This is a genomic window from Paracoccus sp. NIOT.M2S5SZ12, assembly GCF_057748165.1.
Map to the genome: position 1 here is coordinate 1 of NZ_JBYLFR010000016.1, position 55722 is coordinate 55722.

The window sequence follows — 55722 nt, forward strand, 5'->3', positions numbered from 1 at the left end:
TGGCCGCCAGAAGTGCCGGGCATGAGACGATCATGATCGACGCAACCTGTCTCAAAGCACGCCGCACGGCATCGAGCCTATGGCTGAAAAAAGGGGGCGCGGGCGTCGGATCGGGCGAACCGCAGGTGGCATGGACACCGTCCGCATCGGGCGCCGCGACGTAGGCAACCCTCAGCGCCGGCGTCACGCATTTCGACAGCGTGGCCAGATGCCATGTCAGCTCCTGCGCCAGGGCCGCCAAGGCCGCGGCCCGGTCGGACCAAAGGGCGCCGTCGGGATCGTCCTCGATCAGGGTCACGCCGAAGCGGCGGGCGATGGCCGCGATACGGATGCGGCGCGCCTTGGACAGGGTCGCAGTCGTCGGATTGTTGATGGAGGGCACCACATACAGCGCCTTCGGGGCCGCCATCCGGCAGGCGCGCTCGAAATCCTCGGGGATCAGCCCGCCATCGCCCATGGCAATGGGCTCGATCCCGAGGGCCTGCTGCGCGGCGACCGCCCGGCGGCCGGGATCGGTCAGCCGACCGGCGGGCAGAACGTCCCCGGCCGCAAGCAGTAGTGCGCAGAGCGCATAGAGCCCCGACTGCGCCCCTGCGGCCAGAACGACCCGCTCGGACCGGCGGCCCCGATCCGCGCCGAGAGCCAAGCGTGCCCCGGCCTGGCGATCCGCCAGCGCCCCGCGCCCTGCCGATACCGCAGGCAGAGCCTGCCGCGCGGCCCCGACAGCACCGCGTTCATCGTTTGCGCGAACAGGCGGCGAAAGTCGATCGCGGCCGGCTGCGGGGGAATGTTCATGGACAAATCTGGCAGGGGCACGGGGCCGCCGCCGGGGCTCCGGGTCCTCGCGGCCGAAGGTCCCCCGCCCGGCATGCGCGGCGACCAGACCGCGCCGCCGCGCCTCGTTGGAGGCCCGCGTCACCGTCGTCAGGTCCACGTCCAGCGCCTCGGCGATGGTGCGCTGCGCAGGCAGGCGGTCTCCGGGCAGATGCTGCCGCGCCGGATGTCGGCCTCGAGCGCCTCGACGATGCCCGGATATTTCAGGGGCGCCTCATCGACGGAACGTGGCTTACACACGTCAGGCCCCCAGAATGTCCGGTCTGTCAGGGATCAGATGCTTGCGATGCATGGCCGCACGGACAAGCGGAGCGTGCTTTATTACGCCTATTTTCAGATTTGACCGAACGATCGTCATTGCAATATTTGGCATAAAGGCCATGCATTGCGCAGGGTGCAAACGGGGCTGGGAAGGCGGATCGGGATGCCGGAAGAACGCAAGGACAAGGCGGCCGTCATGCGCGGCCTGCGCAACCGCTGCCCCAATTGCGGAGAGGGACGCATCCTGAGGGGCTATCTGGACGTCATTCCGGAATGCCAGGGCTGCGGCCTGCCCTTCCGGCGCTATCCGGCGGCGGACGGCCCGGCCTTCTTCACCATGACGATCATGCTGCTGCTGCTGATCCCGCTGCTGGGCTACACCTGGGTCGTGTTCCGGCCCAGCCCGCTGATGCTCCTGCTGATCGTGGGCGCGATCACCGGCGCGCTCACCATGATCCTGCTGCGCGTCATCAAAAGCGCGTTCATCGCCTATCTCTGGGCGCATGACGAGCAGGACCGCGGGGCGTGACCCTGCCGTCCGATCATCGGCAGAATCTGGCCGGCGCGGCCTGGATGACCTTCGCGATGGCCGCCTTTGCGGTCGAGGACGCGCTGGTCAAGGCCGTGGCCGCGGTCCTGCCCGTCGGTCAGGTCATGATCCTGTTCGGCCTGGGCGGCGCGGTCCTGTTCGCCGCCGTCGCCCTGCGGCGGGGCGAGGCGCTGATGACGCGGGACGTGATGTCGCGCGCCATGCGCATCCGGGTCGTCCTCGAGATCACGGGGCGACTGTTCTACGTCCTGGCGCTGGCGCTGATCCCGCTGTCCACCGCGACGGTGATCCTGCAGGCCACGCCGCTGGTCGTGGTGGCCTCGGCCGCGATGATCTTTGGCGAACGGGTCGGCTGGCGGCGTTGGACGGCCATCGGCCTGGGCCTGAGCGGCGTGCTGATCATCCTGCGTCCGGGGACCGAGGGGTTCTCGGCCCTGTCGCTGCTGGCGGTGGTCGGCATGCTGGGCTTTGCGGGCCGCGACCTGGCAAGCCGCGCGGCTCCGAAAAGCCTGGGCACGGCGGTTCTGGGCCTCTACGGCTTTCTGGCGCTGGCGACGGCGGGGCTCATGTTCTCGCTGTGGCGGCAGGAGGCGTTCCGGGTTCCGGACGCGCGGACCGCGCTGCTTCTGACGGCGACCATCGTCGTGGGGACGGCGGCCTATTCCGGCCTGATGAAGGCGATGCGCACGGGCGCGGTCTCGGCGGTCACGCCGTTCCGCTACACCCGGCTGCTGTTCGGGCTGATGCTGGGCATCGCGCTGTTCGGGGAGCGGCTGACGCCCGGCACGCTGCTGGGCTCGGCTCTGGTCGTCCTGTCGGGTCTGTTCATCCTGTGGCGCGGCCGGAGGGTGGTGGCGGCCTGAGCCGCCCTGCCCTCAGCGCGGGCCGCGCTTGGCCAGGATGCGCTGCAGCGTGCGGCGATGCATGTGCAGGCGGCGAGCGGTCTCGCTGACATTGCGTTCGCACTGCTCATAGACGCGCTGGATATGCTCCCACCGGACGCGGTCGGCGGACATCGGGTTCTCGGGCGGGGGCGGCAGCAGCTCGCCGCTGGAGAGCAGGGCCGAGGTCACGTCATTGGCATCCGCGGGCTTGGCCAGATAGTCGGTCGCGCCCATCTTGACGGCGGCCACGGCGGTCGCGATCGCGCCATAGCCGGTCAGCACGATGATGCGCGCGTCCGCCCGCTTGTCGCGCAGCGCCTCGACCACGTCCAGCCCGTTGCCGTCCTCCAGACGCAGGTCCACCACGGCATAGGCCGGGGCGCGCCGCTCGATCATGCGCATGGCGCCGGCGACCGTCAGCGAGGTCTCGGTCTGGAAGCCCCGCTTCTCCATCGCGCGCGCCAGGCGGGTCACGAAGATCTCGTCGTCGTCCACCAGAAGCAGGGAGGCGTCGGGGCCGATCTGTGCGTTCAACTGTTCCATCCGAACCCCTTTCCCGGGAATGTGTGCAGAAGGTGGGCGATGGCGTCGCGGAATGCAAACCCCATGCGACAAACTGCCTTACGCGGCCGCATCCATGTGGCAGGCGACCGTCTCGGCGATGCGTTCGGGCGCGGTGTCGCGCGAGAAGAACTCGACCGTCCGGTTGCCGGGCATCACGAGATAGGTGTTGGTCATGTGATCGACCAGGTAGAACTCCTTGTCCTCCTCGTCGTTCAGCTTGAAGTAGTTGCGCCACCCCTTGTTCACGGCGGCGATCTCCTCGTCCGATCCGGTCAGCCCGACCATGCGGTCCGAGAACATGTCGGTATAGTCCGCAAGGACCTCGGGCGTGTCGCGACGCGGATCGACGGTGACGAACACGGTCTGCACGTCGCGCCCTTCCTCGGTCAACAGGGCCTCGGCCTCGGCGTTGCGGGCGGCGTCCAGCGGGCAGACGTCGGGACAGAAGGTGAAGCCGAAATAGAGCAGCGACGGCTTGTCGAATACCTCGTCCTGGGTCACGCGGACCCCGTCCTCGCGGGTCAGCACGAAATCGGTGCCGAAGGCGTCCATGCCGCCCGCCACGGCGCTGCCGCCGCATTGCGCGACTGCCACGTCGTCGCGGGTCAGCAGGAACAGCGATCCGCCCACCAGCACGCCGACGGCTGCGGCGGCCCCGATCATCAGGATTTTCCGGTCGGTCATGGCGGGCTCCTCTGGCGTGACGAATGTGCGCATTGATCGCGCATCGACCGGCGGGTATCAAGGTCGGGCAATGTCGCAGCAGGGGCGGTTGATGTCGATGTCCTCGGATCCCGCGCCCGATCCGCGCCAGGCCGCCTTCGCCGAGAGGTTCTCCGCGCCCATCGAGACGCCCAAGGCCGAGCCCATCCGCATGCGCACGCTGGTGCTGCTGCGCTGGTTCGCGATCGGCGGGCAGATGGCCGCGGTGATCGTCGCGTGGATGATGGGCATCGGCTTCTGGAAGACGCCGATCATCCTGCTGATCGCGGCGTCCATCACCATGAACCTGTGGCTGTTTCTGCGCCCGCCCAAGCGCACCTCTCCGGGGCGCGCGGTGCGGCAGCTGTCCTTCGACCTGGTCCAGATCTCGACCCTGATGGCGCTGACCGGGGGGATGGCCAATCCCTTCGCGCTCCTGGTGCTGGCACCGGTGACCATCGCGGCCGCCTCGCTGAACGCGCGGCAGGTGCTGGCCCTGGGGCTGGCGACGGTGGCGCTGATCTCGGTCGCGGCGGTCTTCGGGCTGCCGCTGCGCGACCCGGACGGAGAGATCCTGCGGATGGAGCCGATCCTGGCCCTGGGCCACTGGGTCGCGCTGGTCATCGGGGTGGTGTTCTTCGCGGGCTATGCGCATCGCGTCACGGGCGAACTGTCGGACACCTCGGGGGCGCTTTTCGCGACGCAGATGGCCCTTGCGCGCGAACAGCGCCTGCAGCATCTGGGCGGCGTCGTCGCCGCAGCCGCACATGAGATGGGCACCCCCCTGGCCACCATCAAGCTGATCGCGGCCGAGCTGGCCGACGAGCTGGAGGACCGGCCCGACCTGCGCGCCGACGCCATCGCCCTGCGCGACAGCGCCGACCGGTGCGCGGCGATCCTGCGCAGCATGGGTCGCGCGGGCAAGGACGACCTGCACATGCGCGCGGCCCCCCTGCGCGCCGTGCTGGAGGACGCGGCCGAGCCCCATGCCGATCGCGGCCCGCAGATCGAGATCCATGCCGAGGGTCCGGTGATCCACCGCGACCCGGCCATCATCCACGCGCTGCGCAACCTGATCCAGAACGCCGTCGACTTTGCCGAGAGCCGCGTCGTGATCGAGACGCAGGTGACGCAGGGCGCGCTGGTCGTCACGGTGCGCGACGACGGGCCGGGCTTTCCGCCGCATCTGCTGTCGCGGATCGGCGACCCCTACCTGACGCGGCGCGCCGAGGCACAGCGCGGCAGCTATGAGGGGATGGGCTTGGGCCTCTTCATCGCCAAGACCCTGCTGGAGCGGTCGGGCGCGCGGCTGACCTTCGCCAATGGCGGGCCGGGCGCGGTCGTGTCGGTGCGCTGGCCGCTGGAGCGCATCCGCGCGCATGACCGGGTCGCGCTGGCGCACAACCCGACCTTCGATGCGCGCTGAACGCGTCTTAACGGGTTGTTAATCACGACCGCCCTATGATCCGCGGGAACTGAAGGGGGACTTCGACGGTGGATATCCAGGGTGCGGGTTTCGTGGCGGTGGCGGTCCTGTGCGGGACGGTCTCGGTCCTGCTGGCGGTCGCGGCGATCCGGCTGTGGGACGCCCGGCGCGGCGGACGGCGGCGCATCGCGGCGCCCGGCCGGGCGCTGGACGGGCAGGTCCAGCCGATGGTGTTCCTGTTCAACGCCGCGCGGCTGATCGACGCGACCCCGCCGGCGCGCGCGCTTCTGGACCGGATCGGCACGCCCGATGACGACTGGATGCGGCTGATGTGCTGGATCGGACCGCGCTTTCCCGAGGCGCCGGACCGGCTGGCCCATCTGGACCGCGTCGGACGGGTCGAGATGGTGGGCCAGCAGGGCCAGGGCAGCGCCGTGCTGCGCCTGCTGGGCGAGGATCTGGGCCATGGGCTGTGGCGGCTGACGCTGACCGATCCGGGCGCGGAACATGCCGGGATCGTGGTCGATTCGATGTCGCTGCAGGCCATGGAGGAGGAGCTGGAGCTGCTGCGCGGGGCGCTGGACCAGACGCCGATGCTGGTCTGGCGGCTGGATGCCGAGGGTCGGGTGACCTGGGCCAACGCGGCCTATCTGCGCCGGGCCGAGGCGCGGGCCGAAGGCGCGCTCGGCTGGCCGCTGCCGCGGCTGCTGGACGCGCCGCGACCCCGCGTGGGCGCCGAGACCGCCAGCCGCCGCGCCGCGCTGGAGGATCACGGCATCGTCAGCTGGTACGACTGCCACAGCCACCGGATGGGCGATCAGGTGATGATGTTCGCCCTGCCTGCCGACGCGGCGGTGCGGGCCGAACGCAGCCTGCGCGACTTCGTGCAGACCCTGACCAAGACCTTTGCCGACCTGCCGATCGGGCTGGCGATCTTCGATCAGACGCGCAAGCTGCAGCTGTTCAACCCGGCGCTGATCGACCTGACGCATCTGCCCACCGGCTTCCTGACCGCGCGCCCGTCGCTGTTCGATTTCCTGGACCAGCTGCGCGAGCAGCGCATGGTGCCCGAACCCAAGGACTATCGCAGCTGGCGTCAGCACATGGCCAACCTGGAGAGCGCCGCCGCCACCGGCCACCATGTCGAGACCTGGTCGCTGCCCGGCGGGCAGACCTATCGCGTGACCGGCCGCCCCCATCCCGACGGCGCGGTGGCCTTCCTGTTCGAGAACATCACCTCCGAGATGTCGCTGACGCGCAAGTTCCGGGCCGACCTGCTGTTGGGCGCGCATGTGCTGGACGGGCTGGACGACGCGCTGGCGGTCTTTGCCACGAACGGGCAGCTGGTCCTGTCGAACCAGGCCTATCGCGGGCTGTGGGGCGCGTCGCCGGCCAGCCTGGCCGAGGCGGTCGGCGTGTGGGAGGCCGCGTCGCCCCTGGGCCCGGGCTTCGCCGCGCTGCGCGAGGCGCTGGACCAGGGCGAGGATGCGGCGCTCAGCGGCGCGATGGCCGGGCCGCAGGGTCAGCTTCTGGGCTGGACGGTCACGCCGCTGTCGGGCGGGCGGCGGATGCTGCGGTTCCGCATGGCGTCGGGCCAGCCGATGACCGCCGTCGCGGCCGTCGCGCAGGCCGAGGTCATCCCCGCCCTGCGCCCCCTGCCCAACGCGATGGGCGCGGACTGATCCGCCGCCTCAGTAGTCGCGTTCGTAGAACACGCCCAGAGAGCTTCCGCCCCCGCTTCCCACCGAACCCCGCGCCCTGAGCGATTCGGTGATGTCCAGGTTCAGGTTGATCGAGGACCGCCCGTTCTCTCCGACCGAGACGTCGGTATAGACGTTCTCGGACAGATAGCGCCCGGCCCGCAGCTCGATGTTGCCCTCGTCGTCGGTGGTCAGGTCCAGGTCGTCCAGGCCCGCGCTGTCGCGCAGGTTGCTGATGATCCCGTCGCCGCCCCGGCCCGCCAGCACCGCGATGGCATTGGCCAGCTGCGCCGCCTGAAGCGGGCTGATGCTGTCCAGGCCGCGTCCGAACAGCAGCTGCGACAGCACCTCCTCCTGCGGCAGCTCGGGCGAGGATTCGAAGGTGATCTGCGGGTCGCGCACCTCTCCGTCGATGATAATGCGCGTGGTGATCTCGTCGCGCTCGGTCTCGGCCACCAGACGGATCACCGGAATCAGGCTGCCCTGCGGCTCGACCAGGCCCTCGGTCAGGGTGAAGCGGTTGCCCAGCAGATCGACCCGGCCCCGGATCAGCTGCAGGTTGCCGATCGGGATGGCGTTGCGCGCGGTGCCCTGCACGCGGAAGCCGCCGCCCAGTTCGGCGTCCACCCCCCGGCCGCGGATGAAGACGCGGTTCGGCGCGTTGATCTCCAGGTCCAGCCGCGGCGGGCGGCCGGGCGTCGCGGGCGGCCCGGCCAGCCCCGCCTCCAGCGCGGCATCGCTTGGATAGGGCTCCAGCCCGGCGCGCGCACGGGTGGCGCGGACCGGCGGGCGCTGGCTGCCGACATGGCTGATGTCGGGAATGGCGCGGGCGCCGCCCAGGCCCGTGGACGGAATGCGGATCTCGGTCTCGCCCAGGTCGATCCGGCCCGAGATGACCTGACCCGTGGCCCCCGACCCGCTGAAGCGCAGCTGCCCGTCCACCACCGTCTGATAGAGGTTCGGATCGCGCAGCACGACCTGCGCCAGCGCGATCGACAGATCGACCGCCCCGTTCGACAGGTCCACCGGCCCCGACAGCGTCACCCGGCCGCCCGGCGCGACATTGGCCGCGCCGTCGATCTGCAGGCGCCCCGACTGGAACCCCGCGGTGACGTCGATCCCCTCCAGGCGGATGCCCAGGCCCGGATCGGCCAGCCGCCCGTCCGTCAGCCGCACCTGGCCCGACAGCGCCTGCAGCGAGGGCGCACCCTGCAGCCGCAGATCGATGGCCAGCGGCCCCTCCACGCTGCGAGTGCGCAGGGTGGTGTTGGCCAGCGCGGAATCCGCGCGCCCGGTGATCGCCAGGTCCGTGGTCGATCCGTCGCGCGCCGCCCGGCCCGCGACGCGCAGGTCGGTGTTGCCCGGCGCCGTGGCGCGCAGGTCCACGGCATAGTTCGGCCCCTCCTCGCGCAGCGTGCCCGTCACCGCCACCGCGCCCGGGAATTCGCGCAGGATCAGCCCCAGGTCTGACAGCCGCGCATCCAGGTTGATCCCGGTCGCGGGCGCGCCGTCGGCGGTCACGGTCAGCTGCGGGTTGGTCACCGACAGGCGCTGGACCGAGATGCCCTGCGCGCCCTGGCTGGCGGCCAGGTCGAACCGCGTCTGGCCCGCCAGGACCGGATCGATGCGCGGCTGCCCCAGGGCCAGCCCCGAAGCGCTGCCGGTGGTCTCGATCCGCCGCGTGGTGCCGTCATCGGTGATCCGCGCCTGCGCCTGCAGCGCGCCGCGGATGCCGTTGCCCAGAAAGCGCAGATCGCCCGCATCCAGCTGGGCCTGAAGGTCGGTCGCGCCCGCGCCGACCTGTCCGATGGCGCTGGCCTGCAGGCGGGGGTTGGTGATCCGGGCCTCCTGCAGGGTCAGGACGCCGCCCCGTTCGGTGCCGCTGACCGACAGGCGGGTCTCTCCGGCCAAGGCGCCGTCCACCTGCGCCTGCCCCAGGGACAGGTCGCGCGCCAGGCCCGTCAGGCTCAGGCGGCGGATGCCGTCGCCGGCCTCGGCGAAGCTGCCCTGCGCGTCAAGGCTGCCGCGCCAGCCCGGCCCGAAGGGCGCCAGGCTGGCCACCTGCACGTCGCCGGTCAGGTTGGTGACGCCGGGACCATAGGTGCCCTGCACGCGGGCCTGCATCTGGTCGTTGGTCAGGCGTCCCTGGTCGATGGTCACCACGCCGTCGCGTTCGCTGGCGCTCAGCGCCAGCTGCGTCGTGCCGGTCAGCGCGCCGTCGGCGCCGGTCGCGCCCAAGGACAGGTCCTGGCCGGTGCCGGTCACATCGATCCGGCGTGCGCCGTCCTCCTCGCGCAGGACCGCATCGGCCTGAAAGCCGCCGCGCCAGTCCGCGCGGATGGACGACAGGTCCACCACCGCCAGCCGCGCCGTCGCATCCAGCGCGCCCTCGGCGAAATTGCCCTGCGCCTCGGCGCTCAGCTGCGGGTTCTCCAGCCGGAACTCCTCCAGCTGGAACCCCGCGCGGGTCTGCACCGCATCGGCGCTCAGACGGGTGCTGCCGCGCAGCGAATTGTCCAGCGCCTCGATCCCGATGCGCAGATCCTCGGCCATGCCGGTCACCGTCAGGCGGCGCTGGTCGCGCGGACCGCCCAGCACGGCCTCGGCCTCCAGCGATCCGCCCAATGCGCCCCCGGCCTCGGCCAGCGACGGCATGGAGATCTGCGCCCGCACATCGCTGGTCAGGGTGCTGACCAGGCCCTGCGCGGTCGCGGTCAGGCGGTTCGCGTCGATGCGGAAATCCTCGACCTCCAGGCCGCGCTCGTCGCGGCGGGCTTGCAGCATGATGGTCGACCGGCCGTCCAGCAGCTGGTCCAGCTGCGGCTGGTCCAGCGCGATGTCGCGGCCGTTCACCTCAGCGTCGATGGCAAATTCGCGGCTGAGCAGCACGTAATAGCCCTGCAGCGCCGCATCCGCCGCCCCGGTCAGCGGCCGCCCCGCCAGTTCGGAGAGCCGGGCCAGATCGGTATAGCGCGCATCCGTATCGACCGAGAGCGTGATGCCGCTGCCCAGACCCGACACCAGGAAGTTGCCGTCCAGCCCGTAATCCGCGCCGCGCAGGCGAAAGTTCGTCACGTCCAGCGCGTTGCCGGGGGTGAAGTTGAACCCGGTGCGCCCCTCGATCCCCGTGCCGACGGCCTGCGCCAGCCCCGGATCGTCCAGCGCCAGGTCCCGCACCGCGAAGTCGATCGCCCCGATCACCTCCGAGAGCGCGCCCCCGTCCAGGAAGATCTGCCCGCGCCCGGCCAGATCGACCGCCCCCAGGGTCGCGCCGTTCAGGACCAGCGCCCCGACGCCCCCGTCCAGCCGCCAGCCGTCGCTGCGCGCCGCGTCATAGGCGAAGGTCAGGCGGCCCGAATCGACCGTGGCGCCCTCGCCCGCGAAGGGCAGGGGAACCGGCACGACCGGCGCGCCGGCATCGCGGCCCAGCATGATCTCCAGCCGGGCCTCGCGCGGGGCGGAGCGGTCGTTGGTCGAGAAGGAGCCGGACACGCGCAGCGCGTCGGTGGTGATGTCCAGTTCCGGGATCTCCAGACGCCCGGTCTCGGCCCGCCAGCCGCGGGCGGTGACATTCGTCTCCTGCCCGAAGAAGGCGCGGTCCTGCGGGCGCAGCAGGGATGCCACGTCGCCGCCCAGCTGAAAGTCGAAGCCCGTGCCCGGCGTGCCGTCGGGACCGGTCCGGCCGGTGGCGCTGACCCGGCCGGTGATGCGCGGCTGGCCGTTGGTGGCCAGGCGGATGTCGGCGGCAAAGTCGCGGATCTGACCCTCGCCGCTGATCTGGGCGGTCAGGGCGGGCTTGTCATAGAGATTGACCAGGTTGGCCAGAAGGCCGTCCGCGGCCTCGTCCAGGCCCAGGTTCAGGCGCAGCACCTGGGTTTCGTTGCTGTAGCCCGCGTCCAGCACGAACTGTCCGCGCGGGCCGTCCAGACGGTCGATGGTCAGCTGGGCATTGCCCTCGCCGCCCTCCAGGCTGAGGCCGCCGGCGACCGACAGCGCGGCCTCGACCCCGATCACCGGCTCTCCCAGGACCACGCGTCCGGCGCGGATCTGCTCGATGTTCAGCGCGACGGGCAGTTCGGGCAGGGCGAAGACGCGCGCCTCGGTGCGCACGGCGGGCTGTTCGGATTGCGGCAGGCGGGGCAGCAGGATCTCGGCGGCGGACAGCTCGGCGATCTCGATCCGGCGGCGCAGCAGGGCGCTGCGGTTCCACTGGATCGCGCCGTCGCGCAGCGTCAGCCACGCGCCCTGACCGTCCGAGATGCGCATCTCGGTGAAGGTCGCGCGCGAGGAGAGCGCGCCCTGGAACCCCTCGATCACCACCTCGCGGTCGGTGCCAGACAGGTTGCGTTCCAGAAGCCCGGTCAGAAAGCCGCGGTCGTCGTCCACCGCGGCGCTGAGATCGGCCACGGTCTGTGCCAGGACGCCGAGGGGAAACAGGACGGCGAAGGCGATGATCCAGAATCTGCGCATCAGAATGCCTGCCCCAAGCCAAGATACAGTTGCACACCGCTGCCGGTGTCGCCCGAGACCGGCCCCGCCACGTCGAAGCGCAGCGGCCCGATGGGCGTGTCATAGCGCAAGCCCAGCCCCGCGCCCGCATGATCGCCGCTTTCGCCGCCGAACCCGTCCTGGGTCCAGACCTGGCCGTAATCGGCAAAGGCCACCAGGCCGATCTTCTCGCGGACCTGGAAGCGCAGCTCGGCCGTGGCGCTGGCGACCGACAGGCCGCCCGTCTTGATCGGGGTGCCGTCGGGGCCGGTGATCTCCTCGACGCCCAGCGACTGATAGGGATGACCGCGCACCGTGCCGCCCCCGCCCGAGAAGAACAGATAGTTGCGCGGCGTCCTGGCCAGTTCGGCCCCGAAGACCGACCCGGCCCGCGCCCGCCCCGCCAGCGTGAAGCGGTCCTCCGCCCCGAAGGAGCGGTAGATGCGCCCCTCGCCCAGCGCCCTGAGGCCGGAGCTGGTGTCGCCCATGCCCGCGAAGGGCGTGACCTCTCCGCTGAGATAGAAGCCGCGCTTGGCGTTGTTCTGGTCGTCGCGGCGGTCCCAGATCGTCTCGACCGGCAGGGCCAGCACCTTGAAGTCGGTGCGCCCGCTGGCGTCGAAGGCGCGCGAGAACTGATATTCCAGCTCTCCATCCACGCTGAGGCGGTCGCTGAACAGATGCGTCAGGCCCAGGCCCAGGGTGGCCAGATCCTCGTCGTAATCCTCCTCGCGCATCTGCGCGATCTCGGCATCCAGATAGGCGGTGGTGTCGGGGGTGATCGTGGCGGGGCGGTCCAGGCGGATGGTCAGCTCGTCGTCGCGATCGCTGGTCTTGGAGCCGATGTCCTTGACCTGCGCGTCGATGCGCAGCCGCTCGCCGCCACCCAGGAGGTTGCGATGCATCCAGTAGGCCGACAGCAGCGCCCCGTCCTCGGTCGAGATCTCGGCCCCCGCGCCGATCCGCCGGGGGGCCTGCTCGACCACCGTCAGGTCCACGTCCAGCCGGTCGCCGGGCGACAGTGTCTCGGCCTCCTGCAGGGTGATCGCGGAAAAGACGCCGCTGCGGCGCAGGCGCTGGCGCACGGTCTCCAGCTCCTCGGGGTCGAAGCGCTCGCCCTCGGGGAAACCGGCGATCTTGCGCAGGCGGCGCTCGTTCAGGCGCTGGTTGCCGCTGACCGACATGCGCCCGAAGGTGACGGCGGGGCCGGGGCTCAGCGCGATGCGGCTGTCCACGCGGCCGGCATCGTGATCGGCCACGATCTGCTGGTCGGCGACATCGGCCTTGGCATGGCCGAAGGCGCGCCAGCCGTCCACCCCGGCCAGCGCCGCGGCCCGCATCGTGCCGGTGCCCGCGGTCCGGCCCACCGCGTAGTCGTCGGATATCTCCGTCCCCGGGGCGACCGGGGCGATCTGGGCGCGCGAGAACTGGAAGACCGGGCCGGGTTCCACGCCGACGACGACGCGGGCCACCTGCGCGGGCGCGTCCAGGGGGGCGATCTCGGCGGCCTCGGTGCCGTCCAGGGTGATGGTGACCACCGCGTCGTAATGGCCCCGGTCATAGAGCAGGCCCAGCACGCGGGCATAGTCGCCCCGCGCGGCGGCCAGCACATCCTGTCCGGTGGTGCGATCCTCGCGCAGCGCGCCGGTCAGCAGCAGGGACTGCCGGATGGCGCGGGTCAGGTCCTCGTCCCCGCCCGCGACCCGCACGTCCAGGGCCACCGGCCCGTCCGCCTCGCTGCCGCGCCCGAACAGCCCCGAGAAGGGCGACGAGCTTTGCGCCACGGCCCCCGATGCCGCGAGGGCACCCGACAGCGCCGTTCCGGCCACCAGAAGCGCCTTGAGATATGCCCGCATCAACCCTGCCCCGTTCTTTTTGCTTGAGGCAATTGAAGCAGGATCGGCCTCGCGAATCCAGCCATGTTTGCGGCCGCGGGGTCAGACGCCGCCGCGCCGGCGAAACCTAGCCCAGTGCGGCGAGACAGCCCTGCAGGGCCGCCATGTCGTCGCGGATCAGGAAAACCGGCGTGTTTGCAGGGATGTGGCGCATATGCGCCTCGGCCAGGAAGGCCGGCTCGAACAGGGACATGCGGTCGGCGATGCTGCGGCCCACGCTGCCCGCCAGGAACAGCCCCTCCAGCGGCATGAAGCGCAGCGACAGCTCGCGGCACAGAAGGCCGACCAGCTCCGCGAACAGGTCGTAGGTCGCGGTGGCCGCCGGATCGCCCGCCTCCATGGCGGCGGCGATGGCCTCGCCGCGCAGGGGGGCGGTGCCGGTCATCGCGGCATGCAGGCGCGACAGGCCGCGCCCCGCAAAGGTCTCCTCGGTCGAGAAGAAGCCCGCCGCGGCCTCCACGCCCACGCGGTCCTGCAGGCGGGCCATGATGTTGGCGGGCAGGTGAGTGTGCCCCTCCTCGGCCTCCAGCACGGTGATCGCGCCGCCGGGCAGCACGCGCACCGCGCAGACGTTGAAGCCTGTGCCCAGCCCCACGACCAAGGCCTGGCCGTTGCGCGCGCGACCCTGGGGTGCTGCGCGCAGCGTGGTCAGCTGATCGCCCGACAACGCGGGCGTGGAATAGCCCAGGGCCGACAGGTCGTTGATCAGCCGCACATGGTCGGCGTCGGTCAGCCGCGCCAGGTGATCCTCGTCGAAGGACCAGTCGCGGTTGGTCAGGCTGGCCCGCCCGCCGCTGACCGGACCCGCCACGGCGATGCACATGGACGAGATGTTGGGCTGATGCTGCTGGGCCATGAACTCGCGCACCACGTCGTCGAAGCTGGCGAAGTCGTCGCCCTTGAAGCGCGTGACCGTGGCCGCGTCGATCGAGCCGTTGCGCGCGATCGCCAGACGCGCATTGGTGCCGCCCACATCGCCCAGAAGCATCGCCATCCGTTCATCCCCTCAGTTCAGCCGTTCTCCGTCCTTAGGCGAGAAGTAGGACACTTTCGAGAGGTCGAATGCCAGCGGGAACATCGACCGCGCCCTGACGGCGCTCTCGGCGCGCAGCCGCGCGGTCACCGCCTTGCCGCCCAGCTGCGTCACCGCGAAGGTGTCCGCGCCCGCCGGTTCGACGATGTCGATCATGACCTCGCCGCCCGCGCCCTGCGCCGTGCCGGGCAGATGCGCGTTGCCGGTCGCCTCGTGGATGTCCTCGGGGCGCACGCCCAAGACGATCTCGGCGGGCAGGTCGCGCGACACGGGGTCGGTGATGACCAAGGGCGCGCCGTCCGCGCGGTCGATCTCGATCCGGGTCCGGCCGCCATCGGCGCGCACGCGGGCCGGGATCAGGTTCATCGCCGGGCTGCCCATGAAATCGGCCACGAACATGTTGGCGGGCTTGTTGTAGATCTCGGCCGGGGTGCCGATCTGCTGGATCACGCCGCCCTTCATCACGACGATCTTGGTGGCCAGCGTCATCGCCTAGATCTGGTCATGGGTGACATAGACGATGGAGGCGTTCAGGTCCTGATGCAGCTTCTTGATCTCGGTGCGCATGCTGACGCGCAGCTTCGCGTCCAGGTTGGACAGCGGCTCGTCGAACAGGAACAGCGCCGGATCGCGGACCAGGGCGCGGCCCATGGCGACGCGCTGGCGCTGGCCGCCCGACAGCTGGCCGGGCTTGCGGTGCAGAAGCTGCTCGATCTGCAGCTGGCGCGCGACCTCGGCCAGCTTACGCTCCTGCGTGGGCTCGTCCACGCCGCGCACCTGCATGCCGAAGGTGATGTTCCTCGCCACCGACATGGTCGGATAGAGGGCATAGGACTGGAACACCATGGCGATGTCGCGGTCCTTGGGGCTGACGCCCGTCACGTCGCGGTCGGCGATGCGGATGGTGCCGCCGGTGATCGGCTCCAGCCCCGCGATGCAGTTCAGCAGCGTCGATTTCCCGCAGCCCGAGGGGCCCACCAGCACCAGGAAGTCGCCCGGTTCGATGGCGATGTTGATGTCGTGCAGAATGTGGGTGTCCCCATAGGCCTTCTGCAGGTGGTCGATTTCGAGGATCGGCATGGGATCACCCTTTCACGGAGCCGGCGGTCAGGCCGCGGATGAAGTATTTGCCGGCGACGACATAGACCAGCAGCGTGGGCAGGGCCGCGATGATCGCAGCCGCCATGTCCACGTTGTAGGCCTTCACGCCGGTGGTGGAGTTGACGATGTTGTTCAGCGCGACGGTCACCGGCTGGCTGCCCGGTCCGCTGAAGCTGACGCCGAACAGGAAGTCGTTCCAGATCTGCGTGAACTGCCAGATGACCGAGACGGTGATGATCGGCAGCGAGATCGGCAGGAAGATCGACCAGAAGATGCGGAAGAACCCCGCCCCGTCGACCTTGGCCGCGCGCACCAGCTCCTGCGGGATGGTGACGTAGTAGTTGCGGAAGAACAGCGTGGTGAAACCCAGGCCATAGATCACGTGGACGAAGATCAGCCCCGGGATGGTCCCCGCCAGGCCCATCAGGCCCAGCATCTGCGCCATGGGCAGCAGCACCACCTGGAACGGGATGAAGCAGCCGAACAGGATCGCGGCAAAGAACAGGTTCGCGCCGCGGAACCGCCACTGGGCGAAGACATAGCCGTTGAGCGCGCCCACGACGGTCGAGATCAGGACCGCCGGCACCGCCATCAGCACGCTGTTCCAGAAGAAGGGGCGCAGCCCCTCGCATTGGGTGCCGGCGCAGGCGGTGGACCAGGCCTCGGCCCAGGGGGCGAAGGTGATCTCGCGCGGCAGGGCCAGCAGGCTGCCGGTGCGGATCTCCTCCAGGCTCTTCAGCGAGGTCGTCAGCATGACGAACAGCGGCATCAGGTAGAACAGGGCGAACAGGATCAGGATCCCGTAAAGGCCCCAGCGCAGCAGGGTGTTACTGGTCACGGCGCGGCCTCAATTCGCTGTAGAGATAGGGAACCACGATGGCGAAGATCACGCCCATCATGATCATGGCGCTGGACGCCGCCTGACCCAGATCGCCGCGCGAGAAGGCCATGGCGTACATGTAGGTCGCGGGCAGGTCGGTGGCATAGCCGGGGCCGCCGCCGGTCAGTGCGATGACCAGGTCGAACGCCTTGATGGCCAGATGCGCCAGCACGATGAAGGCCGACAGGAAGATCGGGGCCATGGTCGGGATGATGATGGCGGAATAGATGCGGTGCGTGGGGATGCCGTCGACTTGGGCCGCGCGGATGATCTCGGTGTCGACCGAGCGCAGGCCCGCCAGGAACAGCGCCATGACGAAGCCCGAGGCCTGCCAGACGGCGGCCAGCACGATGGTGTAGATCGCCATCTCAGGACGGGTCAGCCAGTCGAAGGTGAAGGTCTCGAACCCCCAGCCGCGGACGGCCTGCTGGATGCCCAGGCCCGGGTTCAGGATCCATTTCCAGGCGGTGCCGGTCACGATCAGCGACAGCGCCATGGGATAGAGATAGATGGTGCGCAGGACGCCCTCGGCCCGGATCTTCTGGTCCAGGAAGATGGCCAGCATCAGCCCGATCACCATCGAGATCACGATGAACAGGGCACCGAAGATGAACAGGTTGTTCATCGCCACGTCCCAGCGGGGGGCGGCGAACAGGCGCTCGTACTGGGTGATGCCGTCCAGTTCGTAACGCGGCATCAGGCGCGAGCGGGTGAAGCTGATCCAGGCCGTCCAGGCGATGAAGCCGTAGACGAAGACCATGATCGCGGCGAAGGACGGCGCCAAGACCAGCTTGGGCACGTTGCGTTCAAGCCATTCCATTTCGGTAAACCCCCAAAGAAAGACCCCGCGCCCGCCATTCCGGGCGCGGGGTCGTCAGGCCGTCGTCACATCGCGTTGGCGACCGCGTCGGCCAGCTGCTGCACGGCGTCCTCGGACGACATGTCGCTGTTGAAATGCGCGGTCACCACGTCAGTGATCGCACCGGCCGGCGCGCCGCGCAGCGCCATGCCATGGGCATAGCTGGGCAGCAGCGAGCCGTTCTGGGCATCGGCGGTCATGTCAACGTTCGATTGCTTGGCGCAATCGTCGAACTCGTCCAGGGCCACGTCGGTGCGGGCCGGGATCGAACCCTTGTTCAGGTTGAACGTCTTCTGGAAGTCCGGGCCCATGATCAGGCTGGCCAGAAGGGCCTGGCCCTGCTGCTTGTCCTCGCCTTCAAGCTCGAAGAAGGCGAAGCTGTCGACGTTGTAGAGGAAGCCCTCGCCCGGGGTCGGCGCGCAGACGAAATCGGTGCCCGGCACCTTGCCTGCGGCCAGGAACTCGCCCTTGGCCCAGTCGCCCATGATCTGTAAGGCGGCCTCGTTGTTCATGACCATGGCGGTGGCCAGGTTCCAGTCGCGTCCCGAGAAGTTCGGATCGACGAAACCGCGGATCGTGCGCATCTGGTCGAAGACCTGCTTCATCGTGTCCGAGGTCAGCGCCTCGGGGTCCAGATCGACCAGCGCCTGCTGATAGAACTCGGGGCCGCCCAGGCCCAGCACGACCGTCTCGAAGATGGTCGCGTCCTGCCAGTTCTGGCCGCCATGGGCCAGGGGCGTGATGCCCGCGGCCTGCAGCTTCTCGGCGGCGGCGTTGAACTCGTCCCAGGTGGTCGGCATGGTGATGCCGTTCTCGTCCAGGATCTGCTTGTTGCCCCAGATCCAGTTGACGCGGTGCACGTTCACGGGCGCGGCGCACCACTGGTCCTCGCACTTCATGTGCGCAGCGATCTGCTCGGGCAGCACGTCCGCCCAGCCGTTCTCCTCGGCCACGGTGCCGATGTCGGCCAGGCCCGTCTCCTCGTACCATTCCTGGATCGCCGGGCCCTTCAGCTGCACGGCGGTGGGGGCGTTGCCGGCCAGGACCCGGGCGCGCAGCGCGGTCATCGCGGCATCGCCGCCGCCGCCGGCCACGGGCATGTCGGTCCAAGTGCCGCCCTCGGCCGCGAACTGCTCCTGCAGGACGGCGACGGATTTCGCCTCGCCGCCCGAGGTCCACCAGTGCAGCACCTCGGCGGTGGGTTCGGCCATCGCGGGCGCAGCCAGCATCACGGCGGTGGAAGCCGCCAGCACGGATTTCATGTTCATGGATCCTCCCAGATCGTTCCCGCGCGGATTCGACGATCCGCGTGTGGCCCGATGATGCCCGAGGGCCAGTCATGTCCGCAACGCAGTCCAGCCATGCATCCCGCAGATTTCGCAGCGTTATGTTACAAACTGTTACGAAACCCCGCCGGGCGGTGCTAAAGGCGGAACCCGGAGGGACCGCGATGAGCCTGCACCGTCTTCTGCTGGTCGAGGATGACGCCGACATGGCCGCCATGCTGGCCTCCTATCTTCAGCGCCACGGCTTTCACGTGACGCGCGCCGACAGCCGCGCCACCGCCCTGGCCGCGCTGCGCGGGGGGCGGGTGGACCTGATCCTGCTGGACGTGTCCCTGGGCGAGGATGACGGCGTGGCCATCTGCGCCGAGATCCGCGAGGCGCAGGACGTGCCCATCATCATGGTCAGCGCCCTGTCCGCGGACCATCAGCGCATGGCCGGATACGAGGTCGGCGCGGACGACTACATCGCCAAGCCCTTCAACCCGGACCTGGCGCTGGCGCGCATCCGCGCGGTGCTGCGCCGGGCCGGGCGCGCGCCCAGCCTGAGCCATCGCAGGCGCGACAGCGTGCTGCGCTTCGGCGGCTGGCGCTATGACGCGCGGCGCGACGAGATCACCGCCCCCGGCGGCTGGCAGGTGTCGCTGTCCTCGCGCGAGACGGCGCTGCTGCGGGTGTTCCTGGCCAACCCCCTGATCCCCCTGACGCGCGAGGAGATCGCCGCGGCGCTGGACGATGACGACGGGGGGGGCGAATCGGGCGGCGGGCGGGCCATCGACATGCTGGTCGGGCGGCTGCGGCAGAAGACCGACCCGGCGCTGATCCGTACCGAACGCGGGCTGGGCTATGTGCTGACCACGGACGTGGCGCGCGATGACGCCTAGCCTGCGGGTGCTGGCCAGCCTGTGGGTGGTTCTGGCGATGCTGGCGGGGGGCGGGTCGGTCTGGCTGTGGATGTCCAGCACCGCCGCGTGGAACGCGCATCTGGACCGCGCCTACATCGCCGGGCTGGCCTTGGCCGACAGCCTGGAGGCGGGCAGCGCGCTGCCGCCCGGCCTGTCACTCTCGCAGTTGCGCCGCGAACCGGAGCTGCCGCCGGGCTGGCGGCAGACGGTCATCACCCTGACCGGCGGCGGGCGGCCCGACCTGGCGCAGGGGGCGCGGCTGTCGGTGCGCATCCAATCGCCGGACCTGACCTATCCCGTGGCCGAGGTGCAGTCGGTCGGCGGCGGCAGCCAGGCCGCCGGGCTGGCCTCGGTCACGCGGTCGCTGGCGCGGTTCTGCAGCGATCCGCGCCTGTTCGTGCAGCAGGATACCGGCCCTTGGCTGCGCATCGACGGGGCGCCGGTCTGGGGCTGCACCGCCGCGCCCGCGGACCGACGGCTCTGGGCGGCGGCGCTGGCGGCGGGGGCGCTGGCGGTCCTGCTGGGCTGGGTGGCCGAGGTCTCGGGCGCTTTCGCGGCCTTTGCGGCGGCGCTGCGCGACCACCGGGCGCGCAATGCCGCCCTGCCGGTGGGCGGCGCGCTGGAGCTGCGCCAGACCGCCGAGGCGGTGAACGCCTATGTCGCCCAGGACCGCGCCGCGCTGGAGAACCGGGCGCTGGTGTTGTCGGGGGTCAGCCACGACCTGGGCACGCCCGCAACCCGCCTGCGCCTGCGCAGCGCCATGATCGAGGATGACGCCCTGCGCGAGCGGCTGGAGCGCGACATCGACGAGATGACCACCATGATCGACGGCGTGCTGACCTATACCCGCGCCGAGATCGGGGCCGAGCCGTTCCGCCGCCTGTCGCTGACATCCCTGGCCGAGGCGGTGGTGGCGGACTATCAGGACGTGGGCCTGCCGGTGACGCTGCGCCAGGCCTCGCCCCCGCCGGCGCGGGCGGGCACGCTGTTCTCGCGCAGCGCCTCGCGGCCCACGGTGGACAGCCACGCCCTGCTGATGCGCGGCCAGCCCACCGCCCTGCGCCGCGCCCTGTCGAACCTGATCGACAATGCGCTGAAATACGGCCGCGAGGCGCAGGTCCTGACCGGGGGCAGCGCCGACGAGGCCTGGATCGGCGTCACCGACCGCGGATCGGTGCTGACCGAAAGCGACCTGGAGCGGCTGACCGGCGCCTTTCAGCGCGGCGAGAATGCGGGCACGGCGGGGGGCGTGGGGCTGGGCTTGGCGATCGTCTCGACCATCGCAGCGCAGCATGGCGGACGGCTGGAGTTCCAGCGCGCGGCGGAGGGGCTGGAGGCCCGGCTGGTCCTGGCTCGCAGCTGGACCTGAGTCCCGCAGAGGGGTGCGACGTTCGGTCGATATCGGGAACCCGAGACGCAAAACAGGCGTTTTTTCCGGGAATATGCAAGGAAAGGCCCGATCATGACCCGCACAGACCGCATCGTTCGCCTTGGCCTGGCCGGCGCCGTCGCGGCACTGGCCGGACTGCCGGCCATCGCCGCCCCCCGTGCCGATCAGCCCGTCCAGGGCTGGAGCGCGATGGAGGGCACCAGCCCCGCCGCACTGGTCCATGACATCCGCGACCTGCCCCTGTCCGAGGTGGCGCTGGACGATCAGCCCTATTGCGCCACGGACACCGAGATCGCCGCGACGCTGAGCCATGATTTCGGCGAGGCTCCGGTCGATTCCGACGGCGCCCACGGCACCGAGCTGTGGGGGTCGGACCTGATGGGAACCTGGACGCTGGTCGCGCCGCGCGACGATGCCACCAGCTGCATCATCGCCAGCGGCGTGGGCTTCGACGACCAGCAGGCCGTGGACACCTATTACACCGTCGCGGGGCTCTGATCAGCCCACGCGGCGCAGGAAGGCCCGCGTCCGGTCATCCTGCGGATTGCCGAAGATCTGCGCGGGTGGCCCTTGCTCGACAATGCGGCCGCCTTCCATGAAGACCACGCGATCCGCGATCTCGCGCGCGAACTGCATCTCGTGCGTCACGATCAGCATGGTCTGACGGCCGTCGGCGATGCGCCGGATCAGGTCCAGCACTTCGCCCACCCATTCCGGGTCCAGCGCACTGGTGGGTTCGTCAAACAGCAGCAGATCGGCATCCAGCGCCATCGCGCGACCGATGCCAACGCGCTGCTGCTGTCCACCCGACAGGGCCGCCGGATAGCTGTCGCCCCGATCGGCAAGGCCGATCTGATGCAGGATGTCGTCGGCGCGCGCGCGGGCCTTCGCGCCCGACCAGCCGCGCACCGTGGTCAGGGCCTCTGTGATGTTGCCCCGGGCGGTCCGGTTGGCGAAGAGCGCATAGTTCTGGAACACGAAACCGGTGCGGCGGCGCAGGGCCAGAACATCGGCCCGGCTGGCACGGGCCGCGTCCACGCGCAGGTCGCCCATGCGGATCACGCCCTGATCGGGCCGGTCCAGAAAGTTCAGACAGCGCAGCAGCGTCGATTTCCCGGTCCCCGACGGGCCGATGATCGCCACCCGCTCTCCGGCCTCCAGGCACAGGTCGATGCCGTCCAGCACGGTGTTCGCGCCGAAGCGCTTGACCAGACCCGTGATCTCGATCCGACAGCTCATCGCGCCACCGCCTTTCCAAGCCTGCGTTCCAGCCAGCGCTGGCCGACCGACAGGGTTTCGACGATGACCCAGTAGATCACCGCGACCACCAGGAACGCCTCCAGATAGAGGAAGCTGCCGGCCGCCTCCTTCTGGGCGGCGCCCATCATCTCGGTCACGCCCAGGGTGAAGGCCAGCGAGGTGCTTTTGATCATGTCGATGAAATAGTTCATCAGTGTCGGCGCCGCCGTCCGCGCGGCCTGGGGCAGGATGATGCGGCGCAGCAGCTGGCCTTGGGTCATGCCGATGGACTGCGCGGCCTCCCACTGGCTGCGGTCGACGCCCAGGATGGCGCCGCGGATGCTCTCTGCCATGTAGGCCGAGAAATGCAGCGTCAGGCCGATGATCGCGGCGGTCACCCCGTCGATGCCGGTCATCGCGGGCACGACCTGCGGCAGGCCGAAATAGAACAGGAACAGCTGCACCAGAAGCGGCGTGCCGCGGAAGAAGCTGATGAACACCGCCACGATCCGGTCCAGCACCGGCACGCGGATCACCCGCACGATGGCCAGGATCGCACCAAGCGCCAGAGCCCCGATCATGGCGATCACCGCCATGAACAGGGTCAACGGCACATAGCCCAGGATCACGGGGACCAGATCCCCCATATAGGCGGTGTCCAGCGGGCGCATGTTACTGCGACACGGGCTGCGTCACGTCGGCGTCCAGCCATTTCTGCGAGATCTCGGCCAGGGTGCCGTTCTCCTTCAGGGTGGTGATGGCGGCGTCCACGCGGTCGCGCAACGCCTGTCCGGCCTCGTCGTTGCGGAAGGGCAGGGCGTTTCGGATCTCGGAGAAGGGCTCTCCGGCCAGTTCCAGCGGCAGCGGGCTCTGCGCGATGACCTGCGCCGAGGAGACGCGGTCCATCACGAAGGCATCGACGCGGCCCAGGGCGGTGTCCTGCTCGATGTTGCTCTCGTAGGTGCGGATGTCGATCTGGTCGGCATTGGGCAGTTCGCGCAGCAGCTGCTCGAAGTTGGAGCCGAGGTTCACCGCGACCGACTTGCCGTCCAGGCTGTCGGGTCCGGTGATGCCGGCGGGGTTGCCCTCGCGCGTCACGATCTGGGCGCCGTCATAGACATAGGGCTGGGTGAAGGCGAAGGCCGCCTCGCGTTCGGGGGTCATGGTGATCTGGTTCGCGATGGTGTCGATGCGGTTCGATTCCAGCGCGCCGACCAGCCCCGAGAAGGACATGGTCACGAACTCGACCTCGTCGCCGGTCTCCTCGGCGATGGCGCGCAGGAAATCGACCTCGAAGCCCTGCAGCTCGTCGGCGCGGGTGAAGGTGAAGGGGAAGTAGCCGCCCGACATGCCGACGCGGATCGTCTCGGCTGCGGCGGGCAGGGCGGTGGTCAAGGCAAGGGCGGCGGTCAGGACAAGCGTGCGCACGGGAAATCTCCTTCGGTTCTTGGACGTTACCTGCGTTCTGGCGACACGATCCGCAAGCGGCCCGATCCAGAAAAGGACAAAGATGCGGCCGCCCGCGGCCCCGCGGAACAAGCCCCGCTGGCGCAACGGCGGGCAGGGAACTTCGTTCCATGCCCGCCGCGCGGCTTGCCAGACGGCCCGGACGGGGTCATCCTTCGCGATGACGTCTTCGTGAGGAGGAGTTCATGGGAAAGCGTGACGACCTGATCGCCAAATACGCCGCCGACATCCGCACCACCCTGTCCGAGGAGCCGGACATGGCCCTTCTGGAGAAGGTCACCATCGGATGCGGCCCGTCGATCTACGACGCCGATGCCGCGACGGTCGCGGCCAGCGACAAGGCCGAGCTGGCGCGCATCCGCGACAACTTCCTGCGTCGCAAGCTGGGCCTGCCCGACGGGCCGGAGCTGGATGCCGGGATCGCCGCGGTGATGGACCGCTATGGCCGCGCGAACCGGAGCAAGTATCGGGCGGTGGTCTATTACCTGCTGTGCCGTCATTTCGGGCGCGAGGACGCCTATTCCTGACGCGTCGCCGCCTTGATCGCCGCGACATGCGCCGGATCGGCGGCCAGCGCGTCCGCCGTCAGCGCGCGGGCCGCGTCCATCAGCGCGTCGGCGGGCAGGATGCGGTCCACCAGGCCCCAGGCCAGCGCCTCGGCCGCGTCGATCCTGGCGCCCGCCATCAGGATCATGCGCGCCCGCGCCGGTCCCACCAGCGCCGCCAGCCGCGCCGGGTCGCCCGGCTGCGGCAGAAAGCCAAGCCGCATCACCGGATAGAAGAACCGCGCCCCCGGGACGGTCAGGCGGATGTCGCAAGCCAGCGCCATGCCGAAGGCGCCCCCGGCCAGCGTGCCGTTCAGCGCCGCGACGGTCAGGCAGGGCAGATCGGCCAGGGCCTGCGACAGCGCCGCCCATTCCGGGGCTGTGGCCAGGCCCGCGCGGGCCTGATCGAGGTCGGCCCCGGCCGAGAAGACCGTGCCCGTCCCGGTCAGGATCAGCGCGCGCGACCGGGCCCGGCGCGCCTGCGCCACCGCGTCGTGCAGATCGCGCAGCATCGCCGCGGTCAGGGCGTTGGCCCGGTCGGGGCGGTCGATGGTCAGCAGGGACAGGCCCCCGTCATGCAGGCTGCGGATCACGACTTGTTCCCTTTCCCTTTCGGCGGCACTGTGTCAGGAATCCCGGGTAAATTCAGGTTTGCGAAAGGTATCCGCCATGAACCGCCCCCTTGCAACCTCGGCGCTGGCCCTGATTCTGGGCGCCGGACCGGCCTTGGCCGACATCACCCCCGCCCAAGTCTGGGACAGCCTGCGCACCAGCTATGAGAAGGCGGGCTATGCCATCGCCATCGGCGCCGAGGAGGCGACGGACGAGCGTATCGCCCTGAGCGACGTGGTCCTGACCGTGGAGGGCGAGGCCGAGGCCCCCGACATGGTGCTGACCATGCCCTCGGTCGTGCTGGAGGCCGTCGGCGACGGCACCGTCCGTTCGGTCGTCGAAGGAACGATGACCATCGAATCCACCGGTACCGCGCCCGAGGGCGAGGGGCAGGTCGGCTTCACCATGAACCTGGACATGCCCGGCAACGAGACGATCAGCTCGGGCACGCCCGAGGCGCTGACCCATGACATGACCATTCCGACGATCACCATGGACGGGCGCGCCCTGGATGAGCGCAACGAGGTCCCGCTGACCGCCAGCTTGACGAATGTCACCGGCCGTCAGACCGTGACCACCGCCGCCGACGGCGCCAGCAGCCAGACCTTCGAGGGCCGCGCCGACAGCATGGAGATGCGGATCAGCGCCAGCGGCCCGTCCTTGGCCGCCGAGGAGACCCCCGACACTGCACCTGACGCCGCGCCCGCCGCGCCCACGGAGGGTGCAACCGATCAGACCGACCGCTTCGAGGCCGTCGTGACCGTGGCCGACCTGACGCTGCAGGGCGACGGCACCAGCCCGGCGGGTCAGGTGAACTTTGGCACCGCCCCGACCGCGGCGCTGGAGGCCGGGTTCGGCGGCAAGGGCAGCATCGGCATGGGCGCGACCAGCATCAGCTTTACCGCCAGCACGCTGACCGCCGACGGCACCCGCAACGACACCGAGGGCGGCGTCGAGGCCGCAGGCGGCACGCTGGCCGTGGGGATGTCGGGCGAGGGCCTGTCCTATGAGGGCAGCCTGACCGACATGCAGACCCGCCTGTCGGGCACGGACCTGCCCTTCCCGATCGCCTATGGCGCGACCGAGAACCGCTTCCGCCTGGCGATGCCGGTCCTGGCCTCGGAGGAGGAGCAGCCCTTCGCACTGACCTATGTGCTGGACGGGCTGACGCTGGATGACGCGATCTGGCAGGCGCTGGACCCCGAGGCCGCGCTGCCGCGCGATCCGGCCAGCCTGACCATCGACCTGGAGGGCCAGGCGGTGCTGTCGCAGAACTTCATGGACCCCGAGGCAGCCCAGACCGCCGAGCCTGGTCCCGACGGCACGGCACCCATGCCGCTGACCCCGCGCAGCCTGGCCATCAAGGCGCTGTCGCTGGACGCGGTCGGGGCCACGGTCGATCTGAGCGGCGCGCTGACCTTCGGCGAGGACCCGACCCAGCCCGTCGGCACGATCGAGGGGACCTTCGGCGGCGTCAACGGCCTGTTGGACAAGCTGGTGGCGATGGGCGTCGTCCCCGCCGAACAGCTGATGGGCCCGCGCATGATGATGGCCATGTTCGCCCGCCCCGTCGATGGCGCCGAGGACCAGATGCAGACCGAGATCGAGTTCCGCAAGGGCGGCTCGATCTTTGCCAACGGTCAGCAGATCCAGTGATCCGCACCCTCTGACCTGCGGACCGGGTGACGCCCCCGGTCCGCTTCTCGATTCCGATGAGGCCCCCATGAGCACCGCTGCCGATCCCGACCGCCTCCAGCGCCTGTCCGAGGCGATGGTCGACGCCGCGCGCCGCGCCGGGGCCGATCAGGCCGACGCCATGGCGGTGGACGGCACTGCCCTGGGCATCGATCACCGCGCCGGGACGCTGGAGCAGGCCGAACGATCGGAAGGGCTGCAGATCGGTCTGCGCGTGCTGGTCGGCGGGCGTCAGGCGGCGGTGTCCTCCTCGGATCACGGGCCGGACACCATCGCTGAGATGGCGGCGCGCGCCGTGGCCCTGGCCCGCGAGGCGCCGGTGGACGACACCCTGGGTCTGGCCGATCCCGACCAGCTGGCGCGGGTCCGCGACGCAGCCGGGCTGGAGCTGGCCGAGGACGCGCCCGAGCCGGACCCCGCCCATCTGCAGGAGCTGGCCCGCCGGGCCGAGGCCGCCGCCCTGTCCGTGCCCGGCATCGCCCAGGTGGAGGCCGCCAATGCCGGCTATTCGCAGCGGCGCATGTGGCTGGCCGCGTCGAACGGGTTTTCGGGCGGTTACGGCCGGACCGGACATTCCCTGTCCGTCGTCGCCATCACCGGCGAGGGCCTGAGAATGGAGCGCGACTATGCCGGCGAATCGCGCGTCTTCGCCGCCGACCTGCCCAGCCCCGAGGAGATCGGCCTGCTGGCCGCCGAACGCACGCTGGACCGGGCCGGCGCGCGCAAGCCCCCGACCGGGGCCTTTCCGATCCTTTACGACCGCCGCGTCTCGGCCTCGCTGATCGGGCACCTGCTGTCGGCGGTGAACGGTTCGGCCGTGGCGCGGGGCGCCAGCTGGCTGCGCCGCGACCTGGGCCAGCCGGTCCTGCCCCCCGGGATGGACCTGATCGAGGACCCGCTGCGGCCCCGCCATCCCTCATCGCGCCCCTTCGACGCAGAGGGCCTGCCGACCCGTCGCCGCGCCATCGTGCGCGACGGCGTGCTGCAGGGCTGGACGCTGGACCTGGCGACGGCGCGCAAGCTGGGCATGGACAGCACCGGGTCGGCCGCGCGCGGGCTGGCCTCCAGCCCCGGGCCCAGCCACAGCAACGTGGTGCTGACCCCCGGCGCGGCCAGCCGGGACGACCTGATCGCCCGGATGGGGCGCGGGCTGATCGTGACATCGATGCTGGGCGCGTCGGTGAACGGCACCACGGGCGACTATTCGCGCGGCGCGGCGGGCTTCTGGGTCGAGAGCGGCCGCATCGCCTGGCCGGTCAACGAATGCACCATCGCGGGCAACCTGCGCGAGATGCTGATGACGCTGGAGGCCGCCGACGACGCGCTGCCCTGGCGTGCGACCGAGGTGCCCAGCCTGCTGGTCCAAGGCATGACCGTTGCCGGGGGCTGAGGACGATCTGGCCCTGCTGCTGGCGGCGGCCGAGGAGGCCGGGCGCATCGCCCTGCGGTTCTGGCGGCGCGATCCGCAGGCCTGGGACAAGGGTGGCGGCGCCGGGCCGGTGACCGAGGCCGATCTGGCCGTCAACGACGCGCTGCAGGCGATGCTGACGGCCGCGCGCCCCGATTACGGCTGGCTGTCCGAGGAATCCGAGGCCGATCCGGCCCGTCTGGACGCGGCGCGCTGCTTCATCATCGACCCGATCGACGGCACCCGCGCCTTCATCGACGGGCAGGAGGGGTTCTCGCATTCGCTGGCCGTGGCGCAGGGCGACCGCATCCTGGCGGCGGTAGTGCACCTGCCGGTCACCGGGCTGACCTATGCCGCCCATGCCGACGGACCGGCCACGCTGAACGGCGCGCCCATCGCGCCGACCGACAGCGGAATCGAGGATGCGCGCGTGCTGACCTATCGCGCGGTGGCCGATGCGCCCGACTGGCGCGCCGGCATGCCGCCCTTCCGGCGCGAGTTCCGCTCATCCTTGGCTTGGCGGCTGTGCCTTGCGGCCGAGGGGCGCTTCGACGCGGCGCTGTCGCTGCGGGCGGCCTGGGAATGGGACATCGCGGCGGGCGCGCTGATCGCCGAACGGGCCGGGGCGCGGGTCACCGACCGGCGCGGCCAGCCGATGCGCTTCAACAGCCCGCGCGCGCAGGTGGACGGGCTGATCGTCGCGGGGCCGCGCCTGCACGCGGCCCTGCGGGCGGCGCTGCGCTAGAACAGCGGCGGCAGGTCGAAGGCCTCGTCCGCGGCGGGGCGGGTCGTGGCGATGGTCGCGCCGGGACCGGAGAGGGTCGCGATCTGCTGGGCCAGGATCGCGATGGCCTGGCTGGCCGCCGCCGCCGTGCTGGCCGGGCCCTGGGACGCCATCGGCACACGGATGTCGAAGCTGCGCGCGTGGTTCGCGCCACCCCCCGACAGTCCGTCATCCGAGACGAAATACCGCCCCGACAGGCGATAGCTGTTGTCGGCCTGGGCCAGCGCGCGTTCGACGCGCACCTCCAGCACGCGGGCCGGGGGCTGGGCCAGGGGCCAAGGCTCGCTGATCACGGTGGCGCCGGACACGTCGCTGATCGCGCGGGCCAGCGTCGTGGTGAAGGCGCGCCCCGGATTGTCCGCCCAGAGATTGTCGGGGGTCGAGCGCACGGCCCCGTCCTCGGTCTGGTACGCGACCTCCTGATCGGAGGCGTATTCCGGCAGGGACACGTCCTTCAGCTCGGCCGTGCCGAGGCGGTTGGGCACCTGCACCCCCGCCACCGGCGGGTCGATCAGGTATCGCCCGGTCTTTTCCGGGTTCGAGCAGGCGCCCAGCAGGGCGGCCCCCGACAGGGCGATCACGGCAAGGGGCAGGCGGCGATGGGGCAGCGTCATGTCTATCGTCCCAGGATGAAGGCGCGGGGGTTGCGTTCGATCAGCCGGGCGACCGAGCCGATCGATTGGGTGGCACGGCGCAGCTCGCGCAGCGCGCCGATCAGTTCGTTGTTGAAGGCCGACCGGTCGCCATAGCTGGCGAACAGCGTGTCGGCCCGCGCCGCCGTCACCTGCAGGCGCTGGATCAGGTCGGGCAGCTGCTGGACCGACAGGGCGATCTGGTCGGCGGCGGTGCTGGCGCTGTCCAAGGCGTTGTTCAGGCTGCCCACGGCATTGCCGTCGCGCAGGTCGTCCAGCAGGCCCGTGGCCGATTCCAAGACGTTCGAGAGGTTGCGCGGCAGCTGTTCGGCATCCTCGCTGCCCAGCATGGCACGCAGGTCGGCAAGGATCCCCTCGGCCTGGGCGCTGATCTCGGCAAAGCCGAACTCCTCCACCGCGGCCGCGGCGGCGTCGATCTGATCGACCATCGCCGGCACGTCGGTGGCCGCCTCGGAGACGGCGGTGAAGGCGGCCGAGGCCTCATCCAGCATGCGCGCAAGGGTCTGGCCGCTTTCAGCCTGACGCAGATCTCCGGTGATCGCGGTGATGTCGGACAGCGCGCTTCCGCCATCCTCCAACGCCTGACGCAACGCGCCGGGAATCGCGCGGGTGTCCTGCGATGTGGCCAGCGCGGTGATGCTGTCCAGCGTGTCGCGGGCCGAATTCAGCACCTCCTCGATGGGCAGGGCGCCGATGCGGTTCACCAGGCCCTGGGCGCTGGCGGTGAAATCCTCCAGATCGCCCTCGACCGAGGGGATCAGTGGGTTTGGCTCGGCCTCGGCGTCGATGGCGGCGGGCGCCGCATCGGGCAGCGTGACCAGCTCGACCATCAGGGTCGTGCCCAGAAAGCCCGTGCTGGCGACGCGGGCGCGCAGTCCGGCGGCGACCTCCTCGGTCAGCAGCGCCAGCGCATCGTCGGCGTCCGACCCCTCGGGCAGGCCGAGGCGGCGGGGCGACAGCAGCATGGTGACCAGCTGGCGGGGCTGGGTGTTGCCCTCAGCATCCTCGGTCAGGCTGACGGCCAGATCGGTGACGCGGCCCACGCGCAGGCCCTGGTACTGGACGTCCGCGCCCTGCTCCAGCCCCTCCAGGCTGTCGTCGATCAGCATGCCGACGCGCAGCAGGCGGGTGTCATCATCCTCGAAGCGCGAGGTGCGGGCGGTGTCCTCGTCCGGCTGGACGGTGAAGCGGGCGCCCGGTTCGACCGGATCGCCGCCGCTGACGAAGGTCTCGAAGGCCACGCCGCCCTGCAGCAGCGAGGACAGCGAATTGACGTTCAGCGCCACGCCCTGCGCCCCGAGCGAGACTGAGAAGCCCGACGTGTCCCAGAAGACCGTGGCGCTGGTCAGGCGGGCGTCATGGGGCGCCTCGACGAAGGCGTCGACGACCACGCGGTCGGTCTCGGGGTCCAGGCGGATGTTCTCCAGCCGGCCGACCTGCACGCCGCGGAACAGGACCGGCGCGCCTTCGGACAGACCGCCCGCGGTGTCCATCGACAGCGTGACCCAGGTGCCGGGCTGGTCGGCCCGCACCAGGGGCGGGCGGTCGAGACCCACGAAACGCTGCGCCTCGGCCCCGGTCTCGGCGTCCCAGTAGCCCTCGATGAAGGCACCGCTGAGGACCGTGTCCAGACGCGAGACACCTTGGGCGCTGACCTGCGGCCGCACGATCCAGAACGAGGCGTCGGCATCGATGAACTGGGCCACGTCCGTGTCGACCCGGACCGAGACGACCACGCGGGACAGGTCGCTGGTGAACTTGACCCCCTCGACCTGGCCCACGGTGATCTCGCGGAACCGCAGGCCGGTCTCTCCGGGGGTGATGCCGGTGGCGTCGGCGAACTCGATCTCGATCACGCTGCCCCGGTCGCGGAAGGCGTTCCACGCGATGCCGAGCGTCACGATCAGCGCCACGATCGGCACGATCCAGATGACGTTGATGCCGGCCTGGGCCGCGCGGGCAGCCGTCTTGCGCACCGGGCTGGCCGGCGTCAGGGGCGGGGGCGTGTCGGTCATGGGGTCGGAATCCTCGGGCGCGGGCAACAATGGTCGGTGTCGGGCGGATCAGTCCCGGCGGGTCCGCAGGGGAAGTCCGCGCCAGATCAATCGTGCGTCGAAGCTTTGCGCGGAAAGCATGGTGAAGGCAACAGAGAGCGCGAAGGACACCGCCGCAGGCCCCGGATGGACCGACGCCACAAAGCCCAGCTGCACCAGCGCCGACAGGATCGCCACCACGAAGACGTCGATCATCGACCAGCGGCCGATGAATTCGACGATCTCGTAGACCTTCAGCCGGGTATGGGCCTGATCCACGTTGGCGGGGCGCCCGGCCACGATCGCCAGCCAGGCGATGGCCAGGAACTTGCCGATGGGCACGATGACCGAGGCGACGAAGACGATGATCGCGATGTCGTAATTGCCGTAATGGATCAGCTCGACCACGCCGCCCAGGATGGTGGCCTCGGAATTGCCGGCCAGACCGGCAAAGGTCTGGGTGCTCATCATCGGGAAGAGGTTGGCGGGGATGTAGGCGATCAGGCCGGCGAACCACCAGGCCCAGACCTTCTGCAGGCCCTGTCGGTTCGGTGGGACCAGATGCGTGCCGCAGCGGCCGCAGCGTGCCTGATCCTGCGGCCAGACCCGGCCGCAGCGGTGACAGCCCGACAGGCCTGCGCGATGCGCGGTCAGGACGGGTCCGGCAGGCTGATCGGCGGGCGCGCTCATGCGTCACCGGCGGCGGGGCGGGGCATGCCGGTGGACAGGCCCGCATCCTCGATCGCGTCCCAGATGGAGGTCTGGCACATGAAGGCCCGGCTGGCCAGGTTCACCACGATCAGCGCCGAGAAGGCCCAGAAGGCAGGCCCCAGATGCACCGTGGCCAGTCCCGCGACCTTGACCAGCGCGACCGCGGTGCCGATCACGAAGATCTCGGCCATGGACCAGGGGCGCAGCAGTTCGGACCAGCGGAAGGCCCGCGCGGCATGCCTGTGCGGCGGCCGCCCCTGCGCCAGCGGCACGAGCGTGTAGAGGAGCAGGAAGGACCGCAGAATGGGCAGGCCGATGATCATGGCCAGCACGGCCAGCACCAGCGGCAGCAGCACCCCGTCGGCAAAGGCCAGCGCCACGTCGAAGAGCGAGCTGGCATTGCCGAAGCCCATCGTCGAGACCTCGAGGAACGGAAAGAACACCGCCCCCACCAGCAGCACCATCGAGGTGAAGGCCAGCGCGATCAGTTGCGCGAAGGCCCCGTCGCGCGGTTTCGCCAGGACCGTGCCGCAGCGGATGCAGGCGGCGGTCTCACCGGCGGCGAGGTCCTCCTCCACATGCAGGGCATCGCAATTGGGGCAGGCGATCAGCCCGCGTCCCGTCGCCATGTCGAAGCTGTATCCGTTGTCCATCCCGCGAAAATAGAGCAGCCCCGCCCCGGCGCAAGCACCCGCCGCGGGGCGCACGCGGATTTGCGCGCGCCCCGCGGCGCTAATGCCGCGATCCGGCGCGCGCGGCCGAGGTCAGCACCACCTGCCGCGGGTTGTGCGCGCTCGATCCGCCGCCATGGCCCAGCTTGAACAGCAGCGCCAGCCGATAGCAGCCGTCCAGCGTCTCGGTGACGACATCGCCCTCCAGCTGCATGGAGAAGGCCTCGATCAGCTGGCTGCCCAGACCGGTGCCGCCCGCCTCGGCATCGTCGCCGGTCGAGTTCACGACCTCCAGGAGGCCCTGACCCGGCGCGGGCGAGGACAGCGACACGCGCACCCAGGGCTCGTCCCCGGCGGCGTATTTCACCGCGTTGGTGAAGGCCTCGGTCGTCAGCAGGGTCAGCGGCACGGCCTGGTCGGGCAGCATCGACAGGGGCTGGATGTCGCTTTCGACGCGAAGCTGACGCCCCGCCCCGACGGCGGCCGCGGAAAGCTGCGTGATGATGTCGGCAATCAGCCGGTCGGCATTCACCTGGTCCAGCTGTTCGGCCTGATAGAGGTTGCGATAGATCGTGGCCAGCGCCGCGACCCGGTCCTGGACCGAACGAAGGACGCGCTTGGCGTCCCGGTCGTCAATCAGACGGCTCTGCATGTTGATGATCGAGGCGATCAGCTGAAGGTTGTTCTTGACCCGATGGTGCACCTCCTTGAGGAGGACCGTCTTTTCGGTGACCGCCTGCTCCATCGCCTCCTCGTCGCGGATCAGGATGCGGGCCATGTTGTGGAAGGTCTGGCTGACATCGGCGATCTCGGTCGGGGCATCGGCCAGGACCGGGGGCGGGGTGTCGCGGCTGCCGATGGCAAAGCGGCGCATCTGGCCGCGCAGCACGGTGATGTGGCGCAGGACCAGCCGGAACACCGCGAAATAGGCGACCGACAGCGACACGACCCACAGCGCGACGGGCAGCATCACCGCGCCCCATCGCGACAGCTGGAACAGGCCCACGCCCGCGGTGCTGGGGCTCCAGCTGCCCAAGGCATAGACCAGGCCCGGCACGACGGGAACGACGGTGAAGACGCGGTTCTCTCCGTTGTTGGCCTGGGCGCGGAAGGTGGCCTCGCCCTGACCGGGCAGGCTGACCAGCGGCACGTCGCGGGGCAGAAGCAGCATCGGCTGATCCTCGGGGCCGACATCGGCGATGAGGACCTGGCCGGAATTGTTGAAGGTCAGGATGCGCGCGCCTTCGGTGCCGAAATCCATCGCATGGGTGGATTGCAGCAGTTCCTGCGTCAGGGACAGGGCGGTCAGGCCCAGGAAAGTGTCGTCGCGATAGAGCGGCTGAAGCACGACGATGATCGGCTCCGCGCTCAGCGGGCCGCGCTGCAGGGCGGTGACGGAGGTGGTCGGGTTCCTCATGAACTCCTGGACCATGGGGCTGTCCGAGAGGTTCAGAGTCGGATCATCGGGACCGGCCGAGGTGCAGGTCGCCGGGCCGTCGGCCGGAATGAAGGCCGCGTGACGATAGGTCCCGCTGCGCTGGACGAAGTTGCGCAGCAGTTCGGAGCAGAGCTGCGGCTGTCCCTGGCTCTCCAGGATGGCCGGCCCCAGGGCGTCGGCCGATCCGAGCGCGCTTTGCAGGAGCGCCCGCTCGCCCGCGGCGGCGGAGGCGGTGCGGCCCAGAAGCGCGATCTCGGCGCTGCGCTCGGCCTCGCGCGACAGGTGCAGGTTCTGCACCAGCGAGATCAGCCCGATGGGAAGGATCGCAATGGAGAGAAGCGCCCCAAGTCGAAACCCGAGGCGCCGCGTGAAGTCCATCCTCTGGCTGATCCGTCTCAACACACGAGCGGCCTCAACGCGAACTGTAGTTGTTCTGCGCCATCACGGCGAGGGTGGCCTGATCGGTCATGCTCAGCTCCTCGCCCTGCTCCAGATGCAGCAGCTCGGCCAGCTTGCGGCGACCACGGTTGGCCCGCGACTTGACCGTGCCGACGGCGACCTTGGTCATGTCCGCGGCCTCCTCGTAGGAGAAGCCCGAGGCGCCGACCAGGATCAGCGCCTCGCGCTGTTCGTCGGGAAGCTTCTCGAAGGCGGCGCGGAAGTCGCGCAGGGCCAGCCGGCCATCATGATCGGGGCGGGTGGACTGGCGGGCGGCATGGATGCCGTCGCTGTCGCTGACCTCGCGCTTGGTCTTGCGGCGGGACGAATAGAAGGTGTTGCGCAGGATGGTGAACAGCCAGGCGCGCAGGTTCGTGCCGGCTTGGAACTTGTCCATGTTGGTCCAGGCCTTGACGATCGTGTCCTGGACCAGGTCGTCGGCGGCCGCACCCTCGCGGGTCAGCGACAGCGCGAAGGCCCGCAGCGCCGGAAGGTGGTCGACAAGCTGGTCGCGCGGATGGACCGAGGGGGATTGCGTCATGAGGTCTGATCACCAAGGCGTTGTCGGGAAGGGGGCGTCATTGAGAAAGGGTGTCACCCCTGCTCCTTGAGCTTTTTCAGCAGATCGAGGAAGCGGTCCGGGATCTGGTCGGTGGTGTCCTGCTCGTAGACCCGTTTGAGGTTCTCATCGATCTGTTTTTCCACTGCCGCTCTCCGACGGTCGTCTCGCTTTGGTGTCATATTGGTGTCAGTCCCGACAAACTTGTGCGCACAGCATGCAACCGATAGGGGGTTCTGATGGTTCCCTGCAATACGCGATTTAAGAGGACTGTGTAATGACTGTTGCCGATCTGGCCCAAAACATCGGGCGCGAGCTTCCGTATCTGCGTCGCTATGCCCGCGCCCTGACCGGCAGCCAACGCGCCGGCGACAATTACGCGGCCGCCACGCTGGAGGCGATCCTGACCGACCGCAGCGTTCTGGACGGTGAGGATGACCTGCGAATCGCGCTGTTCAAGACCTTCCACGTGATCTGGCAGAGCTCGGGCCAGCCGGTCGAGGATGCCGACATGACGGCGCGCGAGCGCAAGGCCCAGTCCCACCTGCGCGGCCTGACGCCCAATTCGCGCGAGGCGCTGCTGCTGCGTACCATCGAGGAGCTGCGCAGCGACCAGATCGCCCGCGTCATGCAGATCGAGACCGCCGAGGCCGACGAGCTGGTCCAGATCGCCCTGAACGAGATGGGCCAGGCCCTGCGCGGCAAGGTCATGGTCATCGAGGACGAGATGATCATCGCCATGGACCTGAAGGGCATCGTGCAGGCCATGGGCCATGACGTCACCGGCGTCGCCCGCACCCATACCGCGGCGATCGAGCTGGCGGGCAAGCACCGTCCCGACCTGATTCTGGCCGACATCCAGCTGGCCGACGGATCGTCGGGCGTGGACGCGGTGAACGAGCTGCTGGCCAGCATGGGCGACATCCCGGTGATCTTCATCACCGCCTTCCCCGAGCGTCTGCTGACCGGGGACCGCCCCGAGCCGGCCTTCCTGATCTCCAAGCCCTACAGCGAGGAGCAGGTGCGTTCGGCGGTCAGCCAGGCGATGTTCTTTGCCTCGACCGAGGGCCTGACGGCCTGATCCCGCGGGGGGCGCCCGGTGCGCCCCCTCAGCCGTTCTTCTCGGCCAGAAGCTCGGTGAAGCCGCGCCGGGCCTCGCGCACGGCGCGCATCCGGCGGCGGCGGGCCAGCTCGACATTGATCAGCGCGCCCAGAAGCACCGAGAACCCGGCCAGATAGAACCACATCAGCAGCGCCACCACCGTGCCGATGGAGCCGTAGATGCGGTTGTAGCTGTTGAAGCTGCCCAGATAGGCCGAGAAGGCGATGGAGCCCGCCGACCACAGCACCGCCGCGAACAACGCGCCCCAGGTGAAGATCGGCGTGCGCGGCGTCTTGACGTTGGGCCCGTAGCGGTAGAGCACGCCGATGGTCACGATCACCAGCAGGAACATCCCCGCCCAGGGCAGCACCGTGAGCAGCGTGGAGCGCACCGGCGCGAAGACCATGAAGTTCAGCAGCACCGGCACCACGACGATGGTCGCAAGCCCCGCCAGCGAGATGCCCACGATGACCAGCGTCAGCCCATAGGCCAGCAGAAAGCCGAAGATCGTCGAATGCGCCCGCACCCCGTAGGCGGCGTTCAGCCCGCGGATCAGCGCATCCACCCCCGCCCGCGCCGCGATGGTGGCGATCATGAAGGAGATGAATGAGGTCCAGCCGACCGAGGTGCGCCCGTTCTGGGTCAGGGTCGTGACCTGGTCGTCGACGATGTCCGAGGCCCCGTCGGGCAGGAATTCATGCGCGACGTCCAGATAGGTCAGCACCACCAGCGGGTCGAACCACAGGCTCCATAGCGCGATGATGGCAGCCAGGCCCGGAAAGACCGCGAACATGGCATAGAAGGCGACGCCCGCCGCGATCAGCGTCATGTGCGTCTTGTCCATCCGCTCGAAGACGGCGCCCCAGAACGAGCCGATCTCCCGCAACCATTCCACCATCGCGCCCCACAGACTTTTGACCAGCATGGGGTGCTGCGGGGCTTGGCGCAAGCCTGCCGTCAGGTCGCGCCCTGCGGCGCGGCGAAGCGGGCCCAGACCGCGGCCTCGCCCAGCTTGGCCACGAACTCGGCATGGGCCTGCGCCTCCGCCTCGGTCAGGCGCGGGGGCAGGGGGCGGGGCCGGGCCGCACGCGGGCGCATCGGGCCGCCCTCGGGGCCGGGCCGGTCCGCGTCGGTCGAAGGGCGGTCCAAGACCAGATCGGGCTGGCGGCCGCCGATCAGCTCCAGATAGACCTCGGCCAAGAGCTCGCTGTCCAGAAGCGCGCCGTGCAGCTCGCGCCCGGAATTGTCCACGCCGAAGCGACGGCACAGCGCGTCCAGCGTGGCCGGGCTGCCCGGAAAGCGTTCGCGCGCCAGGGCCAGCGTGTCCAGCGCCCGCGCCCAGGGCAGGGTCTTGTGGCCCGCGCGCTTCAGTTCAGCATTTAGGAACTTCATGTCGAAGCTGGCATTGTGGATCACCAGCCGCGCGTCATCGGCGATGAAGTCGATGAAGTCCTGCGCGATCTGCGCGAATTTCGGCTTGTCGCGCAGGAAGTCGTCGCCCAGCCCGTGGACGTCGAAGGCCTCCTTTGGCATCGACCGCTCGGGGTTGATGTAGACGTGAAAGGTCCGCCCGGTGGGCAGGTGGTTCATCAGCTCCAGGGCGCCGATCTCGACGATGCGGTCGGCCCCTTCGGCGTCGAAGCCGGTGGTTTCGGTATCGAGAACGATCTCACGCATGGGGGGCAATCTCCTGCACGATGCGGGCCACGGTGGCGCGGGCGCCGTCGAGGCTGTCGGTCGGGATGATCCAGTCGGCGCGGGCACGCTTTTCCGCGTCGGGCATCTGCCGCGCCAGGATCATCGCCAGCGTATCGCGCGTCATGCCGGGACGCGCAAGCACCCGCGCGGCCTGGATCTGCGGATCGGTGCTGACCACGGCCACGCCGTCCAGATCGGGGGGGCTTGTGCCCTCGAACAGGAGGGGGATATCTAGCACCACCAGCGGCGCGTCCGCATGCCGGTCGAGGAAATCCTGCCGGTCGCGCGCGACCAGCGGGTGGACGATCCCCTCCAGCCGGGCCAGCGCGTCAGGGTCGGCGGCCAGCGCCTGCCGCAGGGCCGCGCGGTCGATCGCGCCGTCGCGCAATGCACCGGGAAAGGCCGCGGCCACAGGGCCCACCGCGGCCCCGCCCGCGGCATAGAGCCCGTGCACCGCCGCATCGGCATCCCAGACCGGATGCCCCAGATCGCGGAACATGGCGGCGGTCGTCGACTTGCCCATGCCGATGCTGCCGGTGAGGCCCAGCCTGTAGGTCATCCGAGGGCGATCCGCCGGGCCTCATCATCGACATCGGGCCTGTGGCCGAACCACCGCTCGAAGCCAGGCGCGGCCTGGTGCAGCAGCATGCCCAGACCGTCCACGACCCGACAGCCCCGCGCCTGCGCCTCGATCAGCAGGGGGGTCATGAGGGGGGTGTAGACCAAATCCGTCACCAGCGCGGACGGTGACAGCGCGTCCAGCGGCACGCGCAGCGGCTGCTTGCCCTCCATGCCAAGGGAGGTGGCGTTGACGACCGTCATTGCCCCTTCCAGCATGTGACCGACCTGAGCCCAGTCATAGACCACGAGGCGGGCGCCGAATTCGGCCTTGATCTGTTCCGCGCGCAGCCGGGTGCGGTTGGTGATCCTGAGCTCGCGCACGCCCGCATCCAGCAGCGACGCCACCACGGCCCGCGCGGCACCGCCCGCGCCGATGACGGCCGCCGGTCCGGCATCCGCCTGCCAGTCGGGCGCGTTCTGCCGCAGATTGGCGATGAAGCCGTAGCCGTCGGTGTTGTCGGCATGGATCTTGCCGTCGGGGCGGAAGATCAGCGTGTTCGCGGCCCCGATCAGCGCCGCCCGGTCGGTGACCGTGTCCGCCAGGGTCAGGACGGCCTCCTTGTGCGGAATCGTGACATTCGCGCCGACGAAGCCCGCACGCGGCAGGATGCGCAGCACCTCGGCCAGGTGTTCGGGCATGACCGGGATGGGCACGTAATGGCCCAGCAGGCCATAGCGCTGCAGCCAGTGCCCGTGCAGCCGGGGGGAGCGCGAATGCGCGATGGGCATGCCGATGACCCCGGCAAGCGGGGCGTGGCTGATCTGGCTAGCGGGCAGGTCGTCTGGCATGGGCTGGATCATCGCGTTGGGGGTTCCTGCCCAAGCCTAAGGGCTGGGTCACCGGCGCGAAAGCCCCGGGCGCATCGCGGATACCGACCTGTGGCACACAGCCCGCAGCACCCCTGTGGACAAAGGGCCGGAGGAATCGGTCCGGGCCTTTGGGGCAAGGCGAGTCAAGCCCTGAACCATGTGGATTCTTCCGTGAAACGAACCGGGAACGGCGACGGGTTCTCCACAGGTGGACAGCCAAGAGGCGCATCCCAGGCGGGATGTGGACAAATCGGCACCCCGACCATTATCCTCAAAGTTATCCACATATCATCGCTTTGTTTACAAATACGTTTTCCGGCATGGAGCGGATTTTTCACATGCTTGTCCACATCGGATGATTCTGGGGAAAATGGCGTGAGCAGAGTCCAGGTTCGACTGTCCACAGGGCCTACTTCAACAACATTCCTTTTCTTATCTTTCTTATTTAAGGGGGGAAGGCAGAGAGAGGTGTGACCATGTTCGACGCGCTGGCGACGATCTATCCCTATGCCAAGGCCTTTCACGTGATGGCGGTGATCGCCTGGATGGCGGGCCTGTTCTATCTGCCGAGGCTGTTCGTCTATCACGCCGAACGCGGCGCAGGATTCGCCGAGCCTGTCAGCAGCTTCGTCATCATGGAAGAGAAGCTGCTGCGGGTGATCATGAACCCGGCGATGATCGCGACCTGGATCAGCGGGCTGACGCTGGTGCTGACGCCGGGGATCGTCGGCTGGTCGATGACCTGGCCCTGGGTCAAGGGCGCGGCGGTGATCGCGATGACCGCGTTTCACATGTGGTGCGCGCGCGAGCGTCGCGCGCTCAAGGCGGGACGGGCGCGCAGCGGACGCCATTACCGCATGGTGAACGAGGTTCCGACCCTGCTGATGATCGCCATCGTCAGCGCCGTGATCGTCAAGTTCTGAGCGAAAAGATTGACTCCGGGGGGACGGGCGCGTATCTGCCGCTGCAACCCCGGCCGTCCGGCGCGGGATTCCCATGACACATGTCTGATCCGCCCGATTCGTCGCGCGGTCGAAAGTTTGCATCAGAATGACCGAAGAACGCCTCAACCTGTCCGATCTCAAGGCCAAGAGCCCGGCCGACCTGCTGTCGATGGCGGAGGAGTGGGAGATCGAGAACGCCTCGACCATGCGCAAGGGCGAGATGATGTTCTCGATCCTGAAGGAGCATGCCGAGGAGGGATGGGAGATCGGGGGCGGCGGCGTTCTGGAGGTGGTTCAGGACGGGTTCGGCTTCCTGCGTTCGACCGAGGCGAACTATCTTCCGGGTCCGGACGACATCTATGTCAGCCCGGACATGATCCGGCAGCATTCGCTGCGCACGGGCGACACGGTCGATGGCGTGATCCGCGCGCCGGGTGACAACGAACGCTATTTCGCGCTGACCAAGGTGGAGAAGATCAACTTCGAGGAGCCGGAGAAGGCCCGCCACAAGGTCGCCTTCGACAACCTGACGCCGCTTTATCCCGATGAGCGGCTGAAGATGGAGATCGAGGATCCGACCATTAAGGATCGCAGCGCCCGGATCATCGACCTGGTCGCGCCGATCGGCAAGGGCCAGCGCTCGCTGATCGTGGCGCCGCCGCGGACCGGCAAGACGGTGCTGCTGCAGAACATCGCGCATTCGATCGAGAAGAATCATCCCGAATGCTATCTGATCGTCCTGCTGATCGACGAACGGCCCGAGGAGGTTACCGACATGCAGCGCAGCGTGCGCGGCGAGGTGGTGTCGTCGACCTTCGACGAGCCGGCCAGCCGACACGTCGCCGTGTCGGAGATGGTGATCGAGAAGGCCAAGCGCCTGGTCGAGCATAAGCGAGATGTTGTGATCTTGCTGGATTCGATCACAAGACTTGGTAGGGCGTTCAACACCGTCGTGCCGAGCTCTGGCAAGGTGCTGACCGGTGGTGTCGATGCGAACGCCCTGCAGCGGCCCAAGCGGTTCTTCGGCGCGGCCCGGAACATCGAGGAGGGCGGCAGCCTGACCATCATCGCGACCGCGCTGATCGACACCGGATCGCGGATGGACGAGGTGATCTTCGAGGAGTTCAAGGGCACCGGCAACAGCGAGATCGTGCTGGACCGGAAGGTCGCCGACAAGCGCGTGTTCCCGGCCATGGACATCCTGAAATCGGGCACCCGGAAGGAGGAACTGCTGGTCGACAGCAAGGACCTGCAGAAGACTTATCTGCTGCGCCGTATCCTGAACCCGATGGGAACGACCGACGCGGTCGAGTTCCTGATCTCCAAGATGAAGCAGACCAAGAGCAACTCCGAGTTCTTCGACTCGATGAACGCCTGACGAGGCAGCGATGGACCTGATCTTTGCGGAAGCCACCCCGCCCGGGCGGGGGGGCGTTTCTGTCATCAGACTGAGCGGATCGGGCGCGCGCGCCGTAGCCGAACGGCTGGTCGGTGCCATGCCGGTTCCGCGGCACGCCTATTTCCGGGATCTTCGGGATGGTGACGAACTGCTGGATCAGGTCTTGGCGATGTGGTTCGCGGAAAGATCCAGCTTCACGGGCGAGGAGGTGGCCGAACTGCATCTGCACGGCGCTCCGATCGTCGCGAGGCGCGTCGGCATGGCGTTGTTGAGCTTGGGCGCGCGGACTGCGGAGGCAGGGGAGTTCACGCGCCGCGCCTTTCTGAACGGGCGCCTTGATCTGGCGGAGATCGAGGGTTTGGGGGATCTTCTTGCGGCGGAGACCGAAACGCAGCGCAAGTTGGCCTTGCGGACGGCGTCCGGGGAGCTGGCCCGCAAGGCCGAGCGGTGGCGCAGTCTTCTGGTCGAGGCCGGTGCTCTAGTCGAGGTTAGTGTGGACTTCGCCGATGAGGACGTGCCAGACGAAGTGCCGGATCGGGTGTTTCAGGCTGTCGAAGAACTGAAGGCGGAGCTGTCGCTCGAATTGGGCGGTTTTCAGGCCGCGGAACGGGTGAGGACCGGTTTTGAGGTTGCGATCATCGGTCCGCCGAATGCGGGAAAATCGAGTCTTCTAAATTGGTTGGCGCAGAGGGATGTGGCGATTGTCTCATCTCGCGCGGGCACGACGCGGGATGTGATCGAACTACGCTATGATCTCAGGGGGCTTGCGGTCACGTTCCTTGATACGGCCGGCCTCAGGGAAACATCGGACGACATCGAAATGATCGGTATCGACCGGGCGCGACAACGCGCGGAGGCAGCAGATCTTCGGATTCACCTTTCATCTGACGGGTCCGCTGTCGATCGACTGTTCGTCGATGGCGACATTGTCGTTCGAGGCCATGCTGATGAGAGCGATCGCGGGGGCAGGATGGCGATTTCGGCGGTGACCGGTGTAGGTGTAAGCGACGTCCTAGATGCGCTGTTCACAGAATTGAGTGGCCGTGTGGCTGAGGCTGGCCTAGTCAGTCACTTGAGGCAGGTCGTTGAATTGCAGTCCGCCATGTTGGCATTGGACAGCATTGACGAGCAGCCTGTCGAGCTCATCGCAGAGTCGCTTCGCGCGGCGAGCCATTCCCTTGACAGGTTGATTGGCAGAATCGGCGTGGATGACTATCTTGACCTAATATTTTCATCCTTCTGCATCGGAAAGTAGAGGAGTGTTTCACGTGAAACATTATGACGTGTTGGTGATCGGTGCGGGCCATGCCGGATTGGAGGCTGCGACCGCGGCTGCAAGGATCGGTGCGCAGGTGGCTCTGATCACAATGCGGCGAGACGATATTGGTACACTTTCCTGCAACCCTGCGATCGGCGGATTGGGTAAGGGGCATCTAGTTAGAGAGGTCGACGCCTTGGATGGCGTCATGGGACGCCTTGCCGATGCAGCCGGGATACAGTTTCGGCTCCTCAACCGGCGGAAGGGTCCTGCAGTTCAAGGACCTCGTGCGCAGATGGATCGCGATCTTTATCGAACGGCTGCTAATAAGCTGATCTTTTCCTATGAAAATCTGACAACGGTCTTTGCGGAGGTTATCGAATTCCTGGGGGATGAGACCTGCGTTGAGGGCGTGCGGCTTGTGGACGGGACTGAGCTGAATGCATCTGCCACCATTCTTACGACGGGGACATTCCTGAACGGTTTGATCCATATCGGCGAGGTGTCGCGGCCTGCTGGGCGATGGGGTGACCGTTCGGCACGTCGCTTGGCGACCAGCCTATCTCGATTTGGGCTGCCTATGGGTCGATTGAAAACCGGGACCCCGCCCCGGCTCGAGCGGTCTTCGATCAACTGGGGCGTCCTCGACATGCAGCCGGGGGACGAAAGCCCAGTTCTGTTTTCCTATCTCAGTTCTCAGGTCGAGGCCGAGCAGATCTCTTGTGGGATCACGCATACCAATACACAGACCCACAAGATCATTCAGGACAACCTGACACGTTCCGCGATGTATGGTGGCCAAATTAGCGGTCGGGGACCGCGCTACTGTCCGTCCATAGAGGACAAGGTCGTTCGGTTCGCCGACAAGGATTCGCATCAAGTCTTTTTGGAACCGGAAGGGCTGAACAGCAACCTAGTCTATCCGAACGGCATTTCGACCTCTCTGCCGGAGGACGTGCAGCTGCAGTATGTCCAATCGATGGTGGGACTTGAGAACGCCGTCATCCGCCAGCCTGGATACGCGGTGGAGTACGACTACGTTGATCCGACGACACTTGACGCTTCATTGTCGGTAAAATCGGTGTCTGGTCTTTATCTTGCAGGACAAATTAACGGGACGACCGGGTATGAGGAGGCGGCAGCACAGGGACTTGTCGCCGGGGTCAACGCTGCGCTGGCCGCAAAAGGCGCTCCTGCAGTGTCGTTCAGCCGCGCCGACAGTTATATCGGCGTCATGATTGATGACCTGATCTCCAAGGGTGTGACCGAACCCTATCGAATGTTCACATCACGCGCGGAATTTCGACTGTCCCTGCGAGCAGACAACGCTGATCAGAGACTGACGCCCGTTGGTATCAACTTGGGCTGCGTGAGAGGTGATCGCGCCAGGGCATTTCATGAGCGACGGTCCAAGTACGATTGTGCGCGCGGGATGTTGGAGTCAGTCACGCTTTCGCCAAGCCAACTCGCACAGGGAGGCATAGTCGTCCGGCAGGATGGTGTGCGGAGATCGGCATTCGCATTATTGGGTCAAACAGATGTTGACATCTCGATTTTGGCCAAGATTGTTCCGCAGATCGGGTTGATTGAACCTCCGACCTTGCAGCAGTTGAAGAACGACGCGCTTTACAGTCATTACTCTGAGCGACAGTCTCGGGACGCCGATGCATTGAGGGCAAATGAGCAGACTGTCCTTGATCCGGATATGAATTTCGCAAGGCTCGGCGGGCTATCCGCCGAGTTGAGCAGGAAGCTCGCCGACGCGCGTCCGCGAACCATGGCCGATGCCGCACGCATCGAGGGTATGACGCCCGCAGCGTTGACGCTTCTCTTGGCGGCAAGCAAGATCAAGAAAGTGAGTATCGCGCGATGAATGTTTCACGTGAAACAGAGGAGCTGTTCAGCGATTACGAGCAGCTCCTCATCAAGTGGAACAATGCGATCAATCTCGTCTCGCCGTCAACACTGCCCGACCTGCGCGTCCGGCATATCAACGACAGCGCACAACTCTGGGACTTGTGCATGCCACTTGCCGGTCGGTGGGTCGATCTTGGAAGCGGCGGCGGTCTGCCAGGGATCGTCATATCGATTATGGCACAGAACCAAGACGTCTACGTCACACTTGTCGAAAGCGATCAGCGTAAGGCGACCTTTCTACGGACGGTGGTTCGCGAGCTCGAGCTCAGACGCGTGACGATCCTCTCCCGGCGGATCGAGGATATCGAGCCGCTATCCGCCGACTTCCTCTCGGCGCGCGCCCTTGCGCCGATGACTATTCTCCTTCCGATGATCTCCCGTCATTTGGATCCGGACGGGCAGGCGTGGCTGCTGAAGGGGGCCCAATGGCGCGAAGAATGTCGTGTCGCGCAGCAGTCATGGCGGTTCAATCTTCGCCATTTCCCCAGTAGAACCAATCCCGACGCAGCCATTCTCAATATTTCGGGAGTCTCCCATGCCTGAACAGCATATCGTGGCGATCGCCAATCAGAAGGGTGGGGTCGGTAAGACCACGACGGCCGTCAACCTGGGGGCCGCACTGGCGCAGGCCGGGCACCAGACGATCCTTGTCGACCTCGACCCGCAGGGCAATGCCTCAACGGGTCTCGGCTTAACCGCCGATCAGCGGACGCATACCGTGTATGAACTCCTGATCGGAGATGTCGATCTTCATACCGCGGCTGTCGAAACCGACATACACAATCTCAGACTCGTTCCGTCGACCTCCGATCTTGCGTCGGCCGACGTCCAACTGGCGCAGACACCGGATCGGACCCGGCTTCTGGCGAAGCAGCTTGCCGATGCGCCTGATGGTTCGATCATCCTGATCGACTGCCCACCGGCACTCGGCCTCCTGACCGTCAATGCGATGGTTGCCTCCAGCAGCGTCCTCGTCCCCCTGCAGGCTGAATTCTACGCTCTCGAAGGCCTGTCGCAGCTTTTGGGCACCGTCCGCCAGGTGCGGCAAGGCCCCAACCCCCGTCTTCGGATCAACGGCATTCTGCTGACCATGTCTGACTATCGGAACAACCTGTCCCAACAGGTCGAGGCGGATGCGCGCGAAACCCTGGGCGATCTCGTCTATCCCACAGTCATTCCGCGCAATGTAAGGGTCTCCGAAGCCCCCTCGCACGCGCAACCTGTTCTGGTCTATGATCCCCTGTCGAAGGGCAGCACGGCCTATCGGCAGTTCGCCACCGAATTCACCGCCCGCCTGAGGCTCGTACCGGAGATTGCGTGATGTCTGACAGCAAGATTGCGAAACGGGGTCTGGGACGCGGTCTGTCCGCCTTGATGGCCGATATGGATCTGGGGGAAGAGCCGTCGACGACTGCGCGCGACCGCACCATGCTTCCGATCGAACAGATCACCGCGAACCCGGATCAGCCGCGCCGGAGCTTCGACCCTGATGCCCTGCAGGAATTGGCCGCGTCGCTCAAGCAGCGTGGCGTCCTGCAACCGCTGATCGTTCGTCCGCACCCTGCCGACAAGGGCCTGTACCAGATCGTCGCCGGAGAGCGTCGCTGGCGCGCGGCTCAGATGGCACAGCTGCACGAGATGCCAGTGATCATCCGCGAGATGTCGGATACCGAGGTGCTGGAAGTCGCGATCATCGAGAACATTCAGCGTGCAGATCTGAACGCGATCGAGGAAGCAGCATCATTCCGGCAACTGATGGATCGCTTCGGTCATACCCAGGAGCGTCTTGCCGAAGCGCTCAACAAAAGCCGCAGCCATATCGCGAACCTGCTTCGCCTGCTGAGCCTGCCAGATTCGGTTCAGGACATGGTCAAGGACGGCAAACTGAGCGCCGGACATGCGCGGGCGCTGATCACCGCCCCGAACGCGGCTCAACTGGCTCGAAAGGTCGCCGAAAAGGGTCTGTCGGTGCGCGATACCGAGGAGATGGTCCGAAACCTGACCAAATCGGACGACGCGAAGCCTCGCAGTCGCCAGCGCTCGACTGAAAAAGATGCCGACACGCGTGCGCTGGAAGCCGACCTGACGGCGCATATCAAGATGAAGGTGCAGATCGATCACGTAGGCGGGGAAGGAGGGTACCTGACGATCACCTACCGTGATCTGGACCAGCTTGATCAGCTGTGTCAACTTCTGGGCGGCAACGGCTGACGCCTACCACATCTTGATTAGTTCTCGGGGCGCGTCACAAGATAAGCCCCGACCGACAGACAGACCGCCCCCTGCACCGCAACGACCCATAGCGGCATGCCCACATACCAGGACAGTGCCACACCCGAGGCCATGGCCGTCACGGCCCAGATCTTGGCCAGACGCCCGACCGCGCCGCGCTCCTGCCAGGCGCGGACCGGCGGGCCATAGGTCGGATGATTGATGATCCGCTGCTCCAAGGCGGGCGACGACCGCGCAAAGGCCCAGGCCGCGACCAGCAGGAACGGCACCGTCGGCATGACGGGCAGGGCGACGCCGATGATCGCCACGATCAGGAACAGCCATCCCGTGACCAGCCAGATCCGCCTGCGCATCGTCAGGGCGCCAGTTCGCGCAGGATCGCGTTCAGCACCGGACGCCCCTCGGGCGTCGCCGACAGGCGCTCGCCCTCGACCTGCACCATGCCCAGATCCTGCAGGGACCGGACGGCCGCCGCATCCAGGGGCTGCCCCGCCAGGCTGCGGAACCGCTCCATGTCCATCCCCTCGGTCAGCCGCATGGACATCAGCAGATACTCCGTCGCCTGTTCGGATGCGGGAATGATCTCGCGCAGGACCTCTCCCGTTCCCGCCCGCTCCACGGCGTCCAGCCACGTGCCCGGCTGTCGATGCGCTTCCGTGGCGCAGCGCCCGGCGGGCAGCGTGATCCGCCCATGGGCGCCCGGTCCCACGGCGGTCCAGTCCCCCTGACGCCAATAGACAAGGTTGTGACGGCTCTCGGCCCCCCGCCGCGCGTGGTTCGAGATCTCGTAGCAACCCATGCCATGCGCCTCGCAGATCTCCTGCGTGTCGGCATACATGTCGGCCGACAGATCGTCGTCCGGCAGATCACGCAGCTTGCCCGCATCCGCGCGCGCGCCGAAGACGGTGCCGGGTTCGATCGTTAGCTGATACAGCGACAGATGATCCACCGCCATGGACAAAGCCTCGCGCAGCTCCGCGCGCCAGGCATCGCGCCCCTGCCCCTGCCGCGCATAGATCAGATCAAAGCTGACCCGCCCGAAGACCGCCCGCGCCACGTCGAAGGCGGCGCGCGCCTCGGCCACCGAATGCATCCGGCCAAGCCGGCGCAGGTCGGCATCGTTCAGCGCCTGGATGCCCATGGACAGCCGGTTCACACCCGCATCGGCAAAGCCCTGGAATCGGCCCTTCTCGACGCTGGTCGGATTGGCCTCCAGCGAGATCTCGATGTCGTTGGCAAAGCCCCAGGCCGCGCGGGCGGCCGTGATTACCGCATCCACCGTCTCGGGCAGCATCAGCGACGGGGTGCCGCCCCCGAAAAAGATGCTGCGCAGGTGCCGGCCGGGCAACTCGACCGCCAGCCGCGCGATCTCGGCCGACAGGGCGCGCGCCCATCGGGCCTGATCGACCTGCGCCACGACATGGCTGTTAAAATCGCAATAGGGGCATTTGGCCGCGCAGAACGGCCAATGGACATAGAGCCCAAAGCCCCCGGCGCGCCAATCCTCCTGCGGCAGGGTCATCCGCGGAACGCCGTCACTTCGATCTCGACCGCCATCTCGGGGCGGATCAGCCCGGCCACCACCATTGTCGCCGCCGGCCGGATTGCATCCAGCGCCTCGGACAGGGCAGGGGCGATCACCTCGACCAGCCCGGCATCGGTGATCGTGTACTGAACCCGCACGATGTCGTCCGGTGCGAATCCCGCCTCGGCCAGTACCGCAAAGATCGTCCGGAAACAGTTCCGCGCCTGCGCGCAGGCATCGTCGGGCATGGTCATGGTCGCATAGTCATAGCCCGTGACACCCGACACAAAGCACCAGTCGCCGCGCACGACCGCCCGGCTGTAGGCCAGGCGGGCCTCGAAGGGTGATCCCGTGGACAACCTACGCAAAGCTGGCCTCGATCATCTGCGCGACGGCGCGGGCGCGGTGGCTCAGGCTGTTCTTCATCTCCGCCGACATCTCGCCCAGGGTCTGCCCATGCCCGTCCGGCTGGAAGATCGGGTCATAGCCATGACCCTCGGCCCCGCGCGGCGGCCAGACGACCTGACCCGGCAGCACGCCCTCGAACACCTCGTCATGCCCGTCCGGCCACATCAGCACCAGCGTGCAGCGGAACTGCGCCCGGCGCGGGGCGGGGGCACGGGCCTCCTCCAGCGCGCGCCAGGTCCGCTCCATCGCCATGGCGAAGTCCCGGCCCTCACCGGTCTCGGCCCAATCGGCGGTATAGACGCCCGGTGCGCCGTCCAGTGCATCGACACAGATCCCACTGTCATCGGCCAGGACCGGAAGGCCTGTGGCCTGCATCGCGGCGCGGGCCTTGATGCGGGCGTTGCCGATGAAGCTGTCCTCGGTCTCGGCCGGCTCAGCCAGGCCCAGATCGCCCGCGCCCGTCACCTCGACGCCGTAAGGCGCCAGCAGGGCGCGCATCTCGGCCAGCTTGCCCGCATTATGCGTGGCGACCACCAGCCGCTTTTCCGTGAACGCCCTCATCCGATGGCGGCCTTCTGCGCCGCGACCAGATCGGCCATGCCGATCTCGGCCAGATCCAGCAGGCGTCCCATCTCGTCGCGCGAGAAGGTGGCGCCCTCGGCCGACATCTGCACCTCGATCAGCCGACCGCGGCCGGTCAGAACGAAGTTGCCGTCAGTGCCCGCCTCGCTGTCCTCGGCATAGTCCAGGTCCAGCAGCGGCTGCCCGGCATAGATCCCGCAGCTGACCGCCGCGACATGATCGATGATCGGATCGCTGGTGATCGCGCCCGCCTTCAAGAGCCTGTTCACCGCCAGCCGCAGCGCGACCCAGCCCCCGGTGATCGAGGCGCAGCGCGTGCCGCCATCCGCCTGGATCACGTCGCAGTCGATGCTGATCTGCCGCTCGCCCAGGGCGCTGCGGTCGACGCCCGCACGCAGGCTGCGCCCGATCAGGCGCTGAATCTCCTGCGTGCGGCCCGACTGCTTGCCCTGCGCGGCCTCGCGGCGGTTGCGGGTGTTGGTCGCGCGCGGCAGCATGCCGTATTCGGCGGTCACCCAGCCCAGCCCCGTGCCCTTCAGGAAGCGCGGCGGGCTGTCCTCGATCGTGGCGGTGCACAGGACGTGCGTGTCGCCGCATTTGATCAGGCACGATCCCTCGGCATGGCGCATCACCCCGGTTTCAATTGAAATCGGACGCATTTGGGCTAGATTCCGGCCTGACGGGCGCATGACTTTTCCTTTTCATGAAGATACGTTGCCCATACCGCCCGGGGGGCCCGTCACGCAACCCCGCGCAGGGTCACAATGCAGGCGCCATGAGCCAGGAATCGCTGCTGCACGAGATGAACGACCGCTCCCGCGAGGTGTTTCGCCGGGTGGTCGAATCCTATCTGGAGACCGGAGAGCCGGTGGGCTCGCGCACGCTGACCCGCGCCCTGTCCGAAAAGGTCAGCGCGGCCACCATCCGCAACGTGATGCAGGACCTGGAGCTGATGGGGCTTCTGGACAGCCCGCATGTCTCCGCCGGGCGGCTGCCCTCGCAGATGGGGCTGCGGCTGTTCGTCGACGGCATGATGGAGGTCGATCCGGTGGCGCCCACCGACCGCGCCGCCATCGACCAGACCCTGGGCAATGACGACCCCGAGACCGGGGTCCTGCTGGACCGGGTCAGCACGGCCCTCTCCACGATCACGCGGGGCGCCTCGCTGGTGCTGATGCCCAAGCACGAGGCCCCCATCCGGCATATCGAGTTCGTGAGCCTGGGGACGGACCGCGCGCTGGTGGTCCTGGTTTTCGCCGACGGCCATGTGGAGAACCGCATCTTCACCCCGCCGCCCGGCCAGACGCCGTCCTCCATGCGCGAGGCCGGAAACTTCCTCAACGCCATGGCCGAGGGCAAGACCTTGGCCGAGCTGCGGGGCCATCTGTCGCATCAGATCGCCGCGCGGCGGCGCGAGCTGGACGTGCTGGCGGCCGAGCTGGTGGAATCGGGGATCGCGCTCTGGGGGGCCGAGGCGGCCGATCCGCGGCTGATCGTGCGCGGCCGGGCGAACCTTCTGGACCGCGAGGCGGCCGATCTGGACCGCATCCGCGTCCTCTTCGACGATCTGGAGCGCAAGCGCGACATCGTCGAATTCCTGGAGCTGACCGAGAAGGGCGACGGGGTGCGCATCTTCATCGGCTCCGAGAACAAGCTTTTTTCACTTTCGGGTTCCGCTCTGGTCGTTTCCCCCTATATGAATGCCGACCGGAAAATTGTAGGCGCGGTGGGTGTCATCGGGCCGACCCGGCTGAACTACGGCCGGATCGTCCCGATCGTCGACTATACCGCGCAGCTGGTCGGGCGGGTGCTGTCCGGCCGGAAAGGATGAAGTGAGATGACCGAGCAGAACGAACAGCCCATGGACGACTTCATGGACGACCCGCTGGCCGATCCCCAGGAGGCGCTGGATCGGCTGACCGCCGAGCGCGACGAGCTGCGCGACAAGTGGATGCGCGCCCTGGCCGATGCCGAGAACGCCCGCAAGCGCGCCGACAAGGACCGCCGCGACGCCGAGAACTATGGCGGCTCGCGCCTGGCGCGCGACCTGCTGCCGGTGCATGACGCACTGACCCGCGCGCTGGACGCCGCGGGCGACGAACAGCGCCAGGCTGCCGCCGCCCTGATCGAGGGTGTCGAGCTGACCCTGCGCGAGCTGTCCAACGTCTTCACCAAGCACGGCATCACCATCATCCGCCCCGAGGTCGGCGACCGCTTCGACCCCACCCATCACGAGGCGATGTTCGAGGCCCCGGTCCCCGGCACCGTCGCCGGCCACATCATCCAGGTGATGGATAACGGCTTCATGCTGCACGACCGCCTGCTGCGCCCGGCCAAGGTCGGCGTCTCCTCGATGCCCGCCAGCTGAGGGCACGCGCTACAACCTTCCTCCGACTTGCCGAACGTGTCCGATGGCGCGACGCTTGGTCACACCGGTCAGTCAGAGGAGGGGACGATGACCAGCACTCAGGGGGTGCATATCCACCCTGCCGTCGATCACGGCGTCGCAAAAGGCAGTCCCGGTTTCTCCGGGGGGGTCCTGACCTGCCATTGCGCCACGAACCCGGTCAAGGTCCGGGTCGGCGCCCAGACCGCCCACAACCATGTCTGCGGCTGCACGAAATGCTGGAAGCCGGATGACGCGGTCTTCAGCCAGATCGCCGTCGTCTCCCGCGATGCGGTCGAGGTTCTGGAGAACGGCAACAAGCTGGAGGTGGTCAACCCCGACGCCCCCATCCAGCGCCATCGCTGCCGCGACTGCGGCGTGCACATGTATGGCCGGATCGAGAACAAGGACCACCCGTTCTACGGTCTGGATTTCGTGCATACGGAACTTTCGCCCGACGCGGGTTGGTCGCCGCCGGAATTCGCGGCCTTCGTCAGCTCGGTCATCGAATCGGGCGTCGAGCCGTCGCGGATGGACGGCATCCGGTCGCGCCTGCGCGAGCTGGGGCTGGAACCCTATGATGCGCTGTCCCCACCGCTGATGGACGCGATCGCGACCCATGTCGCCAAGCGCGCGGGCACCCTGCCGGCTTGACGCCGCACGCGCCCGGCTGGATGACTTTGCCAAGGGGCCGCCAGTCGGCCCCTTCGCCCTGACCGACAAGCCCATGAGGCAACAGGAGAATATGCATGAGAACACGTGCCGCCGTGGCCCTTGAGGCCGGCAAGCCGCTGGAAGTGATGGAGGTCAACCTGGAAGGCCCCAAGGCCGGAGAGGTCCTGATCGAGATCAAGGCCACCGGCCTCTGCCACACCGACGAATTCACCCGTTCGGGCGACGATCCGGAAGGCATCTTCCCCGCCATCCTGGGCCATGAGGGCGCGGGCATCGTGCTGGAGGTGGGCGAGGGCGTGACCTCTGTCAAGCCGGGCGACCACGTGATCCCGCTCTATACCCCCGAATGCCGCGAATGCGCGTCCTGCCTGTCGGGCAAGACGAACCTCTGCACCAAGATCCGCGCGACCCAAGGCAAGGGCCTGATGCCCGACGGCACGACCCGGTTCAGCATGCTGGACGGCACGCCGATCTACCACTACATGGGCTGCTCGACCTTCGCCAACCACACCGTGCTGCCGGAAATCGCGGTCGCCAAGGTCCGCGAGGACGCACCCTTCGACAAGATCTGCTACATCGGCTGCGGCGTCACGACGGGCATCGGCGCGGTCATCAACACCGCCAAGGTCGAGATCGGCGCCAAGGCCGTCGTCTTCGGCCTGGGGGGAATCGGGCTGAACGTGATCCAAGGCCTGCGCCTGGCGGGGGCCGACATGATCATCGGCGTCGATCTGAACAACGACAAGAAGGAGATGGCCGAACGCTTCGGCATGACCCATTTCGTCAATCCCAAGGAGATCGAGGGCAGCATCGTCCAGCACATCGTCGAGATGACCAAGACGCCCTTCGACCAGATCGGCGGCGCGGATTACAGCTTCGACGCGACGGGCAGCACCAAGGTCATGCGCGACGCGCTGGAATGCACGCACCGGGGCTGGGGCGTGTCGGTCATCATCGGCGTGGCCGCGGCGGGGGCCGAGATCAGCACCCGCCCGTTCCAGCTGGTCACCGGCCGCGTCTGGAAGGGCACGGCCTTCGGCGGCGCGCGGGGGCGGACCGACGTCCCCAAGATCGTCGACTGGTACATGGACGGCAAGATCGAGATCGACCCGATGATCACCCACACCATGCCGCTGGACGATATCAACAAGGGCTTCGACCTGATGCATCACGGCGAATCCATCCGCTCGGTCGTCCTTTACTGATCCTTCATCGCTGCTTAGGTAAAAGAACGGCGGGGCACGCGTGTCCCGCCGTCGCCGTGAAAGAACAAGGAGCAGGCCCATGCGCCATCAGTGGCTGGACGATGACGACGATCACGAGGAAGACGACGACCGCCAGCCCAAGGGCGACAAGGATGGCGGGCTGGGCCTTCCCGAGGGCGACAAGATCGGCAAGCTGTACTTCAAGTCGCGCACGGTGATCGTCGCGGGCGGCATCAACGACAAGCTGGCGCAGCGCACCGTGGCCCATCTGCTGGCCCTGGCCGAGGACAGCGACAAGCCCATCAACATGCTGATCTCCTCCCCCGGCGGTCATGTGGAATCGGGCGACATGATCCATGATGTGATCAAGTTCATCCGTCCGACCGTGCGCACCATCGGTTCGGGCTGGGTGGCGTCGGCGGGCGCGCTGATCTTCGTCGCGGCGAAGAAGGAGAACCGCTACTGCCTGCCCAACACGCGCTTCCTGATCCACCAGCCCTCGGGCGGGATCGGCGGCACGTCGTCCGACATGATGATCCAGGCCGAGCAGGTCCGCCAGATGCGCGACCGCCTGAACCAGATCTTCTCGGACGCGACCGGCCAGACCGTCGAGCGGATCGAGAAGGACACGCAGCGCGACTTCTGGCTGAACACCCAGGAGGCGCTGGACTATGGCCTGCTGGGCAAGGTGATCCGCAGCGTGGACGAATTGGCATGACCGCGGCTGGCGGGGCGCATGTCCGCCCCGCCGGACCCGAGGATCACGAGGCGATCTGGACCATCCTGCGCCCCGTCTATCGCGCCGGCGAAACCTACTGCATGCCCCGCGACATCGAGCGGGACGAGGCGCTGGCCGACTGGTTCGCGCCGCCCTTCACCGCCTTCGTGGCCGAGATCGACGGCCGCGTCCTGGGCACCAGCCATGTCGGCGCGAACCGTCAGGGCGGCGGCTCGCATGTGGCGAACGCCTCCTTCGCGACCCATCCCGATTCCCGCGGTCGGGGCGTGGCCCGCAGCCTGGCGGAACACGCGAAATCTTGGGCGACGGCGCAGGGCTTTCGGGCGATGCAGTTCAACTTCGTGGTCTCGACCAACACGGATGCCGTCCATTTGTGGCAGAAGGTCGGATTCTCCATTGTCGGACGCCTGCCGGGCGCGTTTCTTCACCCTCGTCACGGGCCGGTGGATGCGCTGGTCATGTTCCAGACCCTCGAAGGGAGACCCGAATGAGCCTTGAGACCCTCTCCGAAACCCGCAGCTTCGGCGGCACGCAGGGCGTCTATCGCCACAAGTCGCAGGCCACCGGCACCGACATGACCTTTGCCGTCTATCTGCCCGAGATGGCGCTGCACGGTCCCGTCCCGGTCCTGTGGTATCTCTCCGGCCTGACCTGCACGCATGAGAATGCGATGACCAAGGCCGCCGCCCAGCAATGGTGCGACGAGGCGGGCATCGCCATCGTCTTTCCCGACACCTCGCCCCGCGGCGAGGGCGTGGCCAATGACGAGGCCTATGACCTGGGGCAGGGCGCGGGCTTTTACGTCAATGCCACGCAGGACCCGTGGAAGCCGCATTTCCGCATGTGGGACTATGTGGTGAACGAGCTGCCCGACCTGGTCTGCGACAATTTCGCGGTGGATCAGGACGCCATGGGCATCACCGGCCATTCGATGGGCGGACATGGTGCGCTGACCATCGCGATGACCCATCCCGACCGCTTCCGGTCGGTCTCGGCCTTCGCGCCCATCGCGAATCCCACGGAATCGGACTGGGGCCGCAAGCAGTTCACCGCCTATCTGGGCGAGGATCGTGCCGCGTGGCGCGCGCATGACGCGACCATCCTGATGACCGAGAAGGGCTATCCCGGCGAGGTGCTGATCGACCAGGGCGCCCACGATCAGTTCTTGGACCTGCTGCGCCCCGAATCGCTGGCCCATGCGATGATGGCGCGCCGG

Annotated in this window: 56 protein-coding genes and 1 pseudogene (1 of these 57 only partly in view); 26 read left to right on the forward strand and 31 right to left on the reverse strand. The window is 68.2% G+C overall.

Annotated elements, in window-relative coordinates:
* On the reverse strand, positions 1-646 hold a 646-nt coding region (locus tag AC2SGK_RS13955), incomplete at its 3' end, for an aminotransferase class I/II-fold pyridoxal phosphate-dependent enzyme (protein ID WP_488324187.1).
* A 278-nt stretch (positions 647-924) separates the two neighbouring features.
* A complete protein-coding gene (locus AC2SGK_RS13960; RefSeq protein WP_488324117.1) occupies positions 925-1074 on the reverse strand; it encodes a hypothetical protein in 150 nt (49 codons plus the stop codon).
* Positions 1075-1258: 184 nt separating this feature from the next.
* On the opposite strand from AC2SGK_RS13960, the gene AC2SGK_RS13965 reads away from it, so the two are divergent.
* Positions 1259-1624: a DUF983 domain-containing protein gene (locus AC2SGK_RS13965; protein WP_488324118.1), complete on the forward strand. Its 366-nt coding sequence runs from the start codon at positions 1259-1261 to the stop codon at positions 1622-1624.
* Positions 1625-1668: 44 nt separating this feature from the next.
* Positions 1669-2508: a DMT family transporter gene (locus AC2SGK_RS13970; protein ID WP_488324188.1), complete on the forward strand. Its 840-nt coding sequence runs from the start codon at positions 1669-1671 to the stop codon at positions 2506-2508.
* Between the two features lie 12 nt (positions 2509-2520).
* Here the strand turns inward: AC2SGK_RS13970 and AC2SGK_RS13975 are convergent, their stop codons facing one another.
* The gene (locus AC2SGK_RS13975; protein WP_411838078.1) at positions 2521-3072 is read right to left on the reverse strand and encodes an ActR/PrrA/RegA family redox response regulator transcription factor; all 552 of its coding nucleotides are present in this window, start codon (positions 3070-3072) and stop codon (positions 2521-2523) included.
* A gap of 78 nt (positions 3073-3150) precedes the next feature.
* Entirely contained in the window at positions 3151-3777 is a 627-nt protein-coding gene (locus AC2SGK_RS13980; protein WP_411838077.1) for an SCO family protein, read from the reverse strand.
* Between the two features lie 91 nt (positions 3778-3868).
* Here AC2SGK_RS13980 and AC2SGK_RS13985 point away from each other — a divergent pair, with 91 nt between their 5' ends.
* Both AC2SGK_RS13985 and AC2SGK_RS13990 read left to right on the forward strand, forming a co-directional pair.
* Entirely contained in the window at positions 3869-5221 is a 1353-nt protein-coding gene (locus AC2SGK_RS13985; RefSeq protein ID WP_488324119.1) for an ActS/PrrB/RegB family redox-sensitive histidine kinase, read from the forward strand.
* Between the two features lie 68 nt (positions 5222-5289).
* Positions 5290-6903 carry a PAS-domain containing protein gene (locus tag AC2SGK_RS13990; RefSeq protein ID WP_488324120.1) on the forward strand — a complete coding sequence of 538 codons (1614 nt, stop codon included), beginning with the start codon at positions 5290-5292 and terminating at the stop codon, positions 6901-6903.
* A gap of 9 nt (positions 6904-6912) precedes the next feature.
* Here the strand turns inward: AC2SGK_RS13990 and AC2SGK_RS13995 are convergent, their stop codons facing one another.
* From AC2SGK_RS13995 to AC2SGK_RS14025, 7 genes and pseudogenes are all read right to left on the reverse strand, one after another.
* Positions 6913-11391, reverse strand: coding sequence for a translocation/assembly module TamB domain-containing protein (locus tag AC2SGK_RS13995; protein WP_488324121.1), 4479 nt, complete (start codon positions 11389-11391; stop codon positions 6913-6915).
* Positions 11391-13262, reverse strand: coding sequence for an autotransporter assembly complex protein TamA (locus AC2SGK_RS14000; RefSeq protein ID WP_488324122.1), 1872 nt, complete (start codon positions 13260-13262; stop codon positions 11391-11393). Before AC2SGK_RS14000 ends, AC2SGK_RS13995 begins: the two co-directional genes overlap by 1 nt.
* Positions 13263-13368: 106 nt before the next feature.
* Entirely contained in the window at positions 13369-14295 is a 927-nt protein-coding gene (locus AC2SGK_RS14005) for a glucokinase (protein WP_488324123.1), read from the reverse strand.
* A 12-nt stretch (positions 14296-14307) separates the two neighbouring features.
* Positions 14308-15414: pseudogene (locus tag AC2SGK_RS14010) on the reverse strand (ABC transporter ATP-binding protein).
* Positions 15415-15418: 4 nt separating this feature from the next.
* A complete protein-coding gene (locus tag AC2SGK_RS14015) occupies positions 15419-16273 on the reverse strand; it encodes a carbohydrate ABC transporter permease (RefSeq protein WP_488324124.1) in 855 nt (284 codons plus the stop codon).
* Entirely contained in the window at positions 16263-17135 is an 873-nt protein-coding gene (locus tag AC2SGK_RS14020; RefSeq protein ID WP_488324125.1) for a carbohydrate ABC transporter permease, read from the reverse strand. Before AC2SGK_RS14020 ends, AC2SGK_RS14015 begins: the two co-directional genes overlap by 11 nt.
* Positions 17136-17200: 65 nt before the next feature.
* Complete coding sequence (locus tag AC2SGK_RS14025; protein ID WP_488324126.1) at positions 17201-18442, reverse strand: ABC transporter substrate-binding protein; 1242 nt, start codon at positions 18440-18442, stop codon at positions 17201-17203.
* A 182-nt stretch (positions 18443-18624) separates the two neighbouring features.
* On the opposite strand from AC2SGK_RS14025, the gene AC2SGK_RS14030 reads away from it, so the two are divergent.
* The 3 genes from AC2SGK_RS14030 to AC2SGK_RS14040 all read left to right on the forward strand — a co-directional run bounded on the left by AC2SGK_RS14030 (position 18625) and on the right by AC2SGK_RS14040 (position 21250).
* On the forward strand, positions 18625-19341 hold the full coding sequence (locus tag AC2SGK_RS14030) for a response regulator transcription factor (RefSeq protein ID WP_488324127.1): 717 nt from the start codon (positions 18625-18627) through the stop codon (positions 19339-19341).
* Positions 19331-20731, forward strand: a complete 1401-nt coding sequence (locus AC2SGK_RS14035) for an ATP-binding protein (protein ID WP_488324128.1) — start codon at positions 19331-19333, stop codon at positions 20729-20731. The genes AC2SGK_RS14030 and AC2SGK_RS14035 overlap by 11 nt, the downstream gene beginning before the upstream one ends.
* Before the next feature lie 93 nt (positions 20732-20824).
* On the forward strand, positions 20825-21250 hold the full coding sequence (locus AC2SGK_RS14040; protein WP_488324129.1) for a hypothetical protein: 426 nt from the start codon (positions 20825-20827) through the stop codon (positions 21248-21250).
* Here AC2SGK_RS14040 and AC2SGK_RS14045 read toward each other — a convergent pair whose 3' ends face one another.
* From AC2SGK_RS14045 to AC2SGK_RS14055, 3 genes are read right to left on the reverse strand one after another with little or no spacing between them, the layout of a single operon-like run.
* Positions 21251-21991 (reverse strand): amino acid ABC transporter ATP-binding protein, encoded by a 741-nt coding sequence (locus AC2SGK_RS14045; protein WP_488324130.1) that lies wholly within the window; start codon positions 21989-21991, stop codon positions 21251-21253.
* Complete coding sequence (locus tag AC2SGK_RS14050; RefSeq protein WP_488324131.1) at positions 21988-22662, reverse strand: amino acid ABC transporter permease; 675 nt, start codon at positions 22660-22662, stop codon at positions 21988-21990. Before AC2SGK_RS14050 ends, AC2SGK_RS14045 begins: the two co-directional genes overlap by 4 nt.
* A gap of 1 nt (position 22663) precedes the next feature.
* Positions 22664-23419, reverse strand: coding sequence for an amino acid ABC transporter substrate-binding protein (locus AC2SGK_RS14055; protein WP_488324132.1), 756 nt, complete (start codon positions 23417-23419; stop codon positions 22664-22666).
* Positions 23420-23643: 224 nt separating this feature from the next.
* Here AC2SGK_RS14055 and AC2SGK_RS14060 point away from each other — a divergent pair, with 224 nt between their 5' ends.
* Entirely contained in the window at positions 23644-23985 is a 342-nt protein-coding gene (locus AC2SGK_RS14060) for a DUF2853 family protein (protein ID WP_488324133.1), read from the forward strand.
* Here the strand turns inward: AC2SGK_RS14060 and AC2SGK_RS14065 are convergent.
* The gene (locus tag AC2SGK_RS14065) at positions 23976-24596 is read right to left on the reverse strand and encodes an enoyl-CoA hydratase/isomerase family protein (protein ID WP_488324134.1); all 621 of its coding nucleotides are present in this window, start codon (positions 24594-24596) and stop codon (positions 23976-23978) included. The genes AC2SGK_RS14060 and AC2SGK_RS14065 overlap by 10 nt on opposite strands.
* 76 nt (positions 24597-24672) lie before the next feature.
* Between AC2SGK_RS14065 and AC2SGK_RS14070 the strand changes: the two genes are divergently transcribed.
* The 3 genes from AC2SGK_RS14070 to AC2SGK_RS14080 all read left to right on the forward strand — a co-directional run bounded on the left by AC2SGK_RS14070 (position 24673) and on the right by AC2SGK_RS14080 (position 28463).
* Positions 24673-26271, forward strand: coding sequence for a hypothetical protein (locus AC2SGK_RS14070; RefSeq protein WP_488324135.1), 1599 nt, complete (start codon positions 24673-24675; stop codon positions 26269-26271).
* Positions 26272-26338: 67 nt separating this feature from the next.
* On the forward strand, positions 26339-27700 hold the full coding sequence (locus AC2SGK_RS14075; RefSeq protein WP_488324136.1) for a TldD/PmbA family protein: 1362 nt from the start codon (positions 26339-26341) through the stop codon (positions 27698-27700).
* A complete protein-coding gene (locus tag AC2SGK_RS14080; protein ID WP_488324137.1) occupies positions 27687-28463 on the forward strand; it encodes a 3'(2'),5'-bisphosphate nucleotidase CysQ in 777 nt (258 codons plus the stop codon). Before AC2SGK_RS14075 ends, AC2SGK_RS14080 begins: the two co-directional genes overlap by 14 nt.
* On the opposite strand, the gene AC2SGK_RS14085 is transcribed toward AC2SGK_RS14080, so the two are convergent.
* The 7 genes from AC2SGK_RS14085 to AC2SGK_RS14115 form a co-directional block, all read right to left on the reverse strand.
* Complete coding sequence (locus AC2SGK_RS14085) at positions 28460-29116, reverse strand: PqiC family protein (protein ID WP_488324138.1); 657 nt, start codon at positions 29114-29116, stop codon at positions 28460-28462. The genes AC2SGK_RS14080 and AC2SGK_RS14085 overlap by 4 nt on opposite strands.
* 2 nt (positions 29117-29118) lie before the next feature.
* Positions 29119-31170, reverse strand: coding sequence for a PqiB family protein (locus AC2SGK_RS14090; protein ID WP_488324139.1), 2052 nt, complete (start codon positions 31168-31170; stop codon positions 29119-29121).
* 48 nt (positions 31171-31218) lie between these two features.
* Entirely contained in the window at positions 31219-31878 is a 660-nt protein-coding gene (locus tag AC2SGK_RS14095) for a paraquat-inducible protein A (protein ID WP_488324140.1), read from the reverse strand.
* Positions 31875-32552 carry a paraquat-inducible protein A gene (locus AC2SGK_RS14100; RefSeq protein ID WP_488324141.1) on the reverse strand — a complete coding sequence of 226 codons (678 nt, stop codon included), beginning with the start codon at positions 32550-32552 and terminating at the stop codon, positions 31875-31877. Before AC2SGK_RS14100 ends, AC2SGK_RS14095 begins: the two co-directional genes overlap by 4 nt.
* A 79-nt stretch (positions 32553-32631) precedes the next feature.
* The gene (locus tag AC2SGK_RS14105; RefSeq protein WP_488324142.1) at positions 32632-34386 is read right to left on the reverse strand and encodes a histidine kinase dimerization/phosphoacceptor domain -containing protein; all 1755 of its coding nucleotides are present in this window, start codon (positions 34384-34386) and stop codon (positions 32632-32634) included.
* A gap of 34 nt (positions 34387-34420) precedes the next feature.
* Positions 34421-34987 (reverse strand): RNA polymerase sigma factor, encoded by a 567-nt coding sequence (locus AC2SGK_RS14110; protein WP_411838047.1) that lies wholly within the window; start codon positions 34985-34987, stop codon positions 34421-34423.
* A 53-nt stretch (positions 34988-35040) separates the two neighbouring features.
* The gene (locus AC2SGK_RS14115) at positions 35041-35151 is read right to left on the reverse strand and encodes a NepR family anti-sigma factor (RefSeq protein ID WP_488324143.1); all 111 of its coding nucleotides are present in this window, start codon (positions 35149-35151) and stop codon (positions 35041-35043) included.
* Between the two features lie 131 nt (positions 35152-35282).
* Here AC2SGK_RS14115 and AC2SGK_RS14120 point away from each other — a divergent pair, with 131 nt between their 5' ends.
* On the forward strand, positions 35283-36086 hold the full coding sequence (locus tag AC2SGK_RS14120) for a response regulator (protein WP_488324144.1): 804 nt from the start codon (positions 35283-35285) through the stop codon (positions 36084-36086).
* A gap of 28 nt (positions 36087-36114) precedes the next feature.
* On the opposite strand, the gene AC2SGK_RS14125 is transcribed toward AC2SGK_RS14120, so the two are convergent.
* From AC2SGK_RS14125 to AC2SGK_RS14140, 4 genes are read right to left on the reverse strand one after another with little or no spacing between them, the layout of a single operon-like run.
* On the reverse strand, positions 36115-37032 hold the full coding sequence (locus tag AC2SGK_RS14125) for a YihY/virulence factor BrkB family protein (RefSeq protein WP_488324145.1): 918 nt from the start codon (positions 37030-37032) through the stop codon (positions 36115-36117).
* A gap of 32 nt (positions 37033-37064) precedes the next feature.
* Positions 37065-37784, reverse strand: a complete 720-nt coding sequence (dnaQ, locus tag AC2SGK_RS14130; protein ID WP_488324146.1) for a DNA polymerase III subunit epsilon — start codon at positions 37782-37784, stop codon at positions 37065-37067.
* The gene (coaE, locus tag AC2SGK_RS14135; RefSeq protein WP_488324147.1) at positions 37777-38364 is read right to left on the reverse strand and encodes a dephospho-CoA kinase; all 588 of its coding nucleotides are present in this window, start codon (positions 38362-38364) and stop codon (positions 37777-37779) included. The genes dnaQ and coaE overlap by 8 nt, the downstream gene beginning before the upstream one ends.
* Positions 38361-39215: a shikimate dehydrogenase gene (locus AC2SGK_RS14140; protein WP_488324148.1), complete on the reverse strand. Its 855-nt coding sequence runs from the start codon at positions 39213-39215 to the stop codon at positions 38361-38363. Before AC2SGK_RS14140 ends, coaE begins: the two co-directional genes overlap by 4 nt.
* Positions 39216-39712: 497 nt before the next feature.
* Here AC2SGK_RS14140 and AC2SGK_RS14145 point away from each other — a divergent pair, with 497 nt between their 5' ends.
* The 7 genes from AC2SGK_RS14145 to AC2SGK_RS14175 all read left to right on the forward strand — a co-directional run bounded on the left by AC2SGK_RS14145 (position 39713) and on the right by AC2SGK_RS14175 (position 46965).
* Positions 39713-40159: a CopD family protein gene (locus AC2SGK_RS14145; RefSeq protein WP_488324149.1), complete on the forward strand. Its 447-nt coding sequence runs from the start codon at positions 39713-39715 to the stop codon at positions 40157-40159.
* 127 nt (positions 40160-40286) lie between these two features.
* Positions 40287-41558: a transcription termination factor Rho gene (gene rho, locus AC2SGK_RS14150; RefSeq protein WP_411838039.1), complete on the forward strand. Its 1272-nt coding sequence runs from the start codon at positions 40287-40289 to the stop codon at positions 41556-41558.
* 10 nt (positions 41559-41568) lie between these two features.
* Complete coding sequence (mnmE, locus tag AC2SGK_RS14155; RefSeq protein WP_488324150.1) at positions 41569-42834, forward strand: tRNA uridine-5-carboxymethylaminomethyl(34) synthesis GTPase MnmE; 1266 nt, start codon at positions 41569-41571, stop codon at positions 42832-42834.
* A gap of 13 nt (positions 42835-42847) precedes the next feature.
* Positions 42848-44710: a tRNA uridine-5-carboxymethylaminomethyl(34) synthesis enzyme MnmG gene (gene mnmG, locus AC2SGK_RS14160; protein WP_488324151.1), complete on the forward strand. Its 1863-nt coding sequence runs from the start codon at positions 42848-42850 to the stop codon at positions 44708-44710.
* Complete coding sequence (rsmG, locus tag AC2SGK_RS14165) at positions 44707-45297, forward strand: 16S rRNA (guanine(527)-N(7))-methyltransferase RsmG (RefSeq protein WP_488324152.1); 591 nt, start codon at positions 44707-44709, stop codon at positions 45295-45297. Before mnmG ends, rsmG begins: the two co-directional genes overlap by 4 nt.
* Positions 45290-46075, forward strand: coding sequence for a ParA family protein (locus AC2SGK_RS14170; protein WP_488324153.1), 786 nt, complete (start codon positions 45290-45292; stop codon positions 46073-46075). Before rsmG ends, AC2SGK_RS14170 begins: the two co-directional genes overlap by 8 nt.
* A complete protein-coding gene (locus tag AC2SGK_RS14175) occupies positions 46075-46965 on the forward strand; it encodes a ParB/RepB/Spo0J family partition protein (RefSeq protein ID WP_488324154.1) in 891 nt (296 codons plus the stop codon). Before AC2SGK_RS14170 ends, AC2SGK_RS14175 begins: the two co-directional genes overlap by 1 nt.
* 17 nt (positions 46966-46982) lie before the next feature.
* Here the strand turns inward: AC2SGK_RS14175 and AC2SGK_RS14180 are convergent, their stop codons facing one another.
* The 5 genes from AC2SGK_RS14180 to rph are packed head-to-tail and all read right to left on the reverse strand — an operon-like array spanning position 46983 to position 50190.
* A complete protein-coding gene (locus AC2SGK_RS14180; protein ID WP_488324155.1) occupies positions 46983-47339 on the reverse strand; it encodes a YbaN family protein in 357 nt (118 codons plus the stop codon).
* Positions 47340-47341: 2 nt separating this feature from the next.
* Positions 47342-48508, reverse strand: a complete 1167-nt coding sequence (gene hemW, locus AC2SGK_RS14185) for a radical SAM family heme chaperone HemW (RefSeq protein WP_488324156.1) — start codon at positions 48506-48508, stop codon at positions 47342-47344.
* On the reverse strand, positions 48505-48879 hold the full coding sequence (locus AC2SGK_RS14190) for a RidA family protein (protein ID WP_488324157.1): 375 nt from the start codon (positions 48877-48879) through the stop codon (positions 48505-48507). The genes hemW and AC2SGK_RS14190 overlap by 4 nt, the downstream gene beginning before the upstream one ends.
* Entirely contained in the window at positions 48872-49480 is a 609-nt protein-coding gene (gene rdgB / locus AC2SGK_RS14195) for an RdgB/HAM1 family non-canonical purine NTP pyrophosphatase (protein ID WP_488324158.1), read from the reverse strand. The genes AC2SGK_RS14190 and rdgB overlap by 8 nt, the downstream gene beginning before the upstream one ends.
* Positions 49477-50190, reverse strand: coding sequence for a ribonuclease PH (rph, locus tag AC2SGK_RS14200; RefSeq protein WP_488324159.1), 714 nt, complete (start codon positions 50188-50190; stop codon positions 49477-49479). Before rph ends, rdgB begins: the two co-directional genes overlap by 4 nt.
* A gap of 86 nt (positions 50191-50276) precedes the next feature.
* Between rph and hrcA the strand changes: the two genes are divergently transcribed.
* The 7 genes from hrcA to fghA form a co-directional block, all read left to right on the forward strand.
* Complete coding sequence (hrcA, locus tag AC2SGK_RS14205; RefSeq protein WP_411838028.1) at positions 50277-51332, forward strand: heat-inducible transcriptional repressor HrcA; 1056 nt, start codon at positions 50277-50279, stop codon at positions 51330-51332.
* A gap of 6 nt (positions 51333-51338) precedes the next feature.
* Entirely contained in the window at positions 51339-51869 is a 531-nt protein-coding gene (locus AC2SGK_RS14210; protein ID WP_488324160.1) for a nucleotide exchange factor GrpE, read from the forward strand.
* 87 nt (positions 51870-51956) lie between these two features.
* The gene (gfa, locus tag AC2SGK_RS14215) at positions 51957-52541 is read left to right on the forward strand and encodes an S-(hydroxymethyl)glutathione synthase (protein WP_488324161.1); all 585 of its coding nucleotides are present in this window, start codon (positions 51957-51959) and stop codon (positions 52539-52541) included.
* Between the two features lie 95 nt (positions 52542-52636).
* On the forward strand, positions 52637-53767 hold the full coding sequence (locus AC2SGK_RS14220; RefSeq protein ID WP_488324162.1) for an S-(hydroxymethyl)glutathione dehydrogenase/class III alcohol dehydrogenase: 1131 nt from the start codon (positions 52637-52639) through the stop codon (positions 53765-53767).
* A 79-nt stretch (positions 53768-53846) separates the two neighbouring features.
* Positions 53847-54485, forward strand: a complete 639-nt coding sequence (locus AC2SGK_RS14225) for an ATP-dependent Clp protease proteolytic subunit (RefSeq protein ID WP_488324163.1) — start codon at positions 53847-53849, stop codon at positions 54483-54485.
* On the forward strand, positions 54482-54997 hold the full coding sequence (locus AC2SGK_RS14230) for a GNAT family N-acetyltransferase (protein ID WP_488324164.1): 516 nt from the start codon (positions 54482-54484) through the stop codon (positions 54995-54997). The genes AC2SGK_RS14225 and AC2SGK_RS14230 overlap by 4 nt, the downstream gene beginning before the upstream one ends.
* A protein-coding gene (fghA, locus tag AC2SGK_RS14235; protein WP_488324165.1) for an S-formylglutathione hydrolase crosses the window boundary here: on the forward strand, positions 54994-55722 show its 5' portion. 105 nt of this gene lie beyond the right edge of the window; only the first 729 of its 834 coding nucleotides appear in the window; it begins with the start codon at positions 54994-54996; its stop codon lies beyond the right edge, outside the window. Before AC2SGK_RS14230 ends, fghA begins: the two co-directional genes overlap by 4 nt.

Bases quoted from the DNA above. Each gene is read 5' to 3' on its own strand.
- gfa (WP_488324161.1), top strand. From the start codon at position 51,957: ATGACCAGCACTCAGGGGGTGCATATCCACCCTGCCGTCGATCACGGC.
- AC2SGK_RS14175 (WP_488324154.1), top strand. From the start codon at position 46,075: ATGTCTGACAGCAAGATTGCGAAACGGGGTCTGGGACGCGGTCTGTCC.
- rsmG (WP_488324152.1), top strand. From the start codon at position 44,707: ATGAATGTTTCACGTGAAACAGAGGAGCTGTTCAGCGATTACGAGCAG.
- AC2SGK_RS14145 (WP_488324149.1), top strand. From the start codon at position 39,713: ATGTTCGACGCGCTGGCGACGATCTATCCCTATGCCAAGGCCTTTCAC.
- AC2SGK_RS14075 (WP_488324136.1), top strand. From the start codon at position 26,339: ATGAGCACCGCTGCCGATCCCGACCGCCTCCAGCGCCTGTCCGAGGCG.
- AC2SGK_RS13975 (WP_411838078.1), bottom strand. From the start codon at position 3,072: ATGGAACAGTTGAACGCACAGATCGGCCCCGACGCCTCCCTGCTTCTG.
- AC2SGK_RS13980 (WP_411838077.1), bottom strand. From the start codon at position 3,777: ATGACCGACCGGAAAATCCTGATGATCGGGGCCGCCGCAGCCGTCGGC.
- AC2SGK_RS14025 (WP_488324126.1), bottom strand. From the start codon at position 18,442: ATGAACATGAAATCCGTGCTGGCGGCTTCCACCGCCGTGATGCTGGCT.
- rho (WP_411838039.1), top strand. From the start codon at position 40,287: ATGACCGAAGAACGCCTCAACCTGTCCGATCTCAAGGCCAAGAGCCCG.
- AC2SGK_RS14220 (WP_488324162.1), top strand. From the start codon at position 52,637: ATGAGAACACGTGCCGCCGTGGCCCTTGAGGCCGGCAAGCCGCTGGAA.
- rdgB (WP_488324158.1), bottom strand. From the start codon at position 49,480: ATGAGGGCGTTCACGGAAAAGCGGCTGGTGGTCGCCACGCATAATGCG.
- AC2SGK_RS13985 (WP_488324119.1), top strand. From the start codon at position 3,869: ATGTCGATGTCCTCGGATCCCGCGCCCGATCCGCGCCAGGCCGCCTTC.
- AC2SGK_RS14060 (WP_488324133.1), top strand. From the start codon at position 23,644: ATGGGAAAGCGTGACGACCTGATCGCCAAATACGCCGCCGACATCCGC.
- AC2SGK_RS14110 (WP_411838047.1), bottom strand. From the start codon at position 34,987: ATGACGCAATCCCCCTCGGTCCATCCGCGCGACCAGCTTGTCGACCAC.
- AC2SGK_RS14100 (WP_488324141.1), bottom strand. From the start codon at position 32,552: ATGGACAACGGATACAGCTTCGACATGGCGACGGGACGCGGGCTGATC.
- AC2SGK_RS14105 (WP_488324142.1), bottom strand. From the start codon at position 34,386: ATGGACTTCACGCGGCGCCTCGGGTTTCGACTTGGGGCGCTTCTCTCC.
- hemW (WP_488324156.1), bottom strand. From the start codon at position 48,508: ATGACCCTGCCGCAGGAGGATTGGCGCGCCGGGGGCTTTGGGCTCTAT.
- AC2SGK_RS14170 (WP_488324153.1), top strand. From the start codon at position 45,290: ATGCCTGAACAGCATATCGTGGCGATCGCCAATCAGAAGGGTGGGGTC.
- dnaQ (WP_488324146.1), bottom strand. From the start codon at position 37,784: ATGCGTGAGATCGTTCTCGATACCGAAACCACCGGCTTCGACGCCGAA.
- rph (WP_488324159.1), bottom strand. From the start codon at position 50,190: ATGCGCCCGTCAGGCCGGAATCTAGCCCAAATGCGTCCGATTTCAATT.
- AC2SGK_RS14000 (WP_488324122.1), bottom strand. From the start codon at position 13,262: ATGCGGGCATATCTCAAGGCGCTTCTGGTGGCCGGAACGGCGCTGTCG.
- AC2SGK_RS13965 (WP_488324118.1), top strand. From the start codon at position 1,259: ATGCCGGAAGAACGCAAGGACAAGGCGGCCGTCATGCGCGGCCTGCGC.
- coaE (WP_488324147.1), bottom strand. From the start codon at position 38,364: ATGACCTACAGGCTGGGCCTCACCGGCAGCATCGGCATGGGCAAGTCG.
- AC2SGK_RS14070 (WP_488324135.1), top strand. From the start codon at position 24,673: ATGAACCGCCCCCTTGCAACCTCGGCGCTGGCCCTGATTCTGGGCGCC.
- AC2SGK_RS14085 (WP_488324138.1), bottom strand. From the start codon at position 29,116: ATGACGCTGCCCCATCGCCGCCTGCCCCTTGCCGTGATCGCCCTGTCG.
- AC2SGK_RS14005 (WP_488324123.1), bottom strand. From the start codon at position 14,295: ATGGCGATGCTTCTGGGCGATGTGGGCGGCACCAATGCGCGTCTGGCG.
- AC2SGK_RS14095 (WP_488324140.1), bottom strand. From the start codon at position 31,878: ATGAGCGCGCCCGCCGATCAGCCTGCCGGACCCGTCCTGACCGCGCAT.
- AC2SGK_RS14210 (WP_488324160.1), top strand. From the start codon at position 51,339: ATGACCGAGCAGAACGAACAGCCCATGGACGACTTCATGGACGACCCG.
- AC2SGK_RS14035 (WP_488324128.1), top strand. From the start codon at position 19,331: ATGACGCCTAGCCTGCGGGTGCTGGCCAGCCTGTGGGTGGTTCTGGCG.
- AC2SGK_RS14225 (WP_488324163.1), top strand. From the start codon at position 53,847: ATGCGCCATCAGTGGCTGGACGATGACGACGATCACGAGGAAGACGAC.
- AC2SGK_RS14020 (WP_488324125.1), bottom strand. From the start codon at position 17,135: ATGGAATGGCTTGAACGCAACGTGCCCAAGCTGGTCTTGGCGCCGTCC.
- AC2SGK_RS14140 (WP_488324148.1), bottom strand. From the start codon at position 39,215: ATGCCAGACGACCTGCCCGCTAGCCAGATCAGCCACGCCCCGCTTGCC.
- AC2SGK_RS14180 (WP_488324155.1), bottom strand. From the start codon at position 47,339: ATGCGCAGGCGGATCTGGCTGGTCACGGGATGGCTGTTCCTGATCGTG.
- AC2SGK_RS13970 (WP_488324188.1), top strand. From the start codon at position 1,669: ATGACCTTCGCGATGGCCGCCTTTGCGGTCGAGGACGCGCTGGTCAAG.
- AC2SGK_RS14040 (WP_488324129.1), top strand. From the start codon at position 20,825: ATGACCCGCACAGACCGCATCGTTCGCCTTGGCCTGGCCGGCGCCGTC.
- AC2SGK_RS14050 (WP_488324131.1), bottom strand. From the start codon at position 22,662: ATGCGCCCGCTGGACACCGCCTATATGGGGGATCTGGTCCCCGTGATC.
- hrcA (WP_411838028.1), top strand. From the start codon at position 50,277: ATGAGCCAGGAATCGCTGCTGCACGAGATGAACGACCGCTCCCGCGAG.
- AC2SGK_RS14120 (WP_488324144.1), top strand. From the start codon at position 35,283: ATGACTGTTGCCGATCTGGCCCAAAACATCGGGCGCGAGCTTCCGTAT.
- AC2SGK_RS14045 (WP_488324130.1), bottom strand. From the start codon at position 21,991: ATGAGCTGTCGGATCGAGATCACGGGTCTGGTCAAGCGCTTCGGCGCG.
- AC2SGK_RS14125 (WP_488324145.1), bottom strand. From the start codon at position 37,032: ATGCTGGTCAAAAGTCTGTGGGGCGCGATGGTGGAATGGTTGCGGGAG.
- AC2SGK_RS13995 (WP_488324121.1), bottom strand. From the start codon at position 11,391: ATGCGCAGATTCTGGATCATCGCCTTCGCCGTCCTGTTTCCCCTCGGC.
- mnmE (WP_488324150.1), top strand. From the start codon at position 41,569: ATGGACCTGATCTTTGCGGAAGCCACCCCGCCCGGGCGGGGGGGCGTT.
- AC2SGK_RS14030 (WP_488324127.1), top strand. From the start codon at position 18,625: ATGAGCCTGCACCGTCTTCTGCTGGTCGAGGATGACGCCGACATGGCC.
- AC2SGK_RS14090 (WP_488324139.1), bottom strand. From the start codon at position 31,170: ATGACCGACACGCCCCCGCCCCTGACGCCGGCCAGCCCGGTGCGCAAG.
- AC2SGK_RS14230 (WP_488324164.1), top strand. From the start codon at position 54,482: ATGACCGCGGCTGGCGGGGCGCATGTCCGCCCCGCCGGACCCGAGGAT.